Below are 52886 nucleotides of genomic sequence, written 5' to 3' on the forward strand. Positions count from 1 at the left end.
GGGGCGCATCAGGCGCTGGCCGAAGAACAGGATGAGGGCCAGCGCCAGCGCCGCCTTGAGCACCGCGGCGGCGAGGGTCATGGCGAGCGCATCGTCGCCGCGCGCGAGTGCGGGAATGAGGATCAAAAGCGGCACCACGGCCAGATCCTGGAACAGCAGCACCCCGACGATCTGCTGGCCGTGGCGCGACTGCAGCTCGTAGCGCTCGGCGAGCAGGCGGCTGACGATGGCGGTGGAAGACATGGCAAGGATGCCGCCCAGCACCAGTCCCCCGCGCCAGTCGATCCCAAGCGCGAGGGCGATCGCCAGCACCGCAAGGGTGGTCACCCCCACCTGCAGCCCGCCCAGACCGAACACCACGTTGCGCATGGTCTTGAGCTGCGCCAGGCTGAATTCCAGGCCGATGCTGAACATCAGGAACACCACGCCGAATTCGGCGAGATAACGGGACTCCGCCGTGTCCGGCACGAGTCCCCAGGCGTGGGGGCCGATGGCCACCCCTGCCGCCATGTAGCCCAAAAGCGAAGGCAGTCTCAAGGTGCGCAGCAACGCCACGATGAGCACCGCCGCGGCGAGCAGGATGAGGACGAGTTCCAGCGTGTCGTGCATGGTTGCGGCCGAGTATAACAAGCGCCGCCTGCCGGGCGGCCGCTGCTATACTTGCGCCCCATGTCATTCGATGCGCTCAAACATGCCCGGCCCCAGGCCCTGGAGCTGGCGCGCGAGGTGCTCACCATCGAGGCCCAGGCGGTGGCCGCCCTGGCCGAGCGGCTGGACGACCGCTTTCTCGCGGCGGTGGATCTGGTGCTCAATTGCCGCGGCCGGGTCGTGGTGAGCGGCATGGGCAAGTCCGGCCACATCGCGCGCAAGATCGCCTCCACCCTGGCCAGCACCGGCACGCCCGCCTTCTTCGTGCATCCGGGGGAGGCGAGTCACGGCGATCTGGGCATGATCACCCGCGACGACGTGGTGATCGCCCTGTCCAACTCGGGCGAAAGTCCCGAGCTGCTCACCATCGTACCCCTGATCAAGCGCACCGGCGCCCGGCTCATCAGCATGACCGGGCGGCCCCAGTCCACCCTGGCGCGGGAGGCGGACGTGCATCTGGACGCCAGCGTGGCGCGCGAGGCCTGCCCGCTGGGATTGGCACCCACCGCCAGCACCACGGCGGCGCTCGCCCTGGGCGATGCCCTGGCGGTGGCCCTGCTCGACGCACGGGGCTTCGGCCCCGAGGATTTCGCCCGCTCCCACCCCGGCGGGGCGCTGGGCCGGCGGCTGCTGGTGCACGTCTCGGACGTGATGCGCAAAGACGAGGCCCTGCCGCGGGTGCGACCGGAAGCCAGCCTGCGCGATGCCCTGCTGGAGATGACCCGCAAGGGCATGGGCATGACTGCGGTGGTGGACGCCGACGACCGTGTGGTGGGCATCTACACCGATGGTGACCTGCGGCGCAGCCTGGACCGCGGCTGCGACATCCACACCACCCGCATCGCGGAGGTGATGACCGCCAACCCGCGCACCATCGCCCCGGAGCGTCTGGCCGCCGAGGCGGTGGAGCGCATGCAGGCCCACAACATCTACAGCCTGTTGGTGGTGGATGGCGCGGGCCGTCTCATCGGCGCGCTCTCCATGCACGACCTGATGCGCGCCGGTGTCGTGTGAGCCCTGCCATGACCCGCCATCCGCCCGCCAACGTGCTTTCCCTGGACGACGTGAACCTGCGCGCCAAGCAGTTGCGCCTGGTCATCTTCGACGTGGACGGGGTTCTCACCGACGGCTCCCTGTATCTCACGGACGACGGTCAGGAGATCAAGGCCTTCTTCTCCCTGGACGGTCACGGCATGAAGATGCTCAAGCGTTCCGGGGTGGAGCTCGCCATCATCACTGCGCGCAATTCCCAGCTCATGGTGCACCGGGCACGCAATCTGGGCATCACCCATCTCTACCAGGGCGCGGAGGACAAGCTGGAAGCCTACCAGCACCTGCTCGGCGAACTGGACATCGCGCCCGAGCACATCGCCTACATGGGCGATGACGTGGTGGATCTGCCGGTGATGCGCCGCTGCGGCCTGGCCATCACGGTGCCCGGCGCCCCGGACATCGTCAAGCAATACGCCCACTACATCACCACTCTGCCCGGTGGCCGCGGCGCGGCGCGCGAAGTGTGCGAACTCATCATGCGCGCCCAGGGCACCTGGGAGGCGCAGCTCGCCCCCTACCTCAAATGAACCGCGATCTCGCCGCTTGGGCAGCCCTGGGCCTGTTGGGGCTGTTCGCGGCCCTCACCTACTGGCTGGCGCAGGTGGTGGAGCCGCCACCGCCCAAGCGCGATGGCAGCACCCGGCATGATCCGGATTTCATCGTGGAGAACTTCAGCGCGGTACGGCTGGGCGAGGACGGCAAGCCGCGCTTCACCCTGGCCGCGGTGAAGATGACCCATTATCCGGATACCGAGACCAGCGAGCTGGAACGGCCCCATTTCACGCGGTTCAGCCCCACCGCCCCGCCGCTGCATGCCCTCGCGCAAAGGGGGACGGTCAGCCGCGACGGCGAGGAGGTCCACCTGCGCGATCACGTGCGCATCATCCGTGAAGCCCAGGGCGACCGCAGCGAGCTCACCCTCACCACGTCCTACCTGCACATCCAGCCGGAAAAGGAGCTGGCCGTGACGGACCAGCCGGTGACCATCACCGATGCGCATACCCAGATCACCGGCGTTGGCTTAAAATTGAACGCCAAGACCCGCCATTTCCAAATCCTCTCCCGCGTGAAAGTCCACTATGCGAAACCCCGCCGCTGAGGCCAGGCCCGCCTCGGCCCGCCTCGCCATCCTTGCGCTGGTCGTCTGCCTGGGCCTCGCGCCGGGCGCCCGTGGCGAGAAAGCGGACCGGGACAAGCCCATCAACCTGGAGGCGGACACCATGGAAGTGGACGATGCCGCCAAGGTGGCCACCTACACCGGCAATGTGCGCCTGTCCCAGGGCACGCTGCTCATCCTGGCCGACAAGCTGATAGTGCGGCAGGACGCCCAGGGCTTCACCAGCGCCACCGCCCTGGGCAATCCCGCAAGCTTCCGGCAGAAGCGGGATGGCGTGGACGAATACATCGAAGGCTGGGCCCAGCGCATCGAATACGACGGCCGACGGGACCGCGTGGAGCTGTTCACCAACGCGCGCGTCAAGCGCGGCCAGGACGAGGTGCGCGGCAGCTACATCTCCTATGACGCCCGAACCGAGTTTTACCAGGTGAAGGGCGGGCCGGAGGCGGTGAGCGAGACCAATCCCAAGGGCCGGGTGCGCGCCGTGATCCAGCCCAAATCCCGCACCCCCACACCGCCGCCGGCGGACGGGCTCGAGCTGCGTCCGGCGGACACGCCGCGCCAGCCCTAGGCCTGCACGCGGCCGGCCCGCCATGAGCACGCTGGAAGTCGTTGGCCTGCGCAAGCGCTACAAGGCGCGCACGGTGGTGAAGGATGTCTCCCTCACCGTGCACAGCGGCGACGTGGTGGGGCTTTTGGGGCCCAATGGCGCCGGCAAGACCACCAGCTTTTACATGATGGTGGGGCTCACCCCCCTGGATGAAGGCAGGATCCTGCTCGACGGCCAGGACCTGAGCCGTCTGCCCATCCACCGGCGCGCCCTCCTGGGGCTGTCCTATCTGCCCCAGGAGGCCTCCGTCTTCCGCAGGCTCACCGTGGAGGAAAATATCCGCGCCATCCTGGAGCTGCAGCCCCTCACACCCTCCGAAATCGACACCCAGCTCACCCTGCTGCTCACCGAGCTCAACATCGACCACCTGCGCCAAGCCCCCGCCGCCAGTCTGTCGGGGGGCGAACGGCGCCGGGTGGAAATCGGCCGGGCCCTGGCCACGCGCCCCCGCTTCATTCTGCTCGACGAGCCCTTCGCCGGGGTCGATCCCATCGCCGTGCTGGACATCCAGAAGATCATCCGCTTTTTGTCCCAGCGGGGCATCGGCGTGCTGATCACCGACCACAACGTCCGGGAAACCCTGGGTATCTGCGACCGGGCCTACATCATCAACGAGGGCTCGGTGCTCGCCAGCGGACAGCCGGATGAAATTGTTTATAATGAGGCGGTGCGACGGGTGTATCTCGGCGAGCACTTTCGCCTCTGAGCCCGAACCTCCCCTTTACCCGGAATGCATCGCTGCCGGTTCTGACGCAGCCGGCCTGAAGGAGCATTCGGGCTCGGGCCCCCGCAGGCGGCGCCCGCGCGGAGCAGTCCGGTCGGCGGCCAGCCGACTACGCATTCGGCACGGAGCCGGGCCAGTCCCCTATGAAACACAGTCTGCAGCTCAAGCTTTCCCAGCAGCTGACGCTCACGCCGCAACTGCAGCAGTCCATTCGTCTGCTGCAGCTCTCCACGCTGGAGCTCAATCAGGAACTGGAAGCCATCCTGCAGGAAAACCCCCTGCTGGAGCGCTACGACCTGGAAGGCGAGGAGGAAGGAGGCGCCCCGCTCCCCGAGGGCTTCGCGACCACGCTGCCCACGCCCGCCGCCGACGAGACCGCCGGCGAGACCGAGCGTGAGCCGGAAATCAGCGAGGCGCCGGAAAGCCTGTGGGACCAGGATATTCCCACCGGTCCCCGCGGCGAGGACGAGGAAGGCGATTTCCCCCAGTTGGCCGCCGGCGCGGAGACCCTGCGTGAACATCTGCTGTGGCAGCTCAACCTGCTCACCGTCTCGGAGCGGGACAGAAGCCTGATCGCCCTGCTCATCGACGCCCTGGACGAGGACGGCTATCTCAAGCAGCCCCTGAACGAGATCGCAGAGATGCTGCCGCCGGAGCTGGAGGTGGATCCGCTGGAGCTCACCGCCGCCCTCAAGCACCTGCAGAACATGGACCCGGTGGGGGTGGGCGCGCGCGATCTGTCGGAATGCCTGGCCCTGCAGCTGGAGAAGGGCGAGGCGCCGGAGCCGGCCCGAAGCCTTGCCCTCACCATCGTGCGGGAACACCTGGACCTGCTGGCGGCGCGCGATTTCAACAGGCTGAAGAAACTGCTGCAATGTTCGGATGAGGCGCTGCGCGAGGCGCACGAGCTGATCACTCACCTCAATCCGCGCCCGGGCGCGGCCTTCGGCCGCGACGAGACCCGCTACGTGGTGCATGACGTGGAGGTGCGCAAGATCAAGGGCCGCTGGGTGGTGCGTCTCAATCCGGAGGCGATGCCCAGACTGCGCATCAACCGGGTCTATGCCGACATCCTGCGCCGCAGCCGCAACGGGGCCAGCAAGGAACTCGCCGGCCAGCTGCAGGAAGCGCGCTGGCTGATCCGGAACGTGCAGCAGCGCTTCGACACCATCCTGCGCGTCTCCCAGGCCATCGTGGACCGCCAGCGCCATTTCCTGGAACACGGCGACGTGGCCATGCGGCCGCTGGTGCTGCGCGAGATCGCCGAGGCGGTGGGTTTGCACGAATCCACCGTGTCGCGCGTCACCACGCAGAAATACATGCTCACGCCGCGGGGCATCTTCGAGCTCAAGTATTTCTTCGGCAGCCACGTCGCCACCGAGTCGGGCGGCGCCTGTTCCGCCACCGCCATCCGCGCGCTGATCAGGCAGCTGGTGGCCGCGGAGGACCGCAGGCACCCCCTGTCCGATGCCCAGATCGCCGACATCCTGTCCAAGCAGGGCATCATCGTGGCGCGCCGGACCATTGCCAAGTATCGCGAATCGCTGCAGATTCCGCCGGTCAGTCTTCGCAAGTCCTTCTAACAGGAGCGCCCATCATGAATCTCACCGTCACCGGTCATCACGTGGATGTCACCCCCGCGATTCGCGACTACGTCAAAAGCAAGCTGGAACGCATCACGCGCCACTTCGACCACGTGATCGACGTGAACGTGATCCTGTCCGTGGAAAAGCTGGTCCAGAAGGCGGAAGCCACCATCCACGTGAGCGGCCGCGATCTCTTCGCCGAAAGCCAGGACGCGGACATGTATGCCGCCATCGACGCCCTCGCCGACAAGCTCGACCGCCAGGTGCTCAAGCACAAGGAGAAGAACGGCGGACACGGCCGCGAGGCGCTCAAGCGCCAGGCCGCGGAATAGCCTGTCCCGGCCACCCCGGCCATGAGCCTGCTGCCCGAACTGCTCGCCCCGGAACGCATCCTGCTGGACGTTCCCGCCGCGAGCAAGGAGGCCCTCTACGAGGAAGTGGGGCGGCGTCTTGCCGAGACCCTGCAGGTTCCCGCCAAAACCATCACCGCCAGCCTGCTCGCCCGGGAGAAGCTGGGTTCCACCGGTCTGGGGCAGGGCGTGGCCATCCCCCATGGCCGCATCAAGGGCCTGAAGCGGGCCGCCGGCTGCTTCGTGCGGCCGCGCGACCCCATCCCCTTCGGCGCCCCCGACGGGCTGCCCGTGAACCTGGTGTTCGTGCTCCTGGTGCCCGAGCAGGCCACCGAGCTGCACCTGCAAATCCTCTCGGAACTGGCGAGTCTGCTCGGGGACCCGGCTTTTCGCGACCGGCTCGCCCGGCTCACCGATCCCGTCGCCATCCATCACCTGTTCACCCACCCCCATGCCCCAGATTAGTGTCACACGGCTGTTCGAGGACATGCGCGCCAAGCTGCAGCTCGCCTGGGTGGCGGGCATGACCGGCGGCGACCGCGTGCTCACCAGCGAAACCGTTTCCAAGCCTTCGCTCGCCCTGATCGGCCATCTCAACTTCGTGCACCCCAACCGGGTGCAGGTGCTGGGTTGCGCGGAAATGGACTATCTCGCCCGGCTGGACGAGGCGGGCCTCAGGCAGGCCATCGACAACCTGTTTTCCACCGAACTCGCGGCGGTGATCGTGGCCAACGGCATCGCCGTGCCCCAGCCCCTGCTGGATGCCGCCAACCGCACGGAAACGCCGCTGTTCACCACCCCCCAGGAAAGCCCGCGCCTGATGCAGCTTTTGCAGCACTATCTGGCCAAGGTGCTGGCGGAGTTCGTCACGCTGCACGGCGTGTTCATGGAAGTGATGGGCATCGGCGTGCTCATCACGGGCGAATCGGCCATCGGCAAGAGCGAGCTGGCGCTGGAACTCATCAGCCGCGGCCATCGCCTGATCGCCGACGACGTGGTGGAGATCTACCAGACCTCGCCGGATACCCTGGAAGGCCGCTGTCCCTCGCTGCTGCAGGACTTCATCGAGGTGCGCGGACTGGGCATCCTCAACATCCGCGCCCTGTTCGGCGAAGTGGCGGTGAAACCGAAAAAGACGCTGCGTTTCATCGTCCACCTGGAACAGCCGCAGGACATCCACACCGCAGGCTATGACCGGCTGCAGATGCAGCAGGAAGTGCAGGAGATCCTGGGCGTGGCGATCCCCAAGGCGCGCCTGCCGGTGGCGGCCGGGCGCAACATCGCGGTGCTGGTGGAAGTGGCGGTGCGCAGCCACATCCTGCAGCTGCGCGGCATCGACAGCAGCCAGCAGTTCCTGGAACGCCACGACCGCTTCCTGCGCGCGGGAGACGATGAGGAGGAACGCTGATGCAGGTGATCCTGGTCAGCGGTCTGTCCGGCTCGGGCAAGAGCATCGTCCTCAACGTGCTGGAAGACGCCGGCTATTACTGCGTGGACAACCTGCCGGTGGAGTTTTTGCCGTCCCTCATCGAGCTGCTCAACGAGGAAGGCCGCAGCCAGGTGGCCATCAGCGTCGATGCCCGCACCGGCCACACGCTGTCCGAGCTGCCGCAGCAGGTGCGCACCCTGCGCCACCAGGGCATCGACGTGCGCGTGCTGTTCCTGGAGGCGAACACCGAAACCCTGGTCAAGCGCTACAGTGAGACCCGCCGCCGCCATCCCCTCTCGGACGGCAGGCGCACCCTGCCGGAATGCGTGGAAGCCGAGCGGGAGGCGCTGGCGGAAATCGGCGAGCTGGGCCATCACATCGACACCAGCGAACTTTCGCCCAACACCCTGCGCAACTGGGTGAAGGATTTCCTGGCGCTGGACCGCTCCCGCATCACCCTCCTGTTCGAATCCTTCGGCTTCAAGCACGGCCTGCCGCTGGATGCGGATTTCGTGTTCGACGTGCGCTGCGTGCCCAACCCCTACTACGATCCCCGCCTGCGCCCCCTGACGGGGCTGGATGCGCCCGTGATCGAATTCCTCGAGCAGCAGGAGGCCGCCATCGGCATGCTGGCCGACATCCGCTATTTCATCGAGAAATGGCTGCCGGCCTTCGTGCGCGACAACCGCGCCTATCTCACCGTGGCCATCGGCTGCACCGGCGGCCAGCATCGTTCCGTGTATTTCGCGGAACGGCTGGCGGAGCGCTTCCGCAATGACTACCAGGTGCTGGTGCGCCACCGGGGGCTGGCCTGATGAAGGTGCTGGCCCACCTGCGTCCGGGGGATGGGCTCACCCTGGCAGCGGGAATCCTGCTGGTGGCGGGGCTCGCCGCGACCGCCCTGCCTGGCGACGTGCCCCGGCGCGCCATCGTGCGTGCCGGCGGGCAGGTGGTGGCGGAAGTGGGGCTCGACACTCCGCGCCGGATCCTGGCCCGGGGTCCGCTGGGCGTGAGCGTGATCGAGATCGAGCCGGGACGCGCGCGCGTGGCGGCCGACCCGGGGCCGCGCCAATACTGCGTGAAGCAGGGTTGGCTGAGCCGCGCCGGCGATGCCGCCTTCTGCCTGCCCAACCAGGTGAGCGTGGAGCTCGCCGGTGCGACGCGGCGCTTCGATTCCCTCACCTATTAGCCGCCATGCGCCTCACCCTGCCCGTCACCGAGGAAGACCGGCGCATTGCCTGGCTGGCCGGACTGGCCCTGGGACTCACCCTGGCCGAGAACGCGGTTCCCTCGCCCCTGCCCGGGGTCAAGCCGGGCCTGGCCAACATCGTCACGCTGGTAGTGCTCGAGCGCTTCGGCTGGCGGGTGGCCGCCTGGGTGTCGCTGTTGCGGGTGGTGGCCGGCGGCATGCTGCTGGGCACCTTCCTCTCCCCCGGTTTCGTGCTGAGCCTGGCCGGTGCGCTGGCCGCGCTGGTGGCGCTCGCGGCCACACGGGGGCTGCCCACCGCCTGGTTCGGTCCCGTCACCCACAGCGTGGTGGCGGCGCTGGCCCACGTGGCCGCCCAGCTCGCGGTGGTGTATCTGTGGCTCATTCCCCATGCCGGGCTGTTGGCGCTGACACCCCTGTTCGCGGGCGCGGCGCTGGTGTTCGGCACGGTGAATGGTCTGGCCGCCGCCCACCTCCTGGAGCGCCTGCCTGGGCGGACCGCGCCGGCATGAGGTGGCTGGGGCTCCTTGCCGGCCTGGCGGCTGCGCTGCCCGCCTGGGCCGCCGACTGGGTGCGCCTCCCCATTCGCGGCGAGGACCAGTATTTCTACGACCGCAGCAAGCTGGTGATCCAGGGTGAGGAGATCACCTACTGGAAAAAGGTCGTGTTCCGTCAGCCGCCGCTCATCAAGGGCCAGCCCGCCGCGTGGGCCCTGATGCGCGAGCGCATCCACTGCGGTCAGCACACCCTGCGTCTGATCAGCTATCTCTACCACGCGGCCGACGGCACCGTGCTGGAATACGTGCCGGAAGCGGAGAAGGACGGCACGCCCATCATTCCGGATACCCTGGGCGATGCCTTCGAACACCATCTGTGTGCCCTGGTCGCACGCAGACGGGAACAGGAGGCCGCACGCAAACAGGACACCGCCCCCGGGCAGGAACAGGAGGCGCCGCTGCAGGAGCTCACGCCATGAAGACCATCACCCTCGCCCTCACCGGGGCTTCCGGCATGGCCTATGGCCTGCGCCTGCTGGAATGCCTGCTCGCCGCAGGCTGCCGCGTGCAGCTCCTTGCCTCCCAGGTGGCCCACGTCACCGCCAAACAGGAACTGGGTCTCGCCCTGCCGGCGCGGGCCCAGGACCTGGAACGCTTCCTGACGGAGCGTTTCGGCCCCCAGCCCGGGCAGCTCGCGGTATTCGGGCGGGAAGAGTGGTTTGCGCCGGTGGCCTCCGGCTCCAATCCGCCGGACGCCATGGTGGTCTGCCCCTGCACCATGGGCACGCTGGCGGCCATCGCCGCCGGCCTGTCCGACAATCTCATCGAGCGCGCCGCAGACGTGGTGATCAAGGAAGGACGCAGACTCGTGCTGGTGCCGCGGGAGACCCCCTTCTCCGCGCTGCATCTGGAAAACATGCTCAAGCTCGCCCGTCTCGGTGTCGTTATACTCCCTGCCAATCCCGGCTTTTATCACCATCCCCAAACCGTGCAGGATCTCGTGGATTTCGTCGTCGCGCGCGTGCTGGATCAGCTCGCGGTGCCGCACCAGCTCATGCCGCGCTGGGGCGAGCGCGAGACCTGACATGCTGCGCAGACTGCGCGACCGCATCGTGGACTATCTGCAGGAATCGGCCCAGGGCACCCCCTTCGAGCTGCCCCTGTTTCCCCTGCACACCGTGCTGTTTCCGGGGGGCCTTTTGCGGCTGCGGGTGTTCGAGCCACGCTACATGGACATGGCCAAGGCCTGCCTCCAGACCGACCGGCCCTTCGGTGTGTGTCTCATTCGCGAGGGCGCCGAAGTGGGTCAGCCGGCCACGCCCCATGCGGTGGGCACCACGGCGCGCATCACCGACTGGGACATGCAGGCGCTGGGCGTGCTCAACCTCACGGTGCTGGGGGGCCAGCGCTTCCAGGTGCTGGAAAGCCACGCCGAGGCCGACGGGCTGGTGGTGGCGCGGGCGCGGCTGCTGCCGGTGGAACCGCCCCTGGCGCTGCCGGCGGAACACGCGGCCTGTGCCGGGGTGCTGCGCGCCATCATTCAGCATGTGGGGGAGGAACGCTTCCAGCCACCCTTCGCCTACGAGGACGCAGTGTGGCTGGGTTATCGTCTGGCCGAGGTGCTGCCCCTCAAACTGAGCGCCAAACAGAACATGCTGGAAATGAACGACAGCCGCGTGCGGCTGGAAATCCTGCACCGCTTCCTGGGCCAGCAGGGACTGGCGAGCTGAAAGCCGGCCCACCGGAAAGCCGACCCGCAAAGGACACGCAGGCGGCCGCCTGGGTGCAGCGTTTTCTCCAGACCTGCCCGCCGGGGGGGGCAGGCGCTTGGCGTGTCGGCCCCGTCAGGCAATGGCCGCGCGGATGGCGCGGCGCAGGCTTTCCTCCAGCATGGGCACGGTGTCGTACTCGGCCAGCCGTTGGGGCTCGATCCACTCGAAATCCGTGTGCTCCCAGTCGATCTCGATACGCGGCCTGCCGGAAAGCCGGGCAAGGAGGGGATAGATGCACCAGGTCCGGGCGAGCATGGGGTCCGTGTATTCGTAGGGTTCGCCCAGGGCGAGACTCGCCACGCTCCCGGCCGGCAGCCCCAGCTCCGCCCTGAGTTCGGCGCGGGCAAGTTCCTCGAGGGGCAGGTCGCGGTCGATGCAGCCCGCCACCGCACCCCACTTGCCCGGATAGCTGCGCACCTTGCTGCTGCGCTTGAGGAGCAGGATTTTCCCGCCGGCTTCCACGAAGCACACCAGCACCGGCACCCGGCGCGCCGACGAATAATCCACCCGCCCGCCGGGCAGCCGCGGCAGCCCCTGGGCGAATTCCTCGAGAACCGCAGCGATGTCGGGTTTGCGCGGCATGTCAGCGCAGGAGGTAGTCCAGGGCGATGCCCGCGAACACTGACGCGCCCAGCCAGTTGTTGTGGAGAAAGGCGCGGAAACAGCCTTCGCGGGTGCGGTCGCGGATGAGGCGGTAGTGGTAGAGGGCGATGGCACCTGCGACCCCGAGTCCCGCGTAGTAGACCGGTCCCCTGTCCAGCAGGTGGCCGGCATAGGCGAGCAGGCCCAGCATGGTCGCGTAGCAGATCATCACGGCGGCGACGTCGAAACGTCCGAAGGTGATGGCCGAGGTCTTGATGCCCAGCTTGACATCGTCGTCCCGGTCCACCATGGCGTATTCCGTGTCGTAGGCGATGGACCAGAACACATTGGCCAAGAGCAGCAGCCAGGCGATGGGCGGCACGCTGGCGGTGTGGGCGGCAAAGGCCATGGGAATGCCGAAACCGAAGGCGATGCCCAGATAGGCCTGGGGCACGGCGAGGAAACGCTTGGTCCAGGGATAACTCGCCGCCAGCAGGACCGCGGGCACGGACAGGACCCAGGTGAGACGGTTGAGGGGGAGGATCAGCAGGAAAGCGGCCAGGGCCAGCCCGGCGGCCAGCCACAGGGCCTCCCGCGGGCTGACCCGTTGCGCCGCCAGGGGCCGGTCGCGGGTGCGCGCCACGTGGGGGTCGATGGCGCGGTCGGCGTAATCGTTGATGACGCAGCCCGCGGAACGCATGAGCACGGTGCCCAGCAGGAAGATCCCCAGCACCAGGGGGTCGGGCCGCCCGCCCGAGGAAAACCACAGGCCCCACAGCGTGGGCCAGAGCAGAAGCAGAATGCCAATGGGCTTGTCGAGCCGCATCAGCCGCTCGTACTGGGTGAGGCGCTCGGCCAGGGTGACGGTGTTCACGGGTTTTGGCTCGGGCTGGTCGAACCCGTTCTTATAAACCGGCCCTGCCCGCGGGGTCAACCGGCGCCGCAGGCTGCCTGCAGCCACTCCACCAGCTGCGCCCCCGGCAGGGGCCGGCTGAAGTAATAGCCCTGGTATTCGTCGCAGCCGCGTTGGCGCAGGAAGGTGAGCTGCTCCGACGTTTCCACCCCTTCCGCCACCACGCTGCAATCCAGGCTGTGGGCCATGGCGATGATGGCGGTCACGATGGCCGCATCCTCGGGATCGGTGGCGAGGTCACGCACGAAGCTGCGGTCGATCTTGATCTTGTGGATGGGGAAACGCTTGAGGTAACTCAGGCTGGAATAGCCGGTGCCGAAATCGTCCAGGGAAATCTGGATGCCCATATCGGACAGCACCGTGAGGACCCGGATCGCCTCCATGGGGTTGGCCATGAGCAGGCTTTCCGTGATTTCCAGTCCCAGGTGTTCCGGGGCCAGCTCGGCCTCGTCCAGGGCCCGGCGCACCACGGACACCAGATTGCGGTGGGCGAACTGGCGCGCCGAGAGGTTCACCACCACCCGCGACAGGGCGCACCCCCGGGCCTGCCAGCTCTTCAACTGGGCGCAGGCTTCCCGGAGCACCCATTCGCCGATGGGCACGATGAGTCCGGTCTCCTCCGCCACGGGAATGAAGCGGTCCGGCGCCACCGGCCCGCGCGCCGGCCGCCAGCGCAGCAGGGCCTCGACCCCGCGTGCCCGGTTGTCCCCGAGGGCGACGATGGGCTGGAATTCCAGGCTGAACTCCCGCCTGTCCAGGGCATGGCGCAGGCTGGTCTCGAGCTGCAGACGTTCCCGCGCGGCGCGGTTCATCTCGGGCGCGAAGAACTGGTAATTGCTGCGCCCGGTGCCCTTGGCGTAATACATGGCGGTGTCGGCATGGCGCAGCAGGGTGTCCACGTCCTGACCGTCCTCGGGATACACCGCCACGCCGATGCTCGCGCCCGTGTGCAGCTCCTGCCCGTCGATGTGGTAGGGCGCGGAGACCGCCGCGAGGATCTTGCTCGCCACCATGCCCACGTCCTCGAAGCGGGTCACCGCTGGCAGCACCACGATGAACTCGTCGCCGCCCTGGCGCGCCACCGTGTCCCCTTCGCGCAGGCAGCCGGCAATGCGGTTTGCCACGATCTTGAGGAGCCGGTCCCCCACCTGATGGCCGAGGGAATCGTTGATGGTCTTGAAATGGTCCAGGTCCATGAACAGCACGCCCACGTGGTCACCGGCGCGCGCGGCCCGCAGGATGGCCTGCTGCAGCCGGTCCTGCAGCAGGGTGCGGTTGGCCAGACCGGTGAGGGGGTCGTGGTGGGCCAGATGCAACATGCGCGCTTCCTGCGCCTTGCGCTCGGAAATGTCGCGCACCGCCGCGACGTACAGGGTCTGGCGCGGACAAGTCAGGCGGCTGACGCGAATCTCCAGGGGAAAGGGCGAGCCGTCCCGGCGCAGGCCCGTCATTTCGCGCCCGGTGCCGGTGAGCGTGGCATCGCCGCTTTCCACCAGACGCTCGAAACAGGCGCCATGCTCGCTGCACACATGGGGTATGAGCTGGTTCACGCTGCGGCCCAGGACCGCCTCCGGGGCATGGCCAAACATGCGCTGGGCCGCGAAGTTGTAGGTCTCCACCTCGCCCCGGCCATTCACCACCAGGATGCCCTGGTCCACGCTGTCAAGCACCGCCCGGCTGCGCGCCTCGCTCTCGGCGAGGGACGCCCCCATGGCCCGCGCGCGCCGTTCCGAAACCAGCACCTGACGCACCAGCGGCAGCACCTGCCAGCGCAACAGGAGCGCCCCCAATAGCACCAGGCCCAGCACCAGGGGCAGCCAGTACAGCAGGCGTCCGGGGGCGAACAGCTCCGCCGTGTCGGCCTTGAGCACCGCTCCCAGGCCCGTGGTGCCCACCGGGGCGAAGGCGGCCGCCACCTGCTGGCGACGGTAATCGCGCGCGAAGACGAAGCCCGCCTCCCCCGCCAGCGCGCGCGCCATGGGCAGCGGCTGGCCATCCGCATGAAGCGGCAGAGCCGGCAGCGGCCGCGGCATCAGCCGCAGGGGCAGGCAGTCCATGCGGTCCGGCCCTCTGGCCGCGCACAGGGCGAACTCGCCGGTCTGCCCGAGGCCCCGGTAGCCCGTGGTGAGCCCGGCCAGAACGGGCGCCGGGCGGCTCACGGTGAGCGTTCCCAGGATCGTGCCTGGGACCCGGGCGTCGGCGAGGTCCACCCGGCTGGTGAGCCTGGGGCCCTCCGCCCATTCGAGCCAGGTGGGCAGCGTCCCGCGCACGGGCAGGGTCACGGGCGAGTCTGCGGCGGGGAGGCCGAACCGGGCCAGGGACCGGCCCGCGGGGTCAGTGAAATGGAGGCCGTAGGCTTCGCCGCCGCGTACCGCCGCCAGCGCGCGGCGCAGGGCGCCCAGAGCCTCCCCATTGTCAGGGGCGCGCAAAAGGCGGGCCAGGGCACGCCTGACCGCCGGGTCCTGGGCCAGGTCCGCGACCACCCCCTCGTGGTCGCGCACCTCCCGCTCCACCAGCGCCACGTGACTGGCCAGGGTGAGCTGCAGCGTGCGTGCCACCCAGGCTTCCGTCTGGCTGCGGGTGAGCCACCAGCTGGCCACGCCCGTGAGGGCCGCCAGCAGCGCGAGCACTAGGGCTGCGCTGAGGGTGATGCGTCGTTCCTGGGCGGAGTGGAAGAACATCGTGCCGCGGCTAACAAGGCTGAGCGGTCTATAGCGGCAGACGCGGCCATTTCTTGAGCCCTGGCTGCAGTAAAATGCGCGGTTTTTGGTGCCCACCCGTGTCCGACCGCCCTCACCGCCCCATCCGCAGTTTCGTGCTGCGCGCCGGCCGCGTCTCGCGCGCCCAGCGCCGCGCCCTGGACACCCTGCTGCCGGTCTATGGCCTGCCCTACCGGCCCGAGCCCCTGGACCTGGATGCCGTCTTCGGACGCACGGCCCCGCGCATTTTGGAAATCGGCTTCGGCATGGGCGAGACCACCGCCGCCATTGCCGCTGCCCATCCGGAACAGGATTTCCTGGGCGTGGAAGTGCACCCGCCGGGCATTGGCAGCCTGCTCAGGCAGATCCACGAGAAAGGGCTTGGCAACCTGCGCATCATCCCCCACGACGCGGTGGAGGTGCTGGCCCACATGATCCCGCCGGAAAGCCTCGATGGCGTGCACATCTTCTTCCCCGATCCCTGGCCCAAGAAGCGCCACCACAAGCGGCGCCTGATCCAGCCCCCCTTCGTGGCCCTGGTGACCGACCGTCTCAAGCCGGGCGGCTACCTGCACGTGGCCACCGACTGGCAACCCTACGCGGAACAGATCCTCGCCGTGCTCTCGGCCGAGCCGCGCCTGGAAAACACCGCCGACGGCTTCGCCCCCCGCCCCCCCTGGCGCCCCGTCACCAAGTTCGAGAGCCGTGGCCTCAGGCTGGGACACGGCGTGTGGGACATCCTGTTCCGCAAACGCACCGCGCCTTGACGGAAACGGCGCTTTTCGGGTCTAATGTCGGGCTTTCCACCCGCCGCGATGCTGCGCGCCGGCCTCAACAGGCTTCACACGGTGCCGGCAGGCGACGCGGCCAGCGTCTCGATAGCGGTTTTCCGGCCAAGTAGCTCAGTTGGTAGAGCAGAGGACTGAAAATCCTTGTGTCGGTGGTTCGATTCCGCCCTTGGCCACCACCATTCCACGCCCAGCCGTTCTCGGCTGGGCGTTTTCGTTTCTGCGTTCCGCGACACCACGCGGGGCTGCGGGCCGTTCTGCGTGTGCCGCCGGTCGCCAACATCAGCGCCAGAACGCGCCCGGTTCGACTCTCTTTTGCTCTCTCTTCTCTCAAAACCCGCGCCAACTTCTTCGTCGGAGCACACGCAGACGGCCTTGCGCGTCAACGACTTGCACGTGCGTCGCCGCGATCGGTTGTCCATCGTGCTTGGAGGGGCAGCTCACAGAACATCAGGTTGGCGTGGAGTCGGTGTGCATCCGCTCTACTGCCAAGTCGATGAATGCCCTGGTCTTGGGTGTCAGGTATCTCGCACTCGCAAATACGGCGTGTACGGGAACGGTCGGCAGTGACCAGTCCGTCAGCACGCCGCGCAACTGCCCCGCCCGAACCGCAGCGTCGGCGACGATGACGGGCAGTTGCGCGATGCCTAGACCCGCCACCGCCGCATCGCGCACCGCGAACACGTTGTTGGCCTTGAGTCGAGGCTGAACCGTCACGCGTTCGACCTGTTGGTCACGCGAGAGGGTCCAGGTGGCCTGATGGCTGCCGCCCGAGAACGCCAGCGCCTCATGACCGGCAAGATCCTCTGGCTGAGCTGGGGCCGCGCGCCGGGCCAGGTAGCCCGGTGAGGCATACAGGCCATAGCGCAACTCGCCCAGTTTGCGTGCGGTCAGCGTCGAATCGGCGAGTGGCCCGACACGGATGGCCAGATCGAAGCCCTCGTGCACGATGTCCACCAGGCGGCCCGTGAAGTCCGCATCGACCCGCACCTGCGGGTAGCGCGCGAGGTAGTCGCTGATCCAGTCACTCACCGCAATCATCCCGAACTCCACGCCGCAGGTGAGTTTGAGCACGCCGCGCGGCTCGCCCTGCGCCTTCTGTACGGCGCGCTCGGCATCCTCGACCGAGGCCAGGATGCCCACGGCACGCTCGAAGAACTCGCGCCCGATCTCGGTCAATGACAGCGACCGCGTGGTGCGCTCCAGCAGCCTCACACCCAGCTCTTTCTCCAACTGGCTCACTACGCGCGAGAGGTAAGCCTTCTGGGTGTTTAGTGCATCGGCCGCACGCGTGAAGCTGCCGGTCTGCACCACCTTGACGAAGGCGCGGAGGGTTGCGAGTTCCATTGTTAACCTAGAAGGCGACAGAAAGTCTCATTAGAAGGTATTTTTCCGATTTGCGGCAAGTCTCAAACTGCAGACCATCGTCGATAGACCCTGGAGCCCGAGATGAGCCTGAAAGACCCCAATGTGCTGAACGCCGCCGCCAAAAAGCGCGTGGCCATCGTGATCGCCAACCCCGCTATCTCCACCACCACCGGCTGGCCGGTGGGTTTCTGGTGGAGCGAGCTGACGCACCCTTACTACGTGTTCACCGAGGCAGGCTACGAGGTCGAGGTGTTCAGCCCGGCCGGCGGCAAGTGCGAAGCCGACGCGATGAGCGATCCGAACGACGCCAGCGGCTACAGCAAGACCGACCTGATCAGCCGAGGCTTCATCCACACGCCCGAACTCAAGGCCCTGGTGGACGACACGAAGAAAGTAGCCGAGATCGACGTGGCTCGCTTCGATGCCATCCTCGTCGCAGGTGGCCAGGCGCCGATGTTCACCTTCCCGCAGGCGACCGACCTCCACAAGAAGTTCGTCGAGTTCTACGAGGCTGGCAAGGTCGCCGCCGCGCTGTGCCACGGCGTGGCCGTGCTGGCCTACGCGAAGGACAGCCAAGGCGAATACATCGCCAAGGGCAAGACCGTCACCGGCTTTGCCAACTGCGAGGAGGACTTCGCCGACAACGCGGTGTGGAGCTACGGCCTGCTGCCGCGCGACAAGCACGTCATGCCCTGGCGCATCGAAGACCGGATGCGCGAGATCGGCGCCAATTACGTGCAGGCCGGCCTGTGGCGCAGCTTTGCGGTGCGCGACGGCAACTTGATCACCGGGCAGCAGAACTTCTCCGGCGAGGAGACCGCACGGCTGGTGGTCGAGGCGCTGGGACGTTGAGGGAGGATCACAACGTGAAAGACACTCCCACCATTCTTGTCAGCGGTGCCACTGGCAACATCGGTCACGCTTTGGTCGAACGCTTGCAAACGACGCAGCTCTCCCTATCGGTGATCGCGGCATCGCCATCGGGTCAGTCCGTGGCCGGCGCTCCGGGTCGCGCGTTGAACCTGCTCGATGCCGTGTCCGCGCAAGCGGCGATGCAGGGCATCGAGCGCCTGTTCCTGCTCACGCCCGCGCATCCCGAGATGGAGGCGATGACCGCCAATGCCGTTACGGCCGCACAGGCTGCGGGCGTGCAGCACATCGTGCGCGTCTCGGGTGCGGGCGCCGATCCCCAATCCGACATCGCCATCGCCCGCCTGCAAGGCCGCTGCGATCAGATCGTCATCGACTCCGGCATCGCCTACACGCTGCTGCGGCCGAAGAACTTCATGCAGAACTTCACCACCTTTTTGCGCGAGATGATTCGCAGCGGCCCGGTGTATTCCTCGCACGGCGAGGGCCGCGTGCCGTTCATCGATGCGCGCGACATCGCCGCGGTGGCCGACCGCATCCTGCGCGAGCCACAGGCGCACGCGGGCAAGGCCTACACGCTCACCGGGCCGCAGGCACTCACCAACGCCGAAGCGCTGGCGGTGATTGCCCGACACATCGGCCGACCGATTCAGATGGTGGCGATCAGCGAAGAGCAGGCGGTGGAGGGCATGCGCCAGGCCGGAATGCCCGAGCCGCTGGTGCAGGCGATGTCAAGCCTGAACCGCATCATCGCCGCCGGCTGGGTGGCCGAGGTGACGGACGACGTGCCGCGTTTGCTCGGACGACCCGCGACCGCCTGGGCCGATTTCGTGGCCGAGCATCGCCATGTCTGGCAATGATTCTTCGAAGACACAGGAGCCCATCACCATGAGCATTTCCATCATCGGCGCCGGCAATGTCGGCATGGCGCTGGGGCAGGCGTTCACCCAGCGTGGCGAGACGGTCGTCTATGGCGTTCCCGAGCCGGCCAAGTACAGGGATGCGGTGGCCGCGCTGGGCGACAATGCCCGCGTCACCACCACCGCCGAGGCCATCGCCGCGAGCGACACCGTGATCCTGGCGGTGCCCTATGCCGCCTTAGCGGCCATCGCGCAAAGCGTGCCCGACTGGCAGGGCAAGATACTCATCGACGCCACCAACCCGCTCGCGCCCGGGCTCTCAGGTCTTTTGGTGGGCACCACCACCTCGGGGGCGGAAGAGCTGGCCAAGCTCGCCCGCGGGGCGCGCGTGGTCAAGGCCTTCAACACCACCGGCGCCGAGAACATGGCCGACAGCCGCTATCCGCAGAGCATGCCGATGATGCCGGTCTGTGGCGACGATGAGGAAGCGCGGCAGCGCGCCATGGCGCTGGCGACGCTGATCGGGTTCGAGGCGGTGGACATGGGCCCGCTGATGGCGGCGCGCTACCTGGAGCCGTTTGCCATGACGTGGATCCACCTGGCGATCAAGCAGGGCCATGGGCGTCGGTTTGCGTTTGCCATGTTGCGGCGGGGATAAGCTCGACTGCATCGGCGGACTCGCGCAAGCGCGCGATGGCGCGGCTGTAGCGCATCTTGGTGGCCGACAGCCCCAGCGCCATGACTTGCGCGATCTCGCCGAACTCCAATCCCAACAGCAGCCGCAGCAGCACGATCATGCGGTCCTCGGCAGGCAGCACCTTGAGCAGCCGGTCGGCATCGAGCCGCGCATCGACGGCAGCAATCGGGTCGCGCGGGTCGGCGACGGCGTGCAGTGTCTCGTCCGTCGCTTCGAGCGTTGGAGCGGTATCCACGCGCCGCTGATGGTCGATGCACAGGTTCGCCGTCAGACGCCACAGCCAGGTGGTGAAGGCCGCCTCGCCGCGAAACCGCGGCAATTCGAAGAACACCTTGAGCATCACCTCCTGCGCCAGGTCCTCGGCGTCGGCCGGGTTGCGGGCAAAGCGCATGGCGAGCGCGCGGATGTGTCCGCCATGGCGGCGCATCAGCGCCTCGAATGCGCCGGTGCGGTAGGGCAACTCGTGCCGCGCGCGATCTACCAGCGCGGCGTCGGGCGTCGTCGCGTCCATGGCGGGTTGCGGAAATTGAAGGTGCCTTCAGCGTGTGATGGTGACCTCGTCGTGCACCAGGCGGGAGTTGGGCACACACAGCTCGCGCCCGTCATCCAGCACAAGCGTGGTCTTGACCGTGCCCACTTCGCGTACGGTGGCGTGCTTGCCGCCCCATTCGATGCGGTCGCCTTCCTTGAGCAGATCGCGCAGATAGACGCCACCGACGATTTCACCGGCCAGTGTGCGCGTGCCGAGCCCCAGCGACAGGGCCACGGCAACACCCATGGCGGCGAGCAGCACCCCGATCACTTCTTGTAGCAGCACGATGCGGATATCGAGCTGATCGACCGCCATCAGCACCACCAAAGCCGCCAGCACGCCCATCGTCAGGCGCGCGAGCGTGGGCGCGTACTCCACTCCGGCATTGTCGGCCGCACGACGCACGAAGCCGGAGAGCCAACTGGCGGCCATCAGACCCAGCACCAGCACCGCCAGCGCCGCCACGAACTTGGGCAGGAACAGCATCACTTGGGCCACGGCCTGGCCAGCAGCTTCCAATCCCAGACTGTCAGCGGCGGAAATCGCAAAAGCCAGCAGCACGAAGGCGAAGGCGAGACTGCCCACAACGGCCGAAAGCGGCCGCTCCATACCCCATTGCCGAGTGAATTCGACCAGGCCTGAACGCTCGGCCAGTCGATCCGCGCCCATGCGAGCCAGCACGCGGCGAAGGACGCTGCCCGCTATTTTGCCGAGCACATACCCCGCAAGGAGCAGGACGAGCGCGCCGACCAGATTGGGGGCGAGTGAGGCCAGCCGGTGATACAGCGCCAGCAAAGGGTCAGTCATCCAGTTGAATGCTTGGTTCATCGTTTCCAAGAGGGTCTCCTTGTCGGTGAGTTGGGTTCACATGCGCGAGCCTGGCTGCGAGAGGCGGTGTAGCCGAATCGCGGCTGGGGCCAAGAGCCGCGCCAGCGCGAGCCAGATGCGACCCAGGATCAGCGCGAGCACATTGCGCGCGGCCACGCGCCGACGGGCGCGCCGCAGTACGGGCTGTATGTCGGAGGTGCTGTCGCTCGCCGGGCGTGCCAAGCTCTGCGCAAGGCGGGCTTCGAAAGGATCGGTCGGGGGTTCCATCGTTTGGGGCTCCGAGTGGTTGCGATACCCCATTGGACGAATGTTCGACCTCGAAAGTCACATGCGGCGGTGAGGGCCGAGGGGTTCAGGTCGCGCGAGTCGCGGCTCGCCTTCCCGCGCACGGCATCGCGTACAACCCCGCCCGCTTCTGCTTGACCACGAGGGCGCGGTAGGCGGCCAGGGGTCCCTCGGCCTCGGGCTTGCCCCTGTCGCGCGCCTTGACCTTGAACACGTCGATGGGCTTGGCACTGTCGAACCCGGCGCGCCGCATGATCTGCTCGGCTCTTCGTGGTTCGCCCTTGAACGACCACAGGGCTTTGAACACCGCGGCCTGCGCCTGGGTGAGATGGATCGGCCCGTGCGGCCAGTCGGGCAACGTGACCCAGCGAAAGTCGGCGGAGAACGGGCCGTATACCGGCGTCGTGGGATCGCTCGCCTGCGGGTCTGATGGCTCACCCGGCATGCCGATGAACGCGATCCCGCCTGCGTAGAAGGCGAAGCGATCCTCCAGCGCCAGCCACTCCACCCCTGGGCCGAAGGGTGCGCCGCGCGTCTCGCGTGGCTTCGGCGTGATCACGCGGATCGCCCCGCCTGCGACCCGCACCCGCTCCAGCAGGGCCGGCTCGCGCCACAAACGAACGATGTCGCGTGCGAGCAGCACCGGCGAACGCCGTGCGTCACCCAGTCGCCACACACCCTCGCCGAGAGCGTCGATGCCGTCGCGGCTCTCGATCGAAAGCGCCAGCCGCAGCTTTCGGCGCAGCCACTCCTCGTCCAGCGCCAACGCTGCCATGTCGTCGGCCGAGACGGCTACCGGCCCGCACTCGGGGCAATGGCAGCTACGCCCCTGGCGCTCGTCGCCCCAGACCTGCGCCCGGTGCTGGTGGCAGTAGGGACACAACACGAATCGCTGATCCAGGGCCGTGGGCTTCACCGCCTGCCCGAGGGCCGGCAAGGCGGCGATCTCGCGGGGAGAGAGCGCGGCTCGAAGGATGGGCGTGCCGCCCGCGAACAAGCGGCACACCAGGGCCCAAGCGTCGTGTGTGGCCACCGATCAATCCCCGTAGATCGGCTGCGGGCTGGCCGTGTCCGCTTCCGGCGGCGCTTCCTGGGCGTTCAGCGTCTGACCGGGCTGTAGGATGCCGAGCGAGACCAGATAGCCCTCCAACTGTGCCTGCAACGCGGCATCGAACTTGTGCAGGTTCAGCCGACCGCGACGCGTCACCTCGACCGTGACGACCTTGGAACGCGCCTTTCCGGGTTCGGGCGGGTAGTACAGGTTGATGCGTGCCGCCGTGATCAACCAGCCGCGGGCCAGCGGGTCCTCACCGGGGAATTCCTCGCGCAGCAGTTCGGTGACGCAGCGCTGCTCGCTCGAGGCCATCGCCGTGCAATCGAGCTTGAGTAGCGTGCTCGGGCTCAGCACCGAAAGGGACTTGACCTGCAGCGCCACGAAACCGTCCGCCACGGCCTGCGGCACATCGAAGCCGAGGCGCAAGACCGACAGGTCCAGCGTCGGTGGCTTGATACGGTGCGCATCCACCTTGACGCCCAGCAGGTGCTCGGCGAAGGCGTCCACGAGCATCTGGTGGTATTTTGCGCCCCCGCGCACGAGGGTGCGGACGACCCCGGTGGCCGCCGAATATTCCAGCACCATGTGGATGTTCGGGTTGCCGACGCGACGGGTGAGATGGGCGCCCTCGAACTCCAGGCGCAGCATGGCCAGATCCTTGACGTGGACCGTCAGCAGGAACACGCCGGGGCGGCGTTCCACCAGGTAAGCCACGCTGCCGTCGCCACATTGAAGCTCGCGCTGATAGAAGGCCGAGATGGCCTGGCGCAGCGTGGTCAGTGCGGCATCCGAGGTGTTGGGCCGACGCCTCACGCCGAGGTCGTGCTGCTGGGCTTGTGACCCGTGGCGCTCCAGGTAGTCGAACTCGCACGCCCGCTCGAACAGCGCCGGATGGTTGGCATACAGCCAGAAGGAGCGGTGGGTGTCGCTCCGGCACCCCACCAGGCCCAACAGCGCGGCGCCGTCTCCGGCGGCGGCCTGGAACATCGCCTGCTTGCCGGCCGGGTCGGCCAACTGGATGCTGGCCATGAGGTTGCCAATCAAACGATCACGGGCGGCAACGTCGGGCCATGCGCGAACGGCCTCCACCAGCGCCTGTGAGGTGCGCGGCGTGTCCTCCCAGTCGAAATCGGCGGCAACAGGCAGGCCGTGTGAGGCCAGGAAAGAGCTGAGGGTCGCGTCCACCGGTAGTTCGAGCAGCACGTCGACGAAGGTTTTTTTCATCTTCTCGGTCCTTTCCGCAAGAGGTGTCGAGGGCTGCGGATCGATAGGGCAGATGCGCGGGCCAGCGACGGGGTGACTGAACAGAGTTCTCGCCAGAGTAAAGCAACGAGATACAGCGCGATTGTGTCCCAACCATTTCCGCCTGTCAATCAATATGGCACGTCTGGCGCGTTTCGGTATCTCTTGGCTATACTTGTGGGTAGTTTTCTCAGACTGACAGTCGATTCGAGACAGGACATCGCCATGGCTTCCGCGTTTGGATCTCGCCTGCGGCGATTTCGCGAGGCGAAGAAGTTGACCTTGCAGCAGGTGGCCGACGCCGTCGGCTGCACCAAGGCCTACATCTGGGAACTGGAGATGAAGGAGGGTCAACGCCCCTCGGCCGAGCGCGTGCAGGCGCTGGCCAAGGTGCTGGGCGTGACCATGGAGGACATCATGGGCGAACCCATGCCCGAGGTGCCCGAGGCCAGTCCCGAGGACGTGGCCTTCTTCCGTGCCTACGCCGGCATGCGAGAGGACGAGAAAGCGCGCGTGCGGCAGGCCTTGAAGATCATCTTCCCGGACAAGGATCTGCCGGATACCAAAAGGTGAACACGACCCCGGCCCTCAACGGCGCGATCGCCGCCAACAAAGTCCACCACTGGTTGCGGGCTTGGTACGGCGCGGACGTGCCCGAGGCCGTCGATCTCGATGTCGTGCGGCGGATGCTGCCGACCACGCCCTTCGGCCAAGGCGTGCGGGAGATCCTCCCTCCGGTGCAGTTCGACGACGAGGCCTTCGAGGGCCTGCTGGCGCGGGACCCGAGTGACCCTGAGGTCTGGGGTATCGCCTACAACGGCAGGGTCAGCCGCGAGCGCCAGCGCTTCACCATCGCGCACGAGCTCGGGCATTTCGTGCTGCACCGCAACCGGCAGCCGCGTTTCGACTGTGACAAGGAGAGCGTCCATTCGGGCCACGAGACGATGCGCCGGATCGAGCGCGAGGCCGACGACTTCGCCAGCAATTTGCTGATGCCCGGCGATCGGCTGCGCGAGTGGATCTCGAACGGACGCATCGATCTGCACGTCTTGAGCGCCATCGCTCAGCGCTTCGAGGTCTCGTTCGAGGCGCTGTGCATCCGTTTCATCAAGTACACCGAGCAGCGCGCGATCCTGGTCTACTGGGACAACGGCTACGCGAAGTACGAATGGCGCAGCAACAGCGCCGTCAGGACGCGCTCGCGCATCCGGCGCACCGGCGATCCGCAGGAACCGATACCCGGCACACTCGCCGCCGATACGAGCGTCGCGCAGGCCTGGGAGGGCGTCGAAATGTCCGCCGCGATCTGGTGCCCGGAGGAGGCACCCTACATGAAGCTGCGCGAGTTCAAGCACAGCTACGGCGCGCGGGATCGCGTCCTCACTCTCCTGCTACTGGAGGGCGCCGAGCCGCGCCGGTGGGATCGGTCGTGGCACGACGAGACGAACCACGATAGCTTCGACCAGTTCGCGCCGAATGCCCAGTTTCCGGTTCGCTAGGTAGGTTGGACTCCGAGCGATGGCCTTCTCTGTTTGTGATGCTTTGGCAGAAAACCCGGCGCGCTTCTGTGCTGCTCTTGCAATTGCCCCTACTGTAGATGCCGAGTCGCATTTGCCACAGTTCACGCAGCCGTCCGAAGCGCACCGAAGCGGAACAATGACCTTCGTACGATCTGGGGGTAGGAGTTTCGGCATCACTTGCTGGCATGTGGTAGAGACCCTTCGGAATGCCAATAAAACCGGAAAGCATCATCTTCTCAGGACCATGTTGAACGGCTTCTACGTCGTCCATGATCGCTTCGTCCGCCCAAGCCCTCCATTCGGGTCTTCGTCACTTGATGTCGCCATTCGAGAGCTGCATCCGGACTTCGCAAAGGCCTTGGGAAAAGAAGAAATCCCTCTTGATGAACTGCCGGAAGTTCCAGACGACGTCAGATTCGGCTACGCGGTTGGCTTCCCAGAGAGCGCGAAGCGACGTCGCGAAGAGGATCGTGGCTATCGTGTCTCGATGCCCCAATGTTGCGTGCTTGCCGAAATCCACCGCCAACCGGATCAGAGATTCACTCTGCACTCGCAGGTTCCTCGCGAGGCTGTGGCGTATGAGCAATTCAGTGGGATGAGCGGAGGCCCGATATTCTGGAGCGACGAACATCAGTTCGGTATCTACGGCATTGTCTATGAAGGGGGTTCCGTGCCCTCTTCTGAAGACACAGCCGAGATCTACATCTTCGGCGAACTCGCCACCCCGAACACGATTCGAGGTTGGATCAAGGAGGTCCCCGCGCTGAAGTTCTGATCTGCCGCGCATTCCCGCCCAAACCCGTTACGCGAAGCGCCATCGATTCCTAGCATGACGAGCGTTTTTCATCGAAACGCCTGCCATGCACGAACCCGAACCCTTCTTCCCGCCCCGTGGGGCTGACCGGCCTCGGCACGCGCACCAAGAGATCGTCGATCTGCTGGCCTGCGCCCTGCTGCGGCTTCGCGCACGTCCCTCTCCGCCATCCGATCATCCCGGCACCGACAGGGACTCGGTTGGCCTTGGCTTTCCCGGCCAACAGCGCGTGAATGCGAACCCCGATGACCACCAAGGAGTTCGCCGATGACGACACACGCACGCCCCGCAGACCCGGCCACCGTCACCGCCCGCATCGCACAGCTACCCGATTTGTCGATGGAGGACCTCTGGGCGCTGTGGGACGAGTATTTCGAGGAGCGCCCGAAGCACCACCACCGCACCTGGCTGGAAAGCCGCCTGGCCTACCGCATCCAGGAGCGCGCCTTCGGCGGATTGAAGTCTGCCACCCGCCGCAAGCTCGAGCAGATTGGTGAAACAGGCCTCCTACCGCGCGGGCTGCGCCGCGAGGCGAATCGGCTGCTGCCGGGCACGGTACTCACCCGGATCTTCGACGACGTCGAGCACCGCGTCCTGGTGCGCGGACCCGGTGACTTCGAGTACCAGGGCCAGCGGTTCAAGAGCCTGACGGCGATCGCCCGCCACATCACCGGGACGCCGTGGTCGGGCCCCGCGTTCTTCGGCCTGAAGGCCAAGGATGGTCAGAAGGAGATGGCATGAGATCACAACGACCCGTGTCCTCGTCGACCATGCCGACCCCGGCCCCGGTCACGCCAAAAAAGCGCTGCGCGGTCTATACTCGCAAGTCCAGCGACGAGGGACTGGACCAGGAGTACAACAGCCTGGAGGCCCAACGCGACGCCGGGCTGGCCTACATCGCCAGCCAACGCCACGAAGGCTGGATCGCCGTCGAGGAGGGTTATGACGACGGCGGCTACTCCGGCGGCAACCTCGACCGCCCGGCGCTCAAGCGGCTGCTGGCCGACATCGAAGCCGGCCGCATCGACATCGTGGTCGTCTACAAGATCGACCGATTGACGCGCAGCCTGGCCGACTTCGCCAAGCTGGTGGAGGTGTTCGACCGCAACGGCGTCTCGTTCGTGGCGGTCACGCAGCAGTTCAACACCACCACCTCGATGGGGCGGCTCACGCTCAACATCCTGCTGTCCTTCGCGCAGTTCGAGCGCGAGGTCACGGGCGAGCGCATCCGCGACAAGATCGCCGCCAGCAAGGCCAAGGGGATGTGGATGGGCGGCATGCCGCCGCTGGGCTATGACGTGGTCGAGCGCAAGCTCGTCGTCAACGCACGCGAAGCGGCCCTGGTGCGCGACATCTTCCGGCGCTATGCCGAGCATGGCTCGGCGGCGCGGCTGGTGCGGGAGTTGGCCATCGAAGGCCACACGACCAAGGCCTGGGTGACCCAGGGCGGACGCCAGCGCACGGGCCGACCCATCGACCAGCAATACATCTTCGCCTTGTTGCGCAACCGCATCTACCTGGGTGAGATCCGCAACCACGGCACCTGGTACCCCGGCCAGCACGAGGCCATCGTGCCGCAAGAGTTATGGGACGCCGCGCACGCGTTCATCGAGCGCCGCAAGCAGGCGCCGCGCGAGCACCGGGCCAAGCATCCGGCGCTGCTCGCGGGGCTGCTGTTCGCCCCCGATGGCCAGCGCATGCTGCACACCTTCGTCAAGAAGAAAAGCGGACGTCTCTACCGCTACTACGTCCCCTATCTGCACAAGCGCCGCAACGCCGGTGCAAGCCTCACGCCCAACGCCCCGGACGTCGGCCATCTGCCCGCGGCCGAGATCGAGAACGCGGTGCTCGCGCAGATCCACGCGGCGCTGTCGGCACCGGAAGTGCTGATCGGCACCTGGCGGGCATGCCAGCGTCACCCGGCCGGTGCCGCCCTCGACGAAGCGCAGGCGGTGGTGGCGATGCGACGCATCGGCGACGTGTGGGCGCAGTTGTTCCCGGCCGAGCAGCAACGCATTGCGCGCCTGCTGATCGAGCGAGTGCAACTGCATGAGCACGGGCTCGACATCCTCTGGCGCGAGGACGGCTGGCTGGGACTGGGGCCCGAGATCGGTGCACACCCCTTGGTCGAGGAGTGCCGCGCGAGCGCCGAGGAGGTCTTGGCATGAACCAGGTGCCATCCAATCCCGTGCCGAACACCCGCCGCCGCGCGATCCGGGTCGAGGTCGGCCACGATGCGCGCAGCTACGTCAATGGCGGCCAGCGGGTGACCGTGGTGCCGCTGACGATCAAGCGGCGGCACAACCGCAAGCTCCTGATCCCGCCCACGCCCGAGTCCGCCGCGCAAACGGCGGGTGGGCTGGACGCGCCGATGATCAAGACGCTCGGCAAGGCCTTCTACTGGAAGCGGCTGCTCGAGGAGGGGCGCCATGCCACGACGACCGAGTTGGCGCACGCCCTGAAATTGGAGCCCGGCTGGGTGGCCGAGGTGCTGCGTTTGACCTTGCTGGCCCCCGACATCGTCGAAGCCATCCTGGACGGCCGCCAGCCGCGCCATCTGAACCTGCAGACCCTGCGTGGGCGGCACGAGCTGCTGCCGCGCGACTGGGCCGAGCAGCGCAAGGTGCTCGGGTTCGACAGCCGTGACGGCTGAGGTCATCCGACAACCACCGCGACGGCCGATTGCGTGCTCGCCGTCGGAATATCTGCCACGGCACCGATTGGCGAACCCGAAGTTTCTGCGTGGTTCGCCATTCCGTCCCTCGTATGTTCGCCACCCGAGGCCTGCAATGACGCCTGTTCCTCAACAGCGTCATAGGAGGTCTCCATGCCGACAACGGCAAGCACCATCACCCGGTCGCCACTCGAGGCGATCAACGGCCTGAATCCCGGCGATCGTCGGGTCCTCAACGAGAACGAGCTTGCGCAGCGCTGGGGCTTGAGCCCCAAGACCCTGCAGCGCTGGCGCAGCGAAGGGCGTGGCCCGCGCTACCTGAAGCTGTCCAAGCGCGTCGGCTACCCCCTGGAGTCGGTCATCGAGTTCGAGCGCAACGCCCTGCACGACTCGACCTCCGAGCGCGCGGCGCGCTGAAGGGGGAGGCCATGAGCGATTTGACTCTCTACCCCGCCGACATCGCCGCGATGTCCGTCTCGCAACTGGCCGCGCTGCCACCGGCGCAGAAGGCCGAGATCAGCCGCAACCTGGACGAAGCGCTGGCTTGGCTCAAGCAGGCGCGCGCGAAGTTCGACGCCGCACTCGATGCCGCCTACGGCGAGCAGGCCCGTGCTGCGCGCCTGGAAGCCGGCAAAGACTTCGGCGTCGTGCACCTGAACGACGGGCTGCTTCGCGTGACCGTCGATCTCCCCAAGCGCGTGTCCTGGGACCAGGCGCGACTGTCGGAGATGGCCCGGCGCATCGCCGCCGCCGGCGAGCGCGTCGAGGACTATCTCGACGTCGAGTACTCGGTGTCCGAGTCCCGCTTCAATGCCTGGCCGGCGGCGCTGCGCACGCAGTTCGAGCCGGCCCGCACCGTCAAGCCCGGCAAGCCCACGTTTCGGCTAGCCCTCGTCTCGGAGGAGTGATCCATGAGCACCGAACTGATCCCGTTTGATTTCGAAGGCCGTCCGATCCGGGTCATCACCGATGCCCAGGGCGAACCGTGGTTCGTCGCGGCGGATGTGTGCGCGGTTCTTGAACTGCCGAACACCACCCGCGCCCTGGCGCGGCTGGACCCTGACGAGCAAGCCCTGATCTCAATTCAGGGCATCTCGCGCGGCAATGATCAGGTCAACGTCGTCAACGAGCCCGGGCTGTACAGCCTGGTGCTGGGCAGCCGCAAGCCCGAGGCCAAGCGCTTCAAGCGCTGGGTGACCCACGAGGTGCTGCCGGCCATCCGCAAGACGGGTCGCTACGTGCTGTCCGGAACACCGGCCCTGCCTGCTCCCACCCAGGACCGGGTGTGCGCGATCCTGCTGATCGGCGAGGCCGTGGCCAAAGTTCCCGGGGTGAAACCCGGCATCGCGATGGCGGCCACGCTCACCTGCATCCAGGAGAACACGGGTCTGGCGGTCGAGACGCTGCGTCGGGCGCTACCCGCTGCGGACGAGTCGATCTGCTCCCTCAACGCCACCCAGCTCGGCAAGCTGCTCGGCCTGTCGGCCAAGGCCACCAACCAGCACCTGGCCCGCCACGGCTTGCAGTTCCGCAACGAGCGCGACGAGTGGGAACTGACCGAGGCCGGCGAGGCCTGGGCCGAGGCGATGCCGTACTCGCGCAACGGGCACAGCGGCTACCAGATCCTCTGGAACCCTCTGGTGGCCGAGCGGCTGAAGGAGGTGGCGTGATGGCGCTTCCCCTCATCACCGCCGATGAGCGCCTCGCCGAGAAGCAAGGCGTCAAGCTGGTGCTGCTGGGCAAGAGCGGCATCGGCAAGACCAGCCAGCTCAAGACGCTGCCGGAAGGCTCGACCCTGTTCATCGACCTCGAGGCCGGCGACTTGGCCGTCAAGGACTGGCGCGGCGACTGCGTGCGGCCGGCCACCTGGCCGGAGTTCCGCGACCTGGTGGTGTTCCTCGCCGGCCCGAACCCGGCGCTGCCGGCCGACGCCCCGTACTCCGAGGCGCACTACCGCGCGGTTTGCGACCGGTACGGCGATCCCCGGCAACTGACCAAGTACGACACCTACTTCGTCGATTCGATCACCGTGCTCGCACGCCTGGCGCTCGTCTGGGCCAAGACCCAGCCGCAGGCCTACAGCGAGCGCACCGGCAAGCCCGACACCCGCGGCGCCTACGGGCTGCTGGGCGCCGAGCTCATCGGGGCGCTGACCCACCTGCAGCACGCGCGCGGCAAGCACGTCGTGTTCGTGGCCATCCTCGACGAGCGGCTGGACGACTTCAACCGCCGCGTCTTCGTGCCGCAGATCGAGGGCGCCAAGACCGCGGCGGAACTCCCCGGCATCGTCGATGAGGTCATCACCTTGGCCGAGATCAAGGCCGAGGACGGATCGAGCTACCGCGCCTTCGTCTGCCACACCGTCAACCCCTACGGCGTTCCCGCCAAGGACCGAAGCGGCCAGCTCGAACTGCTGGAGCCGCCGAAACTGGCCGCACTCATCGCCAAGTGCGCCGCCGCTACCCGAATCCCGCCATCCCCCACCGCCTTCAAGGAGTAAGCCATGACCGATTGGTGCGATTTCAACGACGCGCAGCAGCAGCAAAGCTTCGACCTCATCCCCAAGGGCACGCTCGCCAAGGTACGCATGACCCTCAAGCCCGGGGGCTTCGATGACCCGGCGCAGGGCTGGACGGGCGGCTGGGCCACGCAGAGCTACGAGTCCGGCTCGGTGTATCTGGCCTGCGAGTTCGTGGTGCTGGAGGGCGAGTACGCCCGCCGCAAGCTCTGGAGCAACATCGGCCTGCATTCCCCGAAGGGCCCGGCCTGGGGCCAGATGGGCCGCAGCTTCGTGCGCGCCATCCTCAACAGCGCCCGCCACGTCCATCCCCAGGACAACGGCCCGCAGGCGGTGGCGGCGCGGCGCATCCAGGGTTTCCATGAGCTGGACGGCATCGAGTTTGCGGCCCGCATCGACATCGAGAAGGACGGCCGCGGGGAACTGAAGAACGTCATCAAGAGCGCCGTCGAGCCCGACCACCCGGACTACGCGCGGCTCATGGGCCTGCCGCCCAAGACGCCGGGCAACGGCTCCTCTGGTGCGCCGGCGGCGGTGGTTCCGCCCCATGAGATGACCGCGCCGGTCGCCCCGCAACGTCCCGCCGTGCCGGGCAAGCCGGCCTGGGCGCAGTGAGAGGAGGCCGCGGCGTGAATGAAATGCTGGATTTGCAAACGACAGGCGCGCGGCTACGGCCACGCGGACCTTCGGCATCCGGTGGGCGACGCCAGGCGCTATCCGATCGACTGGGTGTTCTGCTCACGGCGCTGCCAGCAGGCGTTTCACGCGCTCTACGGCCAGTGGCGGCGCGTGCAGGAGGGGGACATCGACAAGCGGGAGGTCGCGATGATCGATCCGTCTGAGGTCGAACGGGCCGCGATGCGGGCTTGCCTCAAGGCCTTCGGCGAAGCAGCCGAGGCCATCGGCTTCGACAAGCCGCTCCTCGCGTACTCCGAGGCCGAGGCCCTGCAGGTGATCGACGCCATCGTCACCGGCTACACCGAGGCGATGGTCGCGCACCACGAGGCGAGCAAATACCCGCCGGTGCGCGGGCTCAAAGACCCTGTGTCCGACCCCTTCGCGGATCTGGAAGACGACCTGCCGTGGGAGGTGACGTCATGATGGACTTCAATGCCTCCAAGAGCCTGTCGGGCCAGATCACGGCGCTGATCGAGGCGGCCATGCAGCGGTCGCGCGCGGCGCAGCCGCGCCGCAGCTACCTCGGCGCCTCGCGCCTGGGGGCCGCGTGCGAGCGGCAGTTGCAGTACGAGTTCGCGGACGCCCCGGTCGATCCGGGCCGCGAGACCGACGGACGCCTGCTGCGCATCTTCGAGCGCGGCCATGTGATGGAGGCCTGCATGGCCGCCTGGCTGCGCGCCGCCGGCTTCGACCTGCGCACGCGCGACGACAGGGGTGAGCCCTTCGGTTTCTCGGCGCTCGACGGACGCCTGCAGGGGCATGTCGACGGAATCCTCGTCGCCGGGCCGGATCTCGGCCCAGGCGTTGGCTATCCGGCGCTGTGGGAGAACAAAGCCTTGAGCGCGAAGTCCTGGCGGGAGCTCGAGAAGCACCGCCTGGCCGTGGCCAAGCCCGTCTACGCCGCGCAGGTGGCCGTCTACCAGGCCTACCTCGGCCTGCACGAACACCCGGCGCTGTTCACCGCGGTCAACGCCGACACGATGGAGCTCTACGCCGAGCGGGTGCCCTTCGATGCCCCGCTGGCGCAGCGCATGTCGGATCGCGCCGTCAAAGTGATCTCGGCCACCGACGCCGGCGAGCTGCTGCCGCGCGGCTTCGCCGATCCCACCCACGTCGAATGCCGGATGTGCCCTTGGCAGGACCGGTGCTGGAGGGTTGCGACATGAACGACACACCGCTGACGCAGGTGCTCGCAGAGCGCTTGATCGACGCCCGTGAGGCCGCGCACGCGCTCAACCTGCCGCTGTACTGGCTCACGCACGCCAAGGAGCGCCGGCGCCTGCACCTGCCGCACTACCGGGTCGGCAAGCTGCTGCGCTTCAAGCTTTCCGAACTGATCGCGTGGATGGAGGAGCACCAGGCCCTGCGCCCGGCCGACGCAGCACTGAAGGAGGCTGGGGATGCTGGACTTCAATGACACCGCGCCCGAGATCGCGGCGTCCGAGCGCCGCGAAGCCGTGCGCAGCGCCCTGCTCGGGCGTTTGGAGGGGCTACTGTCCATGCTGTTCCCCGCCGGCCGCACGCGCCGCGGCAAGTTCCTGATCGGCGACGTGCTGGGCAGCCCCGGCGACAGCCTGGAAGTGGTGCTCGCGGGCGAGAAGGCGGGCCTGTGGACCGACCGCGCTACCGGCGAGGGCGGTGACGTCTTCGACCTCATCGCCGCCCATCACGGCCTCGACGCCGAGCGCGACTTTGCCCGCGTCCTCGATCTGGCCGAAGACCTCGTCGGCCGCGCCCCCACGGCCCCGGCGCGCAAGCGCCGCAAGGAGACCCCGGTCGACGACCTGGGTCCCGCGACCGCCAAGTGGGACTACCTCGATGCGCAGGGGCGGCTCATCGCCGTCGTCTACCGCTACGACCCACCGGGACGCAAGAAGGAGTTCAGGCCGTGGGATGCCAAGCGCCGCAAGATGACGCCGCCCGAGCCGAGGCCGTTGTACAACCAGCCAGGGATGATCAACGCCGCACAGGTGGTGCTGGTCGAGGGCGAGAAGTGCGCGCAGGCGCTGATCGACGTCGGCATCGTGGCCACCACCGCGATGCACGGGGCGAACGCTCCGGTCGACAAGACCGACTGGTCGCCGCTGAAGGACAAGGCCGTGCTGATCTGGCCCGACCGCGACAAGCCGGGCTGGGAGTACGCGACGCAAGCGGCGCAGGCCATCCTGTCGGCCGGCGCCAAGTCCTGCCACATCCTCTATCCGCCCGAAGATGCGCCGGAGGGCTGGGATGCGGCCGACGCCATCGCCCAAGGCTACGACGTGGCCGCTTTCCTCGCCCACGGCCCGCGTGTGCAGGTGCATGACATCGAGGACCCTGGCGAGCCGGTGATCGGGGCGGACGAATCGGTCTGGGGCACCGAAGATGCCCTGGCGCTGGCCTTCACCCGGCGCTACCACCGCGACTGGCGCTACGTGGCCGCCTGGGGCCGCTGGCTGGTGTGGGATGGGCGGCGCTGGCGCAACGAGGACACGCTGGCCGCGACGGACCTGATCCGCGGTGTTTGCCGCCAGACGGCAGTGCGCGCGGACAATCCCAAGGTCGCTGCCAGATTGGCCAGCGCGGGAACGGTGGGCGGTGTGGAGCGCCTGGCGCGTGCCGACCGCAGACACGCGGCCACCACCGATGAATGGGATGCCGATCCCTGGCTGCTCAACACCCCGGGCGGCGTGGTCGATCTCAAGACCGGCCGGATGCGCCCGCACGACCGCGCCGACCGGATGACCAAGATCACCACGGCCACGCCCGGCGGCGACTGCCCGATCTGGCGGCAGTTCATCGACGAAGTCACGGGCGGTGATGTGGAGCTGCAGGCTTACCTGCAGCGCATGGTCGGCTATGCGCTGACCGGCTCGACGCAGGAGCACGCGCTGTTCTTCCTCTACGGCACCGGCGCGAACGGCAAGTCGGTGTTCGTCAACACCGTGGCGACCATCCTGGGCGACTACGCGGCCAACGCGCCCATGGACACCTTCATGGAGACGCGATCCGACCGGCATCCGACCGACATGGCGGGCCTGCGCGGGGCGCGCTTCGTGGCAGCGATCGAGACCGAGCAAGGGCGACGCTGGGCCGAGTCCAAGGTCAAGAGCCTGACCGGCGGCGACAAGATCTCGGCGCGTTTCATGCGCCAGGACTTCTTCGAGTTCTGGCCGCAGTTCAAGCTCTTCGTCGCCGGCAACCACAAGCCCGCCATCCGCAACATCGACGAGGCGATGAAGCGGCGGCTGCACCTGATCCCCTTCACGATCACCGTGCCACCCGAGCGGCGCGACAAACATCTGCAGCAGAAATTGCTGGCCGAACGCGACGGGATCTTGGCCTGGGCGATCGAGGGGTGCCTGGCCTGGCAGCGTCTGGGCCGGCTCGATCCGCCGCTGCAGGTGGTCGCGGCCACCGAGGAGTACTTCGAGGCCGAGGACGCCTTGGGCCGCTGGCTGGAGGAGCGCTGCGTGCGCGAGGCCAACGCCAAGTCGCTGACCGCTGAACTCTTCAACGACTGGAAGCAGTGGGCGGAGGCCGCAGGCGAGTTCGTCGGCTCGCAGCGCCGCTTCTCCGACCTCTTGATCACCCGCGGAGTCGAGAAGTGGCGCAACGCTGCCGGCATCCGGGGCTTTCGTGGCGTGGGCCTCAAGCACCCGATGCAGCCCGCCTACACCCCCTATGCCGACGACTGACCCCCCATGACCACCGGCAGGACTGACGCATCTGACGCTGTCCATCGTAAGTCTCTACGCGCGTGCGCGTGCGCGCGCCTCATGGGAGTTATCGATATCGTGCGTCGGATGCGTCAGTCCCCACCGAACGAGGACTGACACCATGCACACCACGATCCTGGCCCTGGACCTGGGCACGACCACCGGCTGGGCGCTGCGCGACGGCTCCGGCCACATCACCAGCGGCGCCGTCTGCTTCCGCCCCCAGCGCTTCGAAGGCGGCGGCATGCGCTTCCTGCGCTTCCGCCGCTGGATTGCTGAACTTCAGCAATCGGTTTCTGAAATTCAGTTTTTGTACTTCGAGGAGGTGCGGCGACACGCCGGTGTCGACGCCGCGCACGCCTACGGCGGGTTCCTGGCCACGCTCACGGCCTGGTGCGAGCACCACGGCATCCCCTATGCGGGCGTGCCGGTGGGCACGATCAAAAAGCACGCCACAGGCCGTGGCAATGCCCGCAAGGACGCGATGCTGGCCGCCGCCCGCGCCCGCGGTCACAGCCCCGCCGACGACAACGAGGCCGACGCGCTGGCCTTGTTGTACTGGGCCATCGAGCGCCACGACGCGGCGCAGGAGGGGTGAGATGCACATCCCGACCCCTCGCTACCGCTGCCCGCTCGCCCGGCTGCAGCCCGAGCCGATGGACGTGGAAGCCGTCAAGCGCCAGGGCTGGCGCGAGCAGCGCGTGCTCGTCATTGGTCTGGACGATGCCCGGCTGGACTGGACGGAGCGCGAGCTGATCCGGCAAATCGGCGACCGACTCTACGGTGCACGGGAGGCACGCCATGGCTGAGTGGACCGTCGAGCGTGTGGCCGAGCGCTTCCGCGAGGCCGCCATCACCGCGCATCGCCTGCCAGCCGTGCGCGTGCAGGGCTACTTCAACACCTGGCCCGCGATCCGGCGCATGCCCTGGGAGACGCTGGGGGCCGAACCCTCGATCCGGCGCTTCCCGCCCGCGCCCGAGACGGTCGAGCGGATGCTCGAGACCATGCGCTGGGTGCTGTGGCTGCAGGAGGAGGAGCGGCACCTCGTGTGGATGCGTGCCGAGCGCCACCGCTGGCGCGATATCTGCGCCCGCTTCGGCTGCGACCGCACCACGGCTTGGCGGAGGTGGCAGCGCGCCTTACAGACGGTCGCCGACCAGCTCAATGGCGTCGTCACGGCGTAGTGATTTAGCATGATTTAGCGCGTGTGGTCGGCAATGCGCGGGCATCGGCGGCAGTGAGCGGTTTTTGACCCTGCAACAGATTCGCCGATCCGGGGGTAATATTTCAGCTATCTTCTGGACAGCAGTGACGGTCGAGGAAGCCGCCCGGACACCCAAGGGTCCTTCCTGGCCACAGCGCCATGCGGGGGGCGCGCGCGCGGCATTCGGCTTGCGTCCGATCCCGAAACGAGGTTACCGGGGTTACCAGTCACCACCCCGGTGACCCCCTGAATCGAGTGACCACCCTTCGATGACCCGCCCTTCGTGGCGGGTTTTTGCTTTCCATGCCTCAGACATTGAACGTCGAATACCGCAAGGTCGATTCGCTGCTGCCTTATGTGCGCAATCCGCGCACGCATTCCGAGGCGCAGATCGCCAAGCTGGCCTCCAGCATCGTCGAATTCGGCTGGACTCAGCCCATCCTCGTCGATGGCCAGAACGGCATCATTGCCGGCCACGGGCGTCTGGCGGCAGCTCGTCGGCTCGGGCTCGAGAAGGTGCCGGTCATCGAACTCGCGCACCTGACGCCAGCGCAGAAGCGCGCCTACGTGATCGCCGACAACCGGCTGGCGCTGGATGCCGGATGGGACGAGGAGATGCTCGCGCTGGAGCTGGCCGAGCTCAAAGACGCCGGTTACGACCTGGCTCTGACCGGATTCGGCGACGACGAGATCGAACGGCTGCTCGACGGGCTTAACCTCGATGCCGACGAAGAAGCGTCGCGCGACACAGCGGACGCCGAAAACGGTCTCGACGACGAAGTGGAGCCGCCGAAGATCGTCATCTCTCGCCCAGGCGACATCTGGCGGATGGGAGACCACCGCCTGATCTGCGCCGACTCATCGAGCGAGGAAGCCATCGCGCGCCTGATGGCGGGCGACAAAGCGGCGCTCCTCTTCACGAGCCCGCCCTACGCGAACCAGAGGAATTACACCACCGGCGGCATCTCGGATTGGGACGGCCTGATGCAAGGGGTGTTTACCGCCGCGATGACCGCGCTGCGCGACGATGGCCAGATGCTCGTCAATCTCGGGCTCGTGCATCGCGACAACGAATGGCAGCCCTACTGGGACGGCTGGATCGAGTGGATGCGGATGCAGGGCTGGCGGCGCTTCGGCTGGTATGTCTGGGATCAAGGCGTGACGGTGCCGGGCGACTGGAACGGGAGATTGGCTCCGCGCTTTGAATTCATCTTCCACTTCAACCGCAAGCCGCGCAAACCCAACAAGATCGTGCCGTGTAAGTACGCCGGGCAGGATGTGCATCTGCGTGCGGACGGCACGAGCGCCGGAGGCTTGCGAAGCAAGCAGGGAGAACGCACCGGATGGTGTCATGAGGGTCAGCCCACACAAGACTTCCGCATTCCCGACTCCGTCATCACCGTCACCAGGCAGCGCGGGCCAATCGACCGTGCTCGAGAGATCGATCACCCGGCGGTGTTCCCGGTCGGGTTGCCGACGTTCGTCATGGAGGCCTACAGCGACCCTGGCGAGATCGTGTTCGAACCGTTCTCTGGATCGGGGACGACGATCCTGGCGGGCGAAGCCTGTGGCCGCACGGTCTTGGCGTCGGAGCTGGCCCCGGAATATGTGGATGTCGCGCTGATCCGCTGGCTCAAGACCCATCCCGATCGGATGCCGGTGCTGGAGGCGACCGGCCAGACATGGGAAAAGGTCAAGGCGCTGCGTGAGCCCGAAGGCGTGACGGCAACCCATGCGGACGACAAGAAGCGCTTGTCGGACGTCTTCAACGACCGCATGGCGAAGATGGGCGATGCCGCGATACGCAAGCCGTGGGGCAGGAACGGTAAATGATGAACTGGCTTGCCGACAAGATCGAGCAGTGGCCGACGACCAAGCTCCTGCCATACGCGCGCAATGCCCGCCAGCATTCCGACGAGCAGATCGCCAAAATTGCGGCCTCCATTGCGGAGTTCGGCTTCACCAACCCGATCCTGGCAGGCTCGGATGGCGTGATCGTCGCCGGTCACGGGCGGCTTGCCGCCGCGCGGAAGCTCGGGCTGGAAACGGTGCCGGTGGTGGTGCTCGACCACCTGACGCCGCCCCAACGTCGCGCCTTGGTGCTGGCCGACAACAGGCTCGCCGAGTTGGCGAGCTGGGATGCCGAGATGCTGAAGATCGAGCTCGACGCGCTAGCGGAGGATGGCCTCGATCTCGATCTCATCGGCTTCGACGACGCATCGATTGCCCAGCTCTTGGGCGACGTCGAGCCGGACAATCCGGGCCAGACCGACGACGATGCGGTGCCGGATGCGCCGGATACGCCGGTCTCCAAACCGGGGGATGTCTGGCTCCTGGGCCCGCACCGGCTGGTCTGTGGCGACTCCACCACGGCCGATGCTTACGCGAAGCTGTTTCCGAATGGCGAGCGGGCGGACTTGGTCTTCACCGATCCGCCCTACAACGTGAATTACGCCAACAGCGCAAAGGACGAGATGCGCGGCAAGAACCGTGCGATCCTGAATGACAACCTGGGCGACGGCTTCTACGATTTTCTACTGGATGCGCTGACGCTCTTGATCGCCCATACCCGCGGCGCGATCTATGTGGCGATGTCGTCCAGCGAACTGGATGTGTTGCAAGCCGCCTTCCGCGCCGCCGGCGGCCACTGGTCGACGTTCATCATCTGGGCCAAGGACACCTTCACGCTCGGCCGTGCCGACTACCAGCGCCAGTATGAGCCGATCCTCTACGGCTGGCCGGAAGGCGCGACTCGCCACTGGTGTGGCGACCGCGACCAAGGGGATGTGTGGCAGATCAAGAAGCCGAAGAAGAACGACCTGCACCCGACCATGAAGCCAGTGGAACTGGTCGAGCGAGCGATCCGCAACTCCAGTCGGTCTGGCGATGTGGTGCTCGATCCCTTCGGCGGCTCGGGCACCACGCTGATTGCGGCCGAGAAGTCGGGGCGCAAAGCGCGGCTGATCGAGCTCGACCCAAAGTATTGCGACGTCATCGTGCGCCGCTGGCAGGACTGGACGGGCCAGCAGGCCACCCGCGAGGCGGATGGCGTGGCGTTCGATCAGGCAGCGAGCGCTTCGTCGGCGCTCAGTTCCGTGATTTCGCAGTGAATCACGAAGCCCGTCAGGTAAGGCAGACCGCGCGGGATGCCGTACTCCTTGCTGGTCTGGCGGCCGATCGTCCAGCCCATCCAGCGGGTGACCGCGGCGTCGATGGCCTGCTGAATCGTGTGGCCCCACATCATCTCGTTGAGGACGCCATCCGCAAAGTGGCGCCCCAAGCGGCTGTCGAGGAACAGCCTGACCGACTCGAGGGGTTGATTCGTGGCCTCCGAGATCGCGGTCATCGCGATGGGCCAGGCGGCTTGGGCATCGTCGTTCATCGTGCCCCAGAAGCCCCACTCTTTGTTCTGGGTGGCGGGGATGTGGTTGGTGGTGTTCATCGTTTTCTCCTTCGTTGATCATTACGACACCCGTATGAACGCGCTGTTCGATTGAGAAGCCAAGCCAAATTGCATCTTTTTTTGATGGCGGGTGGGTGTGTGCCCACCCCGTCCTGTTCCAGTCAGTCTGTGGTGCGATAGACGCGCTCGCCGCCTTCGGGCTTTTCCGAGGTAATGGCAAGCCCGAGTTTTTTCTTGAGCGCCCCGGCCAAGGTGCCGCGCACGGTGTGCGCCTGCCAGCCGGTGGCCTCGGCGATCTGGCGGATGGTCGCGCCCTCGGGGCGGCGCAGCATCGCGATCACCTGGGCCTGCTTGCTGTGGGCGCGGGTGCGACGCGGTGCATCGTCCTTCGCCTCGTTCGGCGTCTTCGCGCCGGGGCGCGGCAGCCCCAGGGCGTCGTAGCCCTCGGCCGCGACGAACCAGCCGGTGCCGTCGCGGGTGATCAGGGCTTTGTTGAACAGGCCCTCCAGTACCTTGATGCGGGCAGCGCCATTGATGTTGTCGGGGAACCATTCGATCTTGCCGCCGGTATGTTCCATGGCGTAGGCGAGGATGGCGTGCTGGGCAGGCGTCAGTTGGATGGTGGTCATTTGATGCTCCTTCCTGGCGGTTGATGGTGATGGCATGAACGCGCTTTTCTGGAGGAAAGCCAAGCGCTGAATCGCAACATTTCGAATGATCTGCGATCGGCTCGATGGTGATCATGGGTCTGTCGATACGCGCTTATGCCAAGCATCGCGGCGTCTCTCACGTGGCCGTGAAGAAGGCGATCGATACCGGGCGCATCTCCACGCTCGCAGACGGCACCATCGATCCGCAACTGGCAGACGCCGAGTGGGCAAAGAACACAGTGCCGCGTGCCGGCATTCGCCGCTCCCGGGTAGATCCATCGAGTTCCACGGCACGACGCGAAACCCCTGACGCGGCCATTCCGCCGCAATTGCCCAACGGCGGCACGACGCTCTTGCAGGCGCGCACGGCCAATGAGCTGCTCAAGGCGCAGGCGAACAAGCTACGTCTTGCGCAGCTCAAGGGCGAACTCGTCGATCGTGCGCAGGCCATTGCCCATGTGTTCGGACTGGCGAGAACCGAGCGTGAAGCTTGGCTCAACTGGCCGAATCGCATCGTGCCAGCCCTCGCCGCAGAGCTCGGAGTCGATGAGCACGCCCTGTTCGGGGCGCTGGATCGCGCCGTGCGCGCGCATCTGGAAGAACTGGGCGAAATCGTGCCGAAGGTGGACGGATGACGGAATACGACGGCGCAATGGAGATCGAGCGCGCCTGGCGCGAAGGGCTGCGGCCCGATCCAAGGCTCAGCGTCTCCGAGTGGGCGGATCGCTACCGGATGCTCGGCACCCGCGAATCGGCCGAGCCTGGACGCTGGCGTACGAGCCGCACGCCGTATCTCAAGGAGATCATGGATTGCCTCTCGCCCACCTCGCCGGTGGAGCGGGTGGTATTCATGAAGGGCGCGCAGGTGGGCGGCACGGAACTAGGCCTCAACTGGGTCGGCTACGCCATCCATCATGCACCCGGCCCGATGATGATCGTCTGGCCGACGACAGAGATGGCGCAGCGCAACTCCAAGCACCGCATCGATCCACTGATCGAGGAGTCGCCGGTGCTCAAGGACATCATCGCACCGCCGCGGAGTCGGGATTCCGGCAACACGGTGCTGATGAAGGAATTCCGTGGCGGCGTGCTGGTCATGACCGGAGCCAACTCGGCCGTGGGTCTGCGCTCGATGCCGGTGCGCTACCTCTTCCTCGACGAGGTGGACGCCTATCCGCTGGACGTCGATGGCGAGGGCGATGCGATCCACCTGGCCGAAGCGCGTACCCGGACGTTCGCGCGGCGCAAGATTCTGCTCGTCTCCACCCCGACGATCGCCGGGGCCTCGATCATCGAGCGGGAATACGAGGCGTCCGACCAGCGCCGCTACTACGTCCCGTGTCCGCACTGCGGACATCGCCAGTGGCTGCGGTTCGAGCGCCTGAGCTGGGAGAAGGGGCAGCCGGAGACGGCCGCCTACGTCTGCGAGTCGTGCGATGCGCCGATCGCCGAGCACCACAAGGTGTGGATGCTCGAACATGGCGAATGGCGCGCGCATGCGGAAAGCAAGACGGCGGGCTTTCATCTGTCCAGCCTCTATAGCCCGTGGCGCAAGTGGCGAGAGATCGCGGCATCGTGGGAGAAGGCCGCCATGTCGGAAACGAAGTCGGTTGCCGCCATCAAGGCATTCAAGAACTCGGAACTGGGAGAGACCTGGGTCGAGGAAGGCGAGGCCCCGGACTGGCAGCGCCTGTTGGAACGGCGCGAGGATTACCGCATCGGCTCCGTGCCGATGGGCGGCCTGCTGCTCGCCGCCGGCGCCGACGTGCAGAAGGATCGCATCGAAGTCTCCATCTGGGCCTTCGGGCGCGGCAAGGAGGCCTGGCTCGTCGAGCATCGCGTGCTGATGGGCGACACGGCGCGCGACGAGGTGTGGCGGCAGCTTGGCGCGGTGCTCGATGAACGCTGGTCGCACGAGAGCGGTGCGCAGATGCCCTTGGCACGTCTCGCACTCGACACCGGCTTCGCCACACAAGAAGCCTACGCCTTCGTGCGGGCCTGCCGCGATGCCCGGGTGATGGCGGTCAAAGGTGTGTCCAGGGGTGCGGCGCTGATCGGCACACCGACGGCGGTGGACGTGACGCAAGGCGGCAGGAAGCTGCGCCGCGGGATCAAGGTGTTCTCGGTCGCGGTCGGCATCGCCAAGCTCGAGCTTTACAACAACCTGCGCAAGAGCGCCGACGTGGCCGAGGACGGCGTGACCCCGGTATATCCGACCGGCTTCGTCCATCTGCCCCAGGTCGACGCGGAATATCTGCAGCAACTGTGCGCCGAGCAACTCGTCACCCGGCGCGACCGCAACGGCTACCCGGTGCGCGAGTGGCAGAAGATGCGCGAGAGGAACGAGGCCCTCGATTGCTACGTGTATGCCCGGGCCGCTGCCAGTGCTGCCGGCCTCGATCGCTTCGAGGAACGGCACTGGCGGGAACTGGAGCGACAACTGGGACTGGCCAGTCTGCCAGCCCTTGAAACACCTACTGAATCGATCAACGAGGCCATCCAACGCGGTGGCCTCGCTGTTTCTGCCACCCGAAACGCCGGCCGGCGTGTGATCAAGAGTCGCTGGATCGGATGAACATCAACCACCCCCATGGAGCATCACGATGAGTCTGCAAGCCCGCATCGAAACCCTGGCCACCCGTATCGCCCAGGAATTCAACACCACGAATGGCAAGATCGGCAATCTCGCCACCCTGTCCACCACCGCCAAGGCGAGTCTGGTCGCGGCGATCAACGAGGTCGCCGCCTCGATCGTGACGGCCGGTGGTCTGATCGACGACGCGAACGTTTCGACCACGACCACCCATTCCTCGGACAAGATCGTCTCGCTTCTGAATGCGCTGAAAGCCGAGATCCTCGGCGGCGCGGACGCGGCCTTTGATACGCTGCTGGAGCTGCAGCAGGCGATCCAGGCCGATCAGTCGGGCCTTGCGGCGCTCGCCGCGGCGATCGACAGCCGGGTGCGCTTCGATGCGGCCCAGACCCTCACCACCGCGGAGCAGGCTCAGGCCTGCGCCAACATCGGCGTGGGCGATCCAGAGACCGACTTCGTCGCCGTGTTCGAAGCCGCGCTGACCTGAGCGATGAGCCTCGTCGCGCAACTGACGGCCCTGGCCAGCCGGATCGGGGCGGAAATCAAGGGCCTGATCCGCCCCGATCACCCGGGACTCGCGCGCGCCTGGGTGAGCTTCGGCTACGTGGGCGGGGTGGTGAAGATCCATGCCTCGTTCAACGTCGCCGATGTGACGCGGCTGGCCGCGGGTCGCTACCGCGTGAGCTTCGCCACGCCGTTCGCGGACGCGAATTACTGTTGGGTTGCCTTCGCGCGCAGCAACACCAATAGCAGTACCCAGCGCATGGCGCTCGTTCGCGCCACGCTCGATGCCAAGACGGCCTCCTACGTCGAAGTGATCTGTTCTACGGCGGCGGGGAGTCTGGCCGATACGACCGAATGCAACCTCGTGGTGTACCGCTGATGGCCTACACGATTGCTCAACTCGAAGCGCTCGAAGCCGCGCTCGCCCGGGGCGAGAAGCGCGTCACCTTCGCCGACAAGACCGTCGAGTATCGGTCTGTCGATGAACTCAAGGCGGCGATCCGCGAGATCAAGCGAACGATGGATCGGCTCGACGCCCAATCCGGCCTGTGGCCGCGTGCGCCGCGGCAGATTCGCGTCACGACGAACAAGGGATTCTGATGAGTTGGCTTGATTCTATCAAGCGCCGTCTGTTCGGTGGCAGCCGTCCGCTCTACGATGCCGCCGGTTCAGGCCGACGCACGCTGGCCTGGATGCCAGGCAACGTCGGCGCGGTGGCGGCCATCGCCTATGCGCAGGATGCGCTTCGCGCCAAGAGCCGCGATCTGGTGCGGCGCAACCCGTGGGCGGCGGCCGGGCTCGATGCCTTCGTCGCCAACGCGATCGGCACCGGTATCAAGCCGCAGAGCATGGTGCAGGATCAGACGCTGCGCGAGGCCATCCACAGCCTGTGGTGGGATTGGTGCGAGGAGGCCGATGCGGCGGGGCTGACCGACTTCTACGGTCTGCAAGCGCTCGCCTGCCGGGCCATGCTCGAAGGCGGCGAGTGTTTCGTGCGCATCCGCTACCGGCGGCCCGAGGACGGCCTGCCGGTGGCGATGCAGGTGCAGCTGCTGGAGGCCGAGCACGTGCCGGTGACCTACAACGCCGTGGCCGAGAACGGCAACGCGAGCCGCTGCGGCATCGAGTTCGACAGTCTGGGGCGGCGTGTGGCCTATTGGATGTATCGTACCCACCCGAATGACGCATTGATGTCGCCGATGTCCGGTCAAGGCGGCGATCTCGTTCCGGTGCGTGTGCCGGCAGAGGAAGTCATCCACCTCTTCCGCCCGCTGCGCCCCGGCCAGATTCGCGGCGAGCCGTGGCTTGCCCGCGCCCTGGTCAAGCTCGAGGAACTCGACCAATACGACGACGCCGAGCTCGTCCGCAAGAAGACCGCCGCGATGTTCGCGGGCTTCATCACGCGCCTCTCCCCGGAAGACAACCTCGTCGGCGAAGGCGTGGCCGATGCCAATGGTGTGGCCCTCGCTGGCCTGGAGCCGGGCACCCTGCAGATCCTCGAACCCGGCGAGGACATCAAGTTCAGTCAGCCGGCTGACGTCGGCAGTTCCTACGCCGAATTCATGCGCCAGCAGTTCCGCGCCGTGGCCGCCGCGATGGGCATCACCTACGAGATGCTCACCGGCGATCTGACGCAGGTGAACTACTCCAGCATTCGCGCCGGCCTGCTGGAGTTCCGCCGCCGCTGCGAGGCGATCCAGCACGGCGTGATGGTGCATCAGTTCTGCCGCTCGATCTGGCGCGCCTGGATGGATCAGGCCGTGCTCGAAGGCGCATTGACCCTGCCGGGATATGCGCGCCGCCGGCGCGAATGGCAGGCGGCGAAGTGGATTCCGCAGGGCTGGCAGTGGGTCGATCCGCAGAAGGAGTTCAACGCCCTGAAGCTCGCCATCCGCGCAGGCATCATGAGCCGCGCCGAGGCGGTCTCGTCCTACGGTTACGACATCGAGGACGTGGATCGTGAGATCGCCGCCGACAATCGACGCGCGGACGACCTGGGGCTGGTATTCGATTCCGATCCACGGCATGACAAAGGCCAGTCACCCGCTGCACCTGCACAAACCGATTCGACATCGATGGAGTAATTCCGTGTTACCACATCTCGCATCCCGGCTCTTCGGGACGCCGCTGCTCATCAACCGCGCCAAGCTCGACGTGATCCTGGCCGCGCTCGGCAACCGAGTGGGCATCGAGCCGCCAGCCGTCGACATGGCGCTGCCAACGTCGCGTCCGAGCGCGCAATCCGCGCCTGGTATCGCGATCATTCCTGTGCATGGCACGCTGGTCAAGCGCGCGTTGGGCCTCGACGCTGCGTCCGGCCTCATGAGCTATGCCGAGATCGGAGCACGGCTCGATGCCGCCGTGCGCGACCCGGCAGTGCGCGGCATCCTGCTCGACATCGATTCGCCCGGTGGCGAGACGGGCGGCGTATTCGAACTCGCCCGCGCCGTGCGCGAGGCGGCGGCCGTGAAGCCCATCTGGGCGGTAGCCAACGATTCCGCTTTCTCGGCGGCCTACGCCATCGCCGCATCCGCTCAGCGCGTCATCGTCACCGAGACCGGCGGCGTCGGATCGATCGGTGTCATCGCGCTGCACGTCGATCAGTCCATCAAGGATGCGAACGATGGCTACCGTTACACCGCGATCACGGCCGGCAGCCACAAGAACGACTTCTCGCCGCACGAGCCGCTGCAAGACGCCGCGCGTGCCGCGTTGCAGGCCGAAGTAGATCGTCTCTATGACATCTTCGTCGAGCATGTCGCGGTGATGCGTGATATCGCGCCAGAGGCGGTGCGTGCGACCGAGGCCGCGCTCTACTTCGGGCCGAATGCCGTCGATTCGGGTCTTGCCGATGTGGTGATGAGTCTTGATGCCGCGCTCGGCGAATTCTCCGTTTCTCTCCTCCCGCAGGGCCGTTCGCGCAGTCCGGCCCGGGCGCAATCTCAGGTCGGCTGCGCATCTTTTTACAAGGAGTCCGATATGCAAGAAGCAAGCGAAGTGATCGGCGTGGATGAAGCCGCCGTCCTGGTGGCCGAGGCGCGCCGAGAAACGGCGCAAACCGCCCAAGCCATCGCCGAGTTGTGCCTGATCGCAGGCGTCCCCGACAAGGCCGCCGAGTTCATCGCCGCAGGCCGAACGGAGACCGAGGTGCGCCGCCTCCTGGTCGAGATGCGTGCCGTGCAGCAGTCGCCGGAGATCGTCTCGACCCTCGATCCCGACAAACCCATCGCTGCCGGCAAGAACCCGCTGCTGGCGGCCGTCCACGATCTGATCGGAAAGGAGTGATCCAGCATGGCAAGCATCGCTGAACGGCACTACGTCTCCGACCTCGTCAAATACGAGGAGGAATGCCTCGACTACTCGCGCAATCAGGAGACCGTCGCCGCCGGCCAGAATCTCGGTATTGGCACCGTGGTTGGCAAGAATACCGACGATGGCAAACTCTATGCGCTGAATCCTTCCGCTTCCGACGGCACGCAAAACGCATTTGGCGTGCTGATCCAGGACGTCGATGCAACGCTGATCGACAAGACCGGCATCGTCATTGCACGCCATGCCGTGTTGGCCGACAAGGCCATCGTCTGGCCTGCTGGTATCACGGCGCCGCAGAAGGCAGCGGCCATCGCGCAGATGGAAGTCAAAGGCGTTCTCATCCGCAGCGCCGCCTGATTCGCGCTTGCTATCGATTCGACACCGCCCGCGAGGCGGTTTTTTTACGTCCGGAGATTCGACATGCAAAACCCGTTCGACAACCCCGCCTTCTCGATGGCGAGCCTCACTGCCGCCATCAACCTGATCCCCAACCGCTACGGCCGCCTGGAGCAGCTGGGCCTGTTCACCCCGCGCCCGGTCATCCAGCGCAACGTGGTGGTCGAGGAGATGCACGGCGTCTTGAACCTGCTGCCCACCCGCGCGCCGGGCTCGCCCGGCACGGTGGGCACGAGCGGCAAGCGCCGCGTGCGCTCCTTCATCGTGCCGCACATCCCGCACGACGACGTGGTGCTGCCCGAGGAGGTTCAGGGCATTCGTGCCTTCGGCACCGAGAACCAGACCGAGGCCATCGCCGGCGTGATGGCCAGGAAGCTCGAGGCCATGCGCAACAAGCACGCGATCACCCTGGAGCACCTGCGCATGGGCGCCTTGAAGGGCCAGATCCTGGATGCCGATGGCAGCGTGATCTACGACCTGTGGAACGAGTTCGGTGTCACCCAGACCACGGTCAACTTCGCGCTCGGCACCGCCTCGACCAAGGTCAAGACCAAGTGCAACGAAGTGCTGCGCACCATCGAGAAGAACCTGATGGGCGAGGTCGCCACCGGCGTGCGCGTGCTGTGCTCGACCGCGTTCTTCGACGCGCTCACCAGTCACGACAACGTCGAGAAGGCCTTCGCCTTCTACCAGCAGGGCGCGGCGCTGGTGGACGACACCCGCAGCGGCTTCCGCTTCGGCGGCCTCGTCTTCGAGGAGTACGTGGGCTTCGCCACCGACGCGGCGGGCAACGTGCGCAAGTTCATCCCGGACGGCGAGGCCATCGCCTTCCCCGAAGGGACGCTCGACACCTTCGCCACCTACTTCGCGCCGGCGGACTTCAACGAGACGGTCAACACCCTCGGCCAGCCGCTCTACGCCAAGCAGGAGCCGCGCAAGTTCGACCGTGGCACCGATCTGCATACGCAGTCGAACCCCCTGCCGATGTGCCATCGGCCAGGCGTGCTGGTGCGTCTGGTGGCCGCGTGATGGTGAGCGTCGGCGACCTCTACGACGCGGCCGCCCGCGCCGGGCTGCTTATACCAATCCGGGTTGGGGCGGTCACGGTGCAGGCGGCGTTCCGCGCACCGGACGAGACCGTGCTCGATGGACTGACGCTCTCCCGCGACTACCAGATCGAGTATCCGACCGCGCGCCTCGCGCTCGCGGCCGGGGATACGGTCACGATCGGCGGTCAATCCTACCGCGTGCGCGAGGTGCGGCAGGTACGCGACGGCTCCGAGTCCGTGGCGAAGCTCGCGAGGCTCGCATGATCAGCCGCCGCGAGTCCATCGTGCGCGAGATCGTCGCGCGCATCGCGGCGGCGGTCGCGCCCGTGGCCGTCCTGCGACAGCCGACTGTGGCGATTCCGCGCGATCGAACGCCGGCGATGGTCGTCACGGTCGAATCCGATGCGCCCATCAAGCGCGCCAACGACCGCATGGAGCGAGAGATCGTCGTCAAGCTCACGGCGCTCGTCCGCGATCCGGGCGATGGCTTCGCCGTGGCCGACGATCTCGTCTGCCGAGCGCACGCCGCGCTGATGGCGGATCCGACGCTCGGGGGGCTCTCGCTCGCCATCGCGGAAGCCGAGACCGACTGGCAGGCCGAGGACGCCGACATCGAGGCCGTCGCCATCCCCGCAGCTTACCGCATCACCTACCGCACCCTCGTTTCCGATATCGCTCAAGGAGGCTGACATGCCCAAGCTGAAACTCGAGGTCACCCACACCCATGCGGGGGTGGTCTATCCCGCCGGTCGCGTCATCGAGGTGGACGAGCACACCGCCCGTTGGCTGATCGAGCGGGGCGCAGGCAAGCCCGTCGACGATGCGCAAACGGTGCAAGAGACCGCTGTCGGCACGGCAGTCCTCCCTGAACCTCGATTCAAGCGTAAAGCAAAGGAGTAACCCGCCATGGCGTATTTTTCCGGACAAGGGCGCGTCTACATCGGCGCGCGCGATGCACTCGGCAACCCGGCCGGACTCACCTTCGTCGGCAACGTGCCGGAACTCAAGGTGTCGCTCTCGGTGGACACCATCGAGCACCAGGAAGCGCAGTCGGGCCAGCGCCTGACCGACCTGCAGCTCATCAAGACCAAGAAGGGCGAGTTCGCCTGCACGCTGGAAGAACTCATCCCGGCCAACCTGGCGCTCGCGCTCTACGGCAGCAGCACCCAGGTCACGCCTGGCACGGTGACTGGTGAAGCGCTGCCGAACCCGGTCACGCTCGGTAGTCTGTATCCGCTGGCGCACCAGAACGTCTCCAGCGTGGTCGTCGAGGATTCCAGCGCGTCTCCGAATACGCTGCCTCCCACGCAATATACGGTGAACCAGAAGCATGGTTCCATCGTCATCAACGACAAGACCACCGGTGGCCCATATCTCGAGCCGTTCAAGGTGAACTATGCCTACGGTGCGGCCAACGTCACCGCGATGTTCACCCAGCCGCTGCCAGAGCGCTGGATTCGTTTCGAGGGTCTCAACACCGCCGACGGCAACCGCGAGGTGGTGATCGACCTGTACCGCGTGGCCATCAACCCGGCCAAGGAACTGTCCATCATCACCGACGAGCTGCTCAAGTTGGAATTGTCCGGGCAGGTGCTGGCCGATCTTACCAAGCCTGCCGGCGGCGATCTGGGCCAGTTCGGCCGCCTGGTGCTCTTGTAAGGGGACGGCGATGACCGATGGCAAGGCCGACTTCCAGACTTTCCCGCCAAGCCCCAGGGTGGTCACGGTGGCCGGCACCGCGGTGGAACTCACGCCGATCCGCCTGGGCGAGTTGCCGCGCATCCTGGCCGCGGTGCGGCCCATCGCCGCCGATCTCTCGGCCGGGCCGGACTGGCTCGATCTCTTGGCGCGACATGGCGATGCCGTGCTCGATCTGCTGGCCATCACCACCCGGCGCGAGCGGGCCTGGGTGGACGATCTCTCGCTGGAGGATGCCGTCACGCTGGCGGCGGCGGTGTTCGAGCTGAACGCGGATTTTTTCGTGGGGCGGGTGGTGCCGGCGATCCAGGGCGCGGCCCAGCGCCTGGCACCGATGCTCTCGGCTGGGACGACGTCGTCGCCCGCCTGATCCGCGCCGGGCACCGGCTGGACGACGTGATGCGCTACACGCTCGCGCAGGCGCGGGCCTTGCTGAAGGCCGACGCTCGGATCGAGCGGCAGCAACTGGCCCTGCGGCTGGCACTGCACGCCGTGGCCGCCCAGGGCGACCGGGCGGCCATCGAGCGGCTGCAGCGTGAGTTGTGGGATGACGAGCGGCCATGAAATTGACGCTCACCACCTCCGGACTGCTCGATCCAAGGAAGCTCTCGACCTGGAGCGCCGAACGCCGGCGCGCGATCCATGCCGCCGTCGCTCGAGGAATGCGAGCGGGTGGCCGTGAGGTGCGTGACGCGGCGCGCTCGGCGATGAAAAGCGCCTTTCAAGTGCGGCGCGCAGGCTTCGTCTCGTCGATGCAGGCCAAGGTGTTCGATCGGAAGCCTGAGCGCCTGCCCGCGCTGTGGGTGGGCAGCCGCATCTCGTGGCTGGGCATCCACACGCACGGCGGTACGGTGAGCGGCAATCTTCTGATCCCGCTTTTACCCACTCGCATCGGCCGCAAGCGTTTCAAGGCGGTCATCGACGGCCTGATGCGTTCGGGCAATGCCTTCTTCGTCGAGAAGAACGGCAAGGCCATCCTGATGGCCGAGAACATCCGCGAGAATGACGCCCAGCTCAGGCGCTTCAAGCGCGCCGAGCGCGAGCGCAGCGGCGTCAAGCGCATCGAGCGCGGTCACGAAATCCCCATCGCCGTCCTGGTGCGGCGGGTGGACTTGAAGCGCCGCTTCGATCTTGCAGCCAGTGTGCAACGTGCGTTGCCTGCCTTGGCACTAGCCATTCAACAGGAACTGAACCAAATCTGATGGCATACGATCGAGCTCAAATCCTGATTCGTGCCGTCGACGAGACCAAGACTGCGTTCGATTCGATCAAGCGGGGCCTGGGTGGTCTCGCAGATGCGGCAAAGAGCGTCAATGGCGTGCTGGCCAACCTCGGCGTGGCGATGTCGGCGGCCGGCTTGGCCGCGATGGTCAAGTCGTCGCTGGAGTCGGCCGACGCGCTCAATAAGCTCTCGCAGCGCGTGGGCATCACCGTGGAGACCCTCTCCACCCTGATGCCGGTGGCCGAACTCTCTGGTGTTTCGGCCGAGAAGTTCGAAACCGGCCTGAAGAAACTGGCCACGGCAATGTTCGAGGCGGCCACGGGCTCGGAGGAGTCGGCCCGGCGTTTCAAGGCGCTCGGTGTCGAATTCGAGAATCAAGACGGCACGCTGCGTGCGACCGATGCGGTGCTGCTCGATCTGGCCGATCGGTTCAAGGCCATGCCCGACGGGGCGCAGAAGTCGGCGCTGGCGATCGAACTCTTCGGCAAGAACGGTATAGAACTCATCCCCTTCCTGAACCAGGGACGCGACGGCATCGCGGCGCTCACCGGCGAGATGCAGGCGCTGGGCGTGCAGATCGGCGGAGAAACCGCCGCGCAGGCCGAAGCCTTCAACGACGCCATGAAGAAGGTGAAGTTGTCCACCACCAGCATCGCCAACCGGGTGATCGAAGCATTCCTGCCGGCCATGAACGAGATGGCCGGCGGCATGGTCGAGTCGGCCAAGCAGGGCGGCGCCTTGCGCGCGATCCTGGACGGCATCGTGCTGGTGCTCAAGACCCTGGCGCTGGGGGCGGCCACCGTCGGCAAGGCATTCGTGGCACTGGGCGAGGCGATCGGTGCCGGTGTCGCGGCGGCGGTCGAGGCGCTGCGCGGCAACACCTCGGGTGCCCGCGCCATCATCGCCGACCTCGAGGACAATCTGCTCAAACGGCTGGATGAGCTGGCGTCCTTCCGTGACAGTTTGTTCGATCCCAGGCCCACCGAGGTCGAGGCACCGAAGATTCAGGCCGACCCTGAACTGCTGCAGCGCATGACCAAGCCTAAAGCCGTCAAGCCAGCGCAGGACACCACCAGTGCGCAGACTGCCTTGATCAAGGCCCGGCTCGACGCCGAGTTCGCATTGCTGAAGGATGGTCTGTCGCGACAGCAGTCCGCGCTGGAGGCGGCCCTCGAAGACCGCCTCGTTTCCATTCGGAATTACTACGCGCAGAAAACGGCCATCGAGCAGCAGGAGATCGA

At 66.9% G+C, this 52886-nt stretch carries 66 protein-coding genes, 1 tRNA gene and 1 pseudogene (2 of these 68 only partly in view); 57 read left to right on the forward strand and 11 right to left on the reverse strand.

Annotated elements, in window-relative coordinates; translation table 11 throughout:
• A protein-coding gene (locus tag ACZ42P_RS07630; protein WP_464896960.1) for a monovalent cation:proton antiporter family protein crosses the window boundary here: on the reverse strand, positions 1 to 609 show its 5' end (the start). The gene continues 1362 nt to the left of window position 1, outside the view; 609 of the gene's 1971 nt are visible here — the first part of the coding sequence; the start codon lies at positions 607 to 609; its stop codon lies beyond the left edge, outside the window.
• Between the two features lie 60 nt (positions 610 to 669).
• Here ACZ42P_RS07630 and ACZ42P_RS07635 point away from each other — a divergent pair, with 60 nt between their 5' ends.
• The 15 genes from ACZ42P_RS07635 (at position 670) to ACZ42P_RS07705 (ending at position 10951) form a co-directional block, all read left to right on the forward strand.
• A complete protein-coding gene (locus ACZ42P_RS07635) occupies positions 670 to 1662 on the forward strand; it encodes a KpsF/GutQ family sugar-phosphate isomerase (protein WP_464896961.1) in 993 nt (330 codons plus the stop codon).
• Between the two features lie 8 nt (positions 1663 to 1670).
• Positions 1671 to 2228: a 3-deoxy-manno-octulosonate-8-phosphatase KdsC gene (gene kdsC / locus ACZ42P_RS07640; RefSeq protein ID WP_464896962.1), complete on the forward strand. Its 558-nt coding sequence runs from the start codon at positions 1671 to 1673 to the stop codon at positions 2226 to 2228.
• Positions 2225 to 2800, forward strand: coding sequence for an LPS export ABC transporter periplasmic protein LptC (lptC, locus tag ACZ42P_RS07645; protein WP_464896963.1), 576 nt, complete (start codon positions 2225 to 2227; stop codon positions 2798 to 2800). The genes kdsC and lptC overlap by 4 nt, the downstream gene beginning before the upstream one ends.
• The gene (lptA, locus tag ACZ42P_RS07650) at positions 2781 to 3389 is read left to right on the forward strand and encodes a lipopolysaccharide transport periplasmic protein LptA (RefSeq protein ID WP_464896964.1); all 609 of its coding nucleotides are present in this window, start codon (positions 2781 to 2783) and stop codon (positions 3387 to 3389) included. The genes lptC and lptA overlap by 20 nt, the downstream gene beginning before the upstream one ends.
• Before the next feature lie 22 nt (positions 3390 to 3411).
• A complete protein-coding gene (gene lptB / locus ACZ42P_RS07655; RefSeq protein WP_464896965.1) occupies positions 3412 to 4134 on the forward strand; it encodes an LPS export ABC transporter ATP-binding protein in 723 nt (240 codons plus the stop codon).
• 161 nt (positions 4135 to 4295) lie between these two features.
• Positions 4296 to 5735, forward strand: coding sequence for an RNA polymerase factor sigma-54 (locus tag ACZ42P_RS07660; RefSeq protein ID WP_464896966.1), 1440 nt, complete (start codon positions 4296 to 4298; stop codon positions 5733 to 5735).
• Positions 5736 to 5749: 14 nt separating this feature from the next.
• Positions 5750 to 6070, forward strand: coding sequence for a ribosome hibernation-promoting factor, HPF/YfiA family (gene hpf / locus ACZ42P_RS07665; RefSeq protein ID WP_464896967.1), 321 nt, complete (start codon positions 5750 to 5752; stop codon positions 6068 to 6070).
• A gap of 21 nt (positions 6071 to 6091) precedes the next feature.
• A complete protein-coding gene (locus tag ACZ42P_RS07670) occupies positions 6092 to 6553 on the forward strand; it encodes a PTS sugar transporter subunit IIA (RefSeq protein ID WP_464896968.1) in 462 nt (153 codons plus the stop codon).
• Positions 6540 to 7496 carry an HPr(Ser) kinase/phosphatase gene (gene hprK / locus ACZ42P_RS07675; protein ID WP_464896969.1) on the forward strand — a complete coding sequence of 319 codons (957 nt, stop codon included), beginning with the start codon at positions 6540 to 6542 and terminating at the stop codon, positions 7494 to 7496. Before ACZ42P_RS07670 ends, hprK begins: the two co-directional genes overlap by 14 nt.
• On the forward strand, positions 7496 to 8332 hold the full coding sequence (gene rapZ / locus ACZ42P_RS07680; protein WP_464896970.1) for an RNase adapter RapZ: 837 nt from the start codon (positions 7496 to 7498) through the stop codon (positions 8330 to 8332). Before hprK ends, rapZ begins: the two co-directional genes overlap by 1 nt.
• Positions 8332 to 8706 (forward strand): NusG domain II-containing protein, encoded by a 375-nt coding sequence (locus ACZ42P_RS07685; RefSeq protein ID WP_464896971.1) that lies wholly within the window; start codon positions 8332 to 8334, stop codon positions 8704 to 8706. The genes rapZ and ACZ42P_RS07685 overlap by 1 nt, the downstream gene beginning before the upstream one ends.
• 5 nt (positions 8707 to 8711) lie before the next feature.
• Entirely contained in the window at positions 8712 to 9236 is a 525-nt protein-coding gene (locus ACZ42P_RS07690) for a Gx transporter family protein (RefSeq protein ID WP_464896972.1), read from the forward strand.
• On the forward strand, positions 9233 to 9700 hold the full coding sequence (locus ACZ42P_RS07695) for a surface-adhesin E family protein (protein ID WP_464896973.1): 468 nt from the start codon (positions 9233 to 9235) through the stop codon (positions 9698 to 9700). The genes ACZ42P_RS07690 and ACZ42P_RS07695 overlap by 4 nt, the downstream gene beginning before the upstream one ends.
• A complete protein-coding gene (locus ACZ42P_RS07700) occupies positions 9697 to 10305 on the forward strand; it encodes a flavin prenyltransferase UbiX (protein ID WP_464896974.1) in 609 nt (202 codons plus the stop codon). The genes ACZ42P_RS07695 and ACZ42P_RS07700 overlap by 4 nt, the downstream gene beginning before the upstream one ends.
• Position 10306: 1 nt before the next feature.
• A complete protein-coding gene (locus ACZ42P_RS07705; RefSeq protein WP_464896975.1) occupies positions 10307 to 10951 on the forward strand; it encodes an LON peptidase substrate-binding domain-containing protein in 645 nt (214 codons plus the stop codon).
• A gap of 114 nt (positions 10952 to 11065) precedes the next feature.
• On the opposite strand, the gene ACZ42P_RS07710 is transcribed toward ACZ42P_RS07705, so the two are convergent.
• The 3 genes from ACZ42P_RS07710 to ACZ42P_RS07720 all read right to left on the reverse strand — a co-directional run bounded on the left by ACZ42P_RS07710 (position 11066) and on the right by ACZ42P_RS07720 (position 15169).
• A complete protein-coding gene (locus tag ACZ42P_RS07710; RefSeq protein WP_464896976.1) occupies positions 11066 to 11575 on the reverse strand; it encodes an NUDIX domain-containing protein in 510 nt (169 codons plus the stop codon).
• A gap of 1 nt (position 11576) precedes the next feature.
• Positions 11577 to 12401, reverse strand: coding sequence for a 4-hydroxybenzoate octaprenyltransferase (gene ubiA, locus ACZ42P_RS07715; RefSeq protein ID WP_464899383.1), 825 nt, complete (start codon positions 12399 to 12401; stop codon positions 11577 to 11579).
• Positions 12402 to 12505: 104 nt separating this feature from the next.
• Positions 12506 to 15169 (reverse strand): putative bifunctional diguanylate cyclase/phosphodiesterase, encoded by a 2664-nt coding sequence (locus ACZ42P_RS07720; RefSeq protein ID WP_464896977.1) that lies wholly within the window; start codon positions 15167 to 15169, stop codon positions 12506 to 12508.
• 113 nt (positions 15170 to 15282) lie between these two features.
• Here ACZ42P_RS07720 and trmB point away from each other — a divergent pair.
• Positions 15283 to 15954, forward strand: a pseudogene (gene trmB / locus ACZ42P_RS07725) (tRNA (guanosine(46)-N7)-methyltransferase TrmB); the annotation flags it as partial.
• Between the two features lie 124 nt (positions 15955 to 16078).
• A tRNA-Phe gene (locus tag ACZ42P_RS07730) sits at positions 16079 to 16154 on the forward strand.
• A 271-nt stretch (positions 16155 to 16425) separates the two neighbouring features.
• Here ACZ42P_RS07730 and ACZ42P_RS07735 read toward each other — a convergent pair.
• The gene (locus tag ACZ42P_RS07735; RefSeq protein ID WP_464896978.1) at positions 16426 to 17322 is read right to left on the reverse strand and encodes a LysR family transcriptional regulator; all 897 of its coding nucleotides are present in this window, start codon (positions 17320 to 17322) and stop codon (positions 16426 to 16428) included.
• A gap of 102 nt (positions 17323 to 17424) precedes the next feature.
• Between ACZ42P_RS07735 and ACZ42P_RS07740 the strand changes: the two genes are divergently transcribed.
• Genes ACZ42P_RS07740 through ACZ42P_RS07750 form a run of 3 tightly spaced genes read left to right on the forward strand, consistent with a single transcriptional unit; the run spans position 17425 to position 19731 of the window.
• The gene (locus ACZ42P_RS07740; RefSeq protein ID WP_464896979.1) at positions 17425 to 18195 is read left to right on the forward strand and encodes a type 1 glutamine amidotransferase domain-containing protein; all 771 of its coding nucleotides are present in this window, start codon (positions 17425 to 17427) and stop codon (positions 18193 to 18195) included.
• A gap of 14 nt (positions 18196 to 18209) precedes the next feature.
• Positions 18210 to 19073 (forward strand): SDR family oxidoreductase, encoded by an 864-nt coding sequence (locus ACZ42P_RS07745; protein WP_464896980.1) that lies wholly within the window; start codon positions 18210 to 18212, stop codon positions 19071 to 19073.
• Positions 19074 to 19101: 28 nt separating this feature from the next.
• Positions 19102 to 19731, forward strand: a complete 630-nt coding sequence (locus ACZ42P_RS07750) for an NADPH-dependent F420 reductase (protein ID WP_464896981.1) — start codon at positions 19102 to 19104, stop codon at positions 19729 to 19731.
• On the opposite strand, the gene ACZ42P_RS07755 is transcribed toward ACZ42P_RS07750, so the two are convergent.
• The 4 genes from ACZ42P_RS07755 to ACZ42P_RS07770 all read right to left on the reverse strand — a co-directional run bounded on the left by ACZ42P_RS07755 (position 19679) and on the right by ACZ42P_RS07770 (position 23693).
• Positions 19679 to 20281, reverse strand: a complete 603-nt coding sequence (locus tag ACZ42P_RS07755; RefSeq protein ID WP_464896982.1) for a sigma-70 family RNA polymerase sigma factor — start codon at positions 20279 to 20281, stop codon at positions 19679 to 19681. The two genes, ACZ42P_RS07750 and ACZ42P_RS07755, sit on opposite strands and share 53 nt — an antisense overlap.
• Before the next feature lie 27 nt (positions 20282 to 20308).
• Complete coding sequence (locus ACZ42P_RS07760) at positions 20309 to 21130, reverse strand: mechanosensitive ion channel family protein (protein WP_464899384.1); 822 nt, start codon at positions 21128 to 21130, stop codon at positions 20309 to 20311.
• Between the two features lie 352 nt (positions 21131 to 21482).
• Positions 21483 to 22448, reverse strand: a complete 966-nt coding sequence (locus ACZ42P_RS07765) for a hypothetical protein (protein WP_464896983.1) — start codon at positions 22446 to 22448, stop codon at positions 21483 to 21485.
• Positions 22449 to 22451: 3 nt separating this feature from the next.
• Positions 22452 to 23693, reverse strand: a complete 1242-nt coding sequence (locus tag ACZ42P_RS07770) for a hypothetical protein (protein ID WP_464896984.1) — start codon at positions 23691 to 23693, stop codon at positions 22452 to 22454.
• Positions 23694 to 23936: 243 nt separating this feature from the next.
• Between ACZ42P_RS07770 and ACZ42P_RS07775 the strand changes: the two genes are divergently transcribed.
• The 20 genes from ACZ42P_RS07775 to ACZ42P_RS07870 all read left to right on the forward strand — a co-directional run bounded on the left by ACZ42P_RS07775 (position 23937) and on the right by ACZ42P_RS07870 (position 39928).
• Positions 23937 to 24284 (forward strand): helix-turn-helix domain-containing protein, encoded by a 348-nt coding sequence (locus ACZ42P_RS07775; RefSeq protein ID WP_464896985.1) that lies wholly within the window; start codon positions 23937 to 23939, stop codon positions 24282 to 24284.
• Positions 24281 to 25210, forward strand: a complete 930-nt coding sequence (locus ACZ42P_RS07780; RefSeq protein ID WP_464896986.1) for an ImmA/IrrE family metallo-endopeptidase — start codon at positions 24281 to 24283, stop codon at positions 25208 to 25210. The genes ACZ42P_RS07775 and ACZ42P_RS07780 overlap by 4 nt, the downstream gene beginning before the upstream one ends.
• Positions 25211 to 25229: 19 nt before the next feature.
• Complete coding sequence (locus tag ACZ42P_RS07785; protein ID WP_464896987.1) at positions 25230 to 26006, forward strand: hypothetical protein; 777 nt, start codon at positions 25230 to 25232, stop codon at positions 26004 to 26006.
• 306 nt (positions 26007 to 26312) lie between these two features.
• Positions 26313 to 26786 carry a DUF2924 domain-containing protein gene (locus ACZ42P_RS07790; RefSeq protein ID WP_464896988.1) on the forward strand — a complete coding sequence of 158 codons (474 nt, stop codon included), beginning with the start codon at positions 26313 to 26315 and terminating at the stop codon, positions 26784 to 26786.
• Positions 26783 to 28213 (forward strand): recombinase family protein, encoded by a 1431-nt coding sequence (locus ACZ42P_RS07795; RefSeq protein ID WP_464896989.1) that lies wholly within the window; start codon positions 26783 to 26785, stop codon positions 28211 to 28213. Before ACZ42P_RS07790 ends, ACZ42P_RS07795 begins: the two co-directional genes overlap by 4 nt.
• Positions 28210 to 28698, forward strand: coding sequence for a hypothetical protein (locus ACZ42P_RS07800; protein ID WP_464896990.1), 489 nt, complete (start codon positions 28210 to 28212; stop codon positions 28696 to 28698). Before ACZ42P_RS07795 ends, ACZ42P_RS07800 begins: the two co-directional genes overlap by 4 nt.
• 174 nt (positions 28699 to 28872) lie before the next feature.
• On the forward strand, positions 28873 to 29136 hold the full coding sequence (locus tag ACZ42P_RS07805) for a helix-turn-helix transcriptional regulator (RefSeq protein WP_464896991.1): 264 nt from the start codon (positions 28873 to 28875) through the stop codon (positions 29134 to 29136).
• Between the two features lie 11 nt (positions 29137 to 29147).
• Complete coding sequence (locus ACZ42P_RS07810) at positions 29148 to 29627, forward strand: hypothetical protein (RefSeq protein WP_464896992.1); 480 nt, start codon at positions 29148 to 29150, stop codon at positions 29625 to 29627.
• 3 nt (positions 29628 to 29630) lie between these two features.
• Positions 29631 to 30389 carry a BRO-N domain-containing protein gene (locus tag ACZ42P_RS07815; protein ID WP_464896993.1) on the forward strand — a complete coding sequence of 253 codons (759 nt, stop codon included), beginning with the start codon at positions 29631 to 29633 and terminating at the stop codon, positions 30387 to 30389.
• Positions 30389 to 31219 carry an ATP-binding protein gene (locus ACZ42P_RS07820; protein WP_464896994.1) on the forward strand — a complete coding sequence of 277 codons (831 nt, stop codon included), beginning with the start codon at positions 30389 to 30391 and terminating at the stop codon, positions 31217 to 31219. Before ACZ42P_RS07815 ends, ACZ42P_RS07820 begins: the two co-directional genes overlap by 1 nt.
• A 3-nt stretch (positions 31220 to 31222) precedes the next feature.
• Positions 31223 to 31852 carry a hypothetical protein gene (locus ACZ42P_RS07825; RefSeq protein WP_464896995.1) on the forward strand — a complete coding sequence of 210 codons (630 nt, stop codon included), beginning with the start codon at positions 31223 to 31225 and terminating at the stop codon, positions 31850 to 31852.
• 18 nt (positions 31853 to 31870) lie between these two features.
• Complete coding sequence (locus ACZ42P_RS07830) at positions 31871 to 32338, forward strand: DUF6511 domain-containing protein (protein WP_464896996.1); 468 nt, start codon at positions 31871 to 31873, stop codon at positions 32336 to 32338.
• On the forward strand, positions 32335 to 33081 hold the full coding sequence (locus ACZ42P_RS07835; RefSeq protein WP_464896997.1) for a hypothetical protein: 747 nt from the start codon (positions 32335 to 32337) through the stop codon (positions 33079 to 33081). The genes ACZ42P_RS07830 and ACZ42P_RS07835 overlap by 4 nt, the downstream gene beginning before the upstream one ends.
• A complete protein-coding gene (locus tag ACZ42P_RS07840; protein ID WP_464896998.1) occupies positions 33078 to 33332 on the forward strand; it encodes a helix-turn-helix domain-containing protein in 255 nt (84 codons plus the stop codon). Before ACZ42P_RS07835 ends, ACZ42P_RS07840 begins: the two co-directional genes overlap by 4 nt.
• Positions 33316 to 35592, forward strand: a complete 2277-nt coding sequence (locus ACZ42P_RS07845) for a phage/plasmid primase, P4 family (protein WP_464896999.1) — start codon at positions 33316 to 33318, stop codon at positions 35590 to 35592. The genes ACZ42P_RS07840 and ACZ42P_RS07845 overlap by 17 nt, the downstream gene beginning before the upstream one ends.
• 142 nt (positions 35593 to 35734) lie before the next feature.
• On the forward strand, positions 35735 to 36211 hold the full coding sequence (locus tag ACZ42P_RS07850; RefSeq protein ID WP_464897000.1) for a crossover junction endodeoxyribonuclease RuvC: 477 nt from the start codon (positions 35735 to 35737) through the stop codon (positions 36209 to 36211).
• Position 36212: 1 nt separating this feature from the next.
• Positions 36213 to 36422, forward strand: a complete 210-nt coding sequence (locus ACZ42P_RS07855; RefSeq protein WP_464897001.1) for a hypothetical protein — start codon at positions 36213 to 36215, stop codon at positions 36420 to 36422.
• Complete coding sequence (locus ACZ42P_RS07860) at positions 36415 to 36798, forward strand: DUF6362 family protein (protein ID WP_464897002.1); 384 nt, start codon at positions 36415 to 36417, stop codon at positions 36796 to 36798. Before ACZ42P_RS07855 ends, ACZ42P_RS07860 begins: the two co-directional genes overlap by 8 nt.
• Positions 36799 to 37121: 323 nt before the next feature.
• Positions 37122 to 38651, forward strand: a complete 1530-nt coding sequence (locus ACZ42P_RS07865) for a site-specific DNA-methyltransferase (protein WP_464897003.1) — start codon at positions 37122 to 37124, stop codon at positions 38649 to 38651.
• On the forward strand, positions 38651 to 39928 hold the full coding sequence (locus ACZ42P_RS07870) for a site-specific DNA-methyltransferase (protein ID WP_464899385.1): 1278 nt from the start codon (positions 38651 to 38653) through the stop codon (positions 39926 to 39928). Before ACZ42P_RS07865 ends, ACZ42P_RS07870 begins: the two co-directional genes overlap by 1 nt.
• Here the strand turns inward: ACZ42P_RS07870 and ACZ42P_RS07875 are convergent.
• Together ACZ42P_RS07875 and ACZ42P_RS07880 are read right to left on the reverse strand one after the other, a co-directional pair.
• The gene (locus tag ACZ42P_RS07875; RefSeq protein ID WP_464897004.1) at positions 39880 to 40260 is read right to left on the reverse strand and encodes a hypothetical protein; all 381 of its coding nucleotides are present in this window, start codon (positions 40258 to 40260) and stop codon (positions 39880 to 39882) included. The two genes, ACZ42P_RS07870 and ACZ42P_RS07875, sit on opposite strands and share 49 nt — an antisense overlap.
• A gap of 122 nt (positions 40261 to 40382) precedes the next feature.
• Positions 40383 to 40850 carry a DUF3489 domain-containing protein gene (locus tag ACZ42P_RS07880; RefSeq protein WP_464897005.1) on the reverse strand — a complete coding sequence of 156 codons (468 nt, stop codon included), beginning with the start codon at positions 40848 to 40850 and terminating at the stop codon, positions 40383 to 40385.
• A 113-nt stretch (positions 40851 to 40963) separates the two neighbouring features.
• Between ACZ42P_RS07880 and ACZ42P_RS07885 the strand changes: the two genes are divergently transcribed.
• The 17 genes from ACZ42P_RS07885 to ACZ42P_RS07965 all read left to right on the forward strand — a co-directional run.
• Positions 40964 to 41506, forward strand: a complete 543-nt coding sequence (locus tag ACZ42P_RS07885; protein ID WP_464899386.1) for an elements of external origin — start codon at positions 40964 to 40966, stop codon at positions 41504 to 41506.
• A complete protein-coding gene (locus ACZ42P_RS07890) occupies positions 41503 to 43446 on the forward strand; it encodes a phage terminase large subunit family protein (RefSeq protein ID WP_464897006.1) in 1944 nt (647 codons plus the stop codon). The genes ACZ42P_RS07885 and ACZ42P_RS07890 overlap by 4 nt, the downstream gene beginning before the upstream one ends.
• A gap of 28 nt (positions 43447 to 43474) precedes the next feature.
• Positions 43475 to 43951, forward strand: a complete 477-nt coding sequence (locus tag ACZ42P_RS07895) for a hypothetical protein (RefSeq protein WP_464897007.1) — start codon at positions 43475 to 43477, stop codon at positions 43949 to 43951.
• A gap of 3 nt (positions 43952 to 43954) precedes the next feature.
• Positions 43955 to 44347, forward strand: a complete 393-nt coding sequence (locus ACZ42P_RS07900; RefSeq protein ID WP_464897008.1) for a hypothetical protein — start codon at positions 43955 to 43957, stop codon at positions 44345 to 44347.
• Complete coding sequence (locus tag ACZ42P_RS07905) at positions 44347 to 44568, forward strand: phage head-tail joining protein (RefSeq protein WP_464897009.1); 222 nt, start codon at positions 44347 to 44349, stop codon at positions 44566 to 44568. The genes ACZ42P_RS07900 and ACZ42P_RS07905 overlap by 1 nt, the downstream gene beginning before the upstream one ends.
• A complete protein-coding gene (locus tag ACZ42P_RS07910) occupies positions 44568 to 46052 on the forward strand; it encodes a phage portal protein (RefSeq protein WP_464897010.1) in 1485 nt (494 codons plus the stop codon). Before ACZ42P_RS07905 ends, ACZ42P_RS07910 begins: the two co-directional genes overlap by 1 nt.
• Positions 45994 to 47253: a S49 family peptidase gene (locus ACZ42P_RS07915; protein ID WP_464897011.1), complete on the forward strand. Its 1260-nt coding sequence runs from the start codon at positions 45994 to 45996 to the stop codon at positions 47251 to 47253. The genes ACZ42P_RS07910 and ACZ42P_RS07915 overlap by 59 nt, the downstream gene beginning before the upstream one ends.
• A 6-nt stretch (positions 47254 to 47259) precedes the next feature.
• Entirely contained in the window at positions 47260 to 47637 is a 378-nt protein-coding gene (locus ACZ42P_RS07920; protein ID WP_464897012.1) for a head decoration protein, read from the forward strand.
• 63 nt (positions 47638 to 47700) lie between these two features.
• Positions 47701 to 48705 (forward strand): major capsid protein, encoded by a 1005-nt coding sequence (locus ACZ42P_RS07925; protein WP_464897013.1) that lies wholly within the window; start codon positions 47701 to 47703, stop codon positions 48703 to 48705.
• Positions 48705 to 48989 (forward strand): head-tail joining protein, encoded by a 285-nt coding sequence (locus ACZ42P_RS07930; RefSeq protein ID WP_464899387.1) that lies wholly within the window; start codon positions 48705 to 48707, stop codon positions 48987 to 48989. The genes ACZ42P_RS07925 and ACZ42P_RS07930 overlap by 1 nt, the downstream gene beginning before the upstream one ends.
• Complete coding sequence (locus ACZ42P_RS07935) at positions 48986 to 49414, forward strand: hypothetical protein (protein WP_464897014.1); 429 nt, start codon at positions 48986 to 48988, stop codon at positions 49412 to 49414. The genes ACZ42P_RS07930 and ACZ42P_RS07935 overlap by 4 nt, the downstream gene beginning before the upstream one ends.
• A gap of 1 nt (position 49415) precedes the next feature.
• Positions 49416 to 49625 carry a DUF7210 family protein gene (locus tag ACZ42P_RS07940; RefSeq protein ID WP_464897015.1) on the forward strand — a complete coding sequence of 70 codons (210 nt, stop codon included), beginning with the start codon at positions 49416 to 49418 and terminating at the stop codon, positions 49623 to 49625.
• Positions 49626 to 49631: 6 nt separating this feature from the next.
• Entirely contained in the window at positions 49632 to 50384 is a 753-nt protein-coding gene (locus ACZ42P_RS07945) for a phage tail tube protein (protein WP_464897016.1), read from the forward strand.
• A 10-nt stretch (positions 50385 to 50394) separates the two neighbouring features.
• On the forward strand, positions 50395 to 50793 hold the full coding sequence (locus ACZ42P_RS07950; RefSeq protein WP_464897017.1) for a DUF6631 family protein: 399 nt from the start codon (positions 50395 to 50397) through the stop codon (positions 50791 to 50793).
• Positions 50794 to 50822: 29 nt separating this feature from the next.
• Entirely contained in the window at positions 50823 to 50987 is a 165-nt protein-coding gene (locus ACZ42P_RS07955) for a hypothetical protein (protein ID WP_464897018.1), read from the forward strand.
• Positions 50984 to 51625, forward strand: a complete 642-nt coding sequence (locus tag ACZ42P_RS07960; protein WP_464897019.1) for a DUF6441 family protein — start codon at positions 50984 to 50986, stop codon at positions 51623 to 51625. The genes ACZ42P_RS07955 and ACZ42P_RS07960 overlap by 4 nt, the downstream gene beginning before the upstream one ends.
• Positions 51625 to 52886, forward strand: the beginning of a protein-coding gene (locus ACZ42P_RS07965; protein ID WP_464897020.1) for a phage tail tape measure protein. The gene runs 1444 nt beyond the window's last position; 1262 of the gene's 2706 nt are visible here — the first part of the coding sequence; its start codon is at positions 51625 to 51627; the stop codon falls past the right edge of the window. Before ACZ42P_RS07960 ends, ACZ42P_RS07965 begins: the two co-directional genes overlap by 1 nt.

The organism is Thiobacter subterraneus (genome assembly GCF_055379455.1).

Coding starts and splice junctions, on each gene's coding strand:
- ACZ42P_RS07635 (WP_464896961.1), top strand. CDS start 670: ATGTCATTCGATGCGCTCAAACATGCCCGGCCCCAGGCCCTGGAGCTG.
- kdsC (WP_464896962.1), top strand. CDS start 1,671: ATGACCCGCCATCCGCCCGCCAACGTGCTTTCCCTGGACGACGTGAAC.
- lptC (WP_464896963.1), top strand. CDS start 2,225: ATGAACCGCGATCTCGCCGCTTGGGCAGCCCTGGGCCTGTTGGGGCTG.
- lptA (WP_464896964.1), top strand. CDS start 2,781: ATGCGAAACCCCGCCGCTGAGGCCAGGCCCGCCTCGGCCCGCCTCGCC.
- lptB (WP_464896965.1), top strand. CDS start 3,412: ATGAGCACGCTGGAAGTCGTTGGCCTGCGCAAGCGCTACAAGGCGCGC.
- ACZ42P_RS07660 (WP_464896966.1), top strand. CDS start 4,296: ATGAAACACAGTCTGCAGCTCAAGCTTTCCCAGCAGCTGACGCTCACG.
- hpf (WP_464896967.1), top strand. CDS start 5,750: ATGAATCTCACCGTCACCGGTCATCACGTGGATGTCACCCCCGCGATT.
- ACZ42P_RS07670 (WP_464896968.1), top strand. CDS start 6,092: ATGAGCCTGCTGCCCGAACTGCTCGCCCCGGAACGCATCCTGCTGGAC.
- hprK (WP_464896969.1), top strand. CDS start 6,540: ATGCCCCAGATTAGTGTCACACGGCTGTTCGAGGACATGCGCGCCAAG.
- rapZ (WP_464896970.1), top strand. CDS start 7,496: ATGCAGGTGATCCTGGTCAGCGGTCTGTCCGGCTCGGGCAAGAGCATC.
- ACZ42P_RS07685 (WP_464896971.1), top strand. CDS start 8,332: ATGAAGGTGCTGGCCCACCTGCGTCCGGGGGATGGGCTCACCCTGGCA.
- ACZ42P_RS07690 (WP_464896972.1), top strand. CDS start 8,712: ATGCGCCTCACCCTGCCCGTCACCGAGGAAGACCGGCGCATTGCCTGG.
- ACZ42P_RS07695 (WP_464896973.1), top strand. CDS start 9,233: ATGAGGTGGCTGGGGCTCCTTGCCGGCCTGGCGGCTGCGCTGCCCGCC.
- ACZ42P_RS07700 (WP_464896974.1), top strand. CDS start 9,697: ATGAAGACCATCACCCTCGCCCTCACCGGGGCTTCCGGCATGGCCTAT.
- ACZ42P_RS07705 (WP_464896975.1), top strand. CDS start 10,307: ATGCTGCGCAGACTGCGCGACCGCATCGTGGACTATCTGCAGGAATCG.
- ACZ42P_RS07710 (WP_464896976.1), bottom strand. CDS start 11,575: ATGCCGCGCAAACCCGACATCGCTGCGGTTCTCGAGGAATTCGCCCAG.
- ubiA (WP_464899383.1), bottom strand. CDS start 12,401: ATGCGGCTCGACAAGCCCATTGGCATTCTGCTTCTGCTCTGGCCCACG.
- ACZ42P_RS07720 (WP_464896977.1), bottom strand. CDS start 15,169: ATGTTCTTCCACTCCGCCCAGGAACGACGCATCACCCTCAGCGCAGCC.
- ACZ42P_RS07735 (WP_464896978.1), bottom strand. CDS start 17,322: ATGGAACTCGCAACCCTCCGCGCCTTCGTCAAGGTGGTGCAGACCGGC.
- ACZ42P_RS07740 (WP_464896979.1), top strand. CDS start 17,425: ATGAGCCTGAAAGACCCCAATGTGCTGAACGCCGCCGCCAAAAAGCGC.
- ACZ42P_RS07750 (WP_464896981.1), top strand. CDS start 19,102: ATGAGCATTTCCATCATCGGCGCCGGCAATGTCGGCATGGCGCTGGGG.
- ACZ42P_RS07755 (WP_464896982.1), bottom strand. CDS start 20,281: ATGGACGCGACGACGCCCGACGCCGCGCTGGTAGATCGCGCGCGGCAC.
- ACZ42P_RS07760 (WP_464899384.1), bottom strand. CDS start 21,130: ATGAACCAAGCATTCAACTGGATGACTGACCCTTTGCTGGCGCTGTAT.
- ACZ42P_RS07770 (WP_464896984.1), bottom strand. CDS start 23,693: ATGAAAAAAACCTTCGTCGACGTGCTGCTCGAACTACCGGTGGACGCG.
- ACZ42P_RS07775 (WP_464896985.1), top strand. CDS start 23,937: ATGGCTTCCGCGTTTGGATCTCGCCTGCGGCGATTTCGCGAGGCGAAG.
- ACZ42P_RS07785 (WP_464896987.1), top strand. CDS start 25,230: ATGGCCTTCTCTGTTTGTGATGCTTTGGCAGAAAACCCGGCGCGCTTC.
- ACZ42P_RS07790 (WP_464896988.1), top strand. CDS start 26,313: ATGACGACACACGCACGCCCCGCAGACCCGGCCACCGTCACCGCCCGC.
- ACZ42P_RS07795 (WP_464896989.1), top strand. CDS start 26,783: ATGAGATCACAACGACCCGTGTCCTCGTCGACCATGCCGACCCCGGCC.
- ACZ42P_RS07800 (WP_464896990.1), top strand. CDS start 28,210: ATGAACCAGGTGCCATCCAATCCCGTGCCGAACACCCGCCGCCGCGCG.
- ACZ42P_RS07805 (WP_464896991.1), top strand. CDS start 28,873: ATGCCGACAACGGCAAGCACCATCACCCGGTCGCCACTCGAGGCGATC.
- ACZ42P_RS07810 (WP_464896992.1), top strand. CDS start 29,148: ATGAGCGATTTGACTCTCTACCCCGCCGACATCGCCGCGATGTCCGTC.
- ACZ42P_RS07815 (WP_464896993.1), top strand. CDS start 29,631: ATGAGCACCGAACTGATCCCGTTTGATTTCGAAGGCCGTCCGATCCGG.
- ACZ42P_RS07820 (WP_464896994.1), top strand. CDS start 30,389: ATGGCGCTTCCCCTCATCACCGCCGATGAGCGCCTCGCCGAGAAGCAA.
- ACZ42P_RS07825 (WP_464896995.1), top strand. CDS start 31,223: ATGACCGATTGGTGCGATTTCAACGACGCGCAGCAGCAGCAAAGCTTC.
- ACZ42P_RS07830 (WP_464896996.1), top strand. CDS start 31,871: ATGAAATGCTGGATTTGCAAACGACAGGCGCGCGGCTACGGCCACGCG.
- ACZ42P_RS07835 (WP_464896997.1), top strand. CDS start 32,335: ATGATGGACTTCAATGCCTCCAAGAGCCTGTCGGGCCAGATCACGGCG.
- ACZ42P_RS07840 (WP_464896998.1), top strand. CDS start 33,078: ATGAACGACACACCGCTGACGCAGGTGCTCGCAGAGCGCTTGATCGAC.
- ACZ42P_RS07845 (WP_464896999.1), top strand. CDS start 33,316: ATGCTGGACTTCAATGACACCGCGCCCGAGATCGCGGCGTCCGAGCGC.
- ACZ42P_RS07850 (WP_464897000.1), top strand. CDS start 35,735: ATGCACACCACGATCCTGGCCCTGGACCTGGGCACGACCACCGGCTGG.
- ACZ42P_RS07855 (WP_464897001.1), top strand. CDS start 36,213: ATGCACATCCCGACCCCTCGCTACCGCTGCCCGCTCGCCCGGCTGCAG.
- ACZ42P_RS07860 (WP_464897002.1), top strand. CDS start 36,415: ATGGCTGAGTGGACCGTCGAGCGTGTGGCCGAGCGCTTCCGCGAGGCC.
- ACZ42P_RS07865 (WP_464897003.1), top strand. CDS start 37,122: ATGCCTCAGACATTGAACGTCGAATACCGCAAGGTCGATTCGCTGCTG.
- ACZ42P_RS07870 (WP_464899385.1), top strand. CDS start 38,651: ATGAACTGGCTTGCCGACAAGATCGAGCAGTGGCCGACGACCAAGCTC.
- ACZ42P_RS07875 (WP_464897004.1), bottom strand. CDS start 40,260: ATGAACACCACCAACCACATCCCCGCCACCCAGAACAAAGAGTGGGGC.
- ACZ42P_RS07880 (WP_464897005.1), bottom strand. CDS start 40,850: ATGACCACCATCCAACTGACGCCTGCCCAGCACGCCATCCTCGCCTAC.
- ACZ42P_RS07885 (WP_464899386.1), top strand. CDS start 40,964: ATGGGTCTGTCGATACGCGCTTATGCCAAGCATCGCGGCGTCTCTCAC.
- ACZ42P_RS07890 (WP_464897006.1), top strand. CDS start 41,503: ATGACGGAATACGACGGCGCAATGGAGATCGAGCGCGCCTGGCGCGAA.
- ACZ42P_RS07895 (WP_464897007.1), top strand. CDS start 43,475: ATGAGTCTGCAAGCCCGCATCGAAACCCTGGCCACCCGTATCGCCCAG.
- ACZ42P_RS07900 (WP_464897008.1), top strand. CDS start 43,955: ATGAGCCTCGTCGCGCAACTGACGGCCCTGGCCAGCCGGATCGGGGCG.
- ACZ42P_RS07905 (WP_464897009.1), top strand. CDS start 44,347: ATGGCCTACACGATTGCTCAACTCGAAGCGCTCGAAGCCGCGCTCGCC.
- ACZ42P_RS07910 (WP_464897010.1), top strand. CDS start 44,568: ATGAGTTGGCTTGATTCTATCAAGCGCCGTCTGTTCGGTGGCAGCCGT.
- ACZ42P_RS07915 (WP_464897011.1), top strand. CDS start 45,994: ATGACAAAGGCCAGTCACCCGCTGCACCTGCACAAACCGATTCGACAT.
- ACZ42P_RS07920 (WP_464897012.1), top strand. CDS start 47,260: ATGGCAAGCATCGCTGAACGGCACTACGTCTCCGACCTCGTCAAATAC.
- ACZ42P_RS07925 (WP_464897013.1), top strand. CDS start 47,701: ATGCAAAACCCGTTCGACAACCCCGCCTTCTCGATGGCGAGCCTCACT.
- ACZ42P_RS07930 (WP_464899387.1), top strand. CDS start 48,705: ATGGTGAGCGTCGGCGACCTCTACGACGCGGCCGCCCGCGCCGGGCTG.
- ACZ42P_RS07935 (WP_464897014.1), top strand. CDS start 48,986: ATGATCAGCCGCCGCGAGTCCATCGTGCGCGAGATCGTCGCGCGCATC.
- ACZ42P_RS07940 (WP_464897015.1), top strand. CDS start 49,416: ATGCCCAAGCTGAAACTCGAGGTCACCCACACCCATGCGGGGGTGGTC.
- ACZ42P_RS07945 (WP_464897016.1), top strand. CDS start 49,632: ATGGCGTATTTTTCCGGACAAGGGCGCGTCTACATCGGCGCGCGCGAT.
- ACZ42P_RS07950 (WP_464897017.1), top strand. CDS start 50,395: ATGACCGATGGCAAGGCCGACTTCCAGACTTTCCCGCCAAGCCCCAGG.
- ACZ42P_RS07955 (WP_464897018.1), top strand. CDS start 50,823: ATGCGCTACACGCTCGCGCAGGCGCGGGCCTTGCTGAAGGCCGACGCT.
- ACZ42P_RS07960 (WP_464897019.1), top strand. CDS start 50,984: ATGAAATTGACGCTCACCACCTCCGGACTGCTCGATCCAAGGAAGCTC.